This is a genomic window from Anaerotruncus colihominis, from assembly GCF_010206195.1.
Classification (GTDB): Bacteria; Bacillota; Clostridia; order Oscillospirales; family Ruminococcaceae; genus Anaerotruncus; species Anaerotruncus colihominis_A.
The window spans coordinates 56,679-113,343 of record NZ_VIQT01000008.1 but is presented as its reverse complement, the minus strand read 5'-3'; the positions used below and the strand labels follow the sequence as shown (position 1 = coordinate 113,343).

The window sequence follows — 56,665 nt, the reverse complement described above, 5'->3', positions numbered from 1 at the left end:
CCTCCTGGACATCCTGTATGGTCAACAAGATATGCGTCTGATCGCCTTCATAATATGTAAAACGGACGCGTTTCCAGCGGAAAGCGCCGTCATTGCTCAAAATGCGGCAGTAAAGGCGGCACTCTTCATCGGACTGCTCGAGATGAGAGATCAGTGTGGGCAGGTCGAGCTGACTTATGAATTCACCACGGTCGTCCGGATATACCGCAAGCTGCGCAATGCGTGCAACCTGTTCGGGATATGCGCCGGCATGCGGGATGTGATAGATGGGGCCAAGCGAACAAAAACGAATGGCATACGTTTCTGTTGGCACTTCGATGATAGCGACAAGATTGTAATCCTGATTGACTGTAAAATTACAGATACGTTCGAGCGATTCGCGCTCCAACTCCAGCTGTTTGATATGGGTTATATCTCGCAGCATCCCAATGACAAGCGCCGGCCGATTGTTTTCATAGACCATGTTCCCATGGACACGGAACCACCGGTATTCCTGCGTATGCGGCGTTTTCATTCTAATTTCAACGTCGTCAAGCGTGCGGCCGCTCAGCTTGCAACGCATCTGATCAAAATAATCCGGATGGACGATGCCCAGTGTCTCTATGCGTTCCAGGTATCCCCGCAGCACCATGCGCTGCGTCCTGCGCGCGCCATCCTGGACAATACCCTCAAACGCTGTAAAAAGATCCTCCGCCACATCGTATTCGAACATCACCTCGTCGGTGCTTTCGACAGCCGTCTGATAGCGAATGCGCTCGCGCTCCATCTCATGCTGAACCTTGAGCTTTTCCTCAAGCTGTTTTTCACGATCGATGTTGTGGGAGAGCGTAATCTCCAGAACGTCGTTGTTTATGGGGTTTTCCACCTGGACAACCCGCGTCATGGTCCAGTGGTATTCCCCATCGTCGCCAAGCTGACGGTGCTCCATATAAATATTGGTTTCGCCCTTTGCAAACTGTTCAAGCAGCCGCTTGCGGCTAAAGGTATTTTTAAACTGCTCGCGGAAATCGGGATGCATGGTTTGCGCGCCGATTTCAATCAGTTCGTCGAAGTTGCCTTCATCGGGCGCCTGCTTTGTATCAAACCGCTCGTATTCGACCATGAAAAAGCTGTTCCTGGTCAGATTGACATAGATGACCATTGAATAAACACACGAAAGCGCCTGAAGCATCCGCCGCCGGCCCCACTCCAATTCCTGCTCGCGCTTTGTGAGCGTATGCGGGCCGACCGTTATGATGTAAGCCGGTATTTCCTCGCCCCACATCATTTTTGTGGCCGTGATATCGACCATCTCGCCGAATGGATCATTATACGATACCGCAGTATGCGATTCCTGGTCTCCGATTGAAAGCAGCGGGCAGTTGGAACACGTGCCGGCCCATAGCTCGTGGCAGACAGACCCGATGCGGACATCAGGGGCGACCGCCCGGACGCGCTCGTTAAAATAAAGCATTTCATGCGTATCGCGCCGGACAACATAGATGCCGATGCTGGTGATGTGGTTAAGAATCTTTTCTAATTGTTCCAGATACAACATCTGCCCACTCCTATCTGTATATACGTATTTATTTTATCATGTTTTCAGGAAAAATCAATCGTTTATACACTTTTATACATTCTCATTATTTAGCGAAAGATTCGCTAAATAACGTTGGCCGGATGATCGGCGTGGTATGATGATATTGGAGTGATTTCGTGTATGATAGGCTTCAATATCTCCGAAAAAACACCATTGGTCACAGGAGCAGCTTTCCAAACGCCTGTATTGCAGCCAACGACAGGACCATGCTTATGAAGGCGGACATGCAAATATACCCATATAATACGATTGCGCTTGTCGCCTATTTATCGTACAAGCTGTGACTATCTGCCCGGTTTAACGAACGATCCCACACCAAAATAACCGAACGGGGGCGGCGCTTTGCGCCGCCCCCCATTTCCTATTTAAAACGCAATTTTCGCCTTGAGGTAATCGCAGAGCGAATCAATAGCAATCCGCTCCTGCGCCATGGTGTCGCGGTCGCGCACGGTTACACAGCCGTCGGTTTCGCTTTCAAAGTCATAGGTGATGCAGATAGGCGTTCCAATCTCATCCTGGCGGCGGTACCGCTTGCCGATGGAACCGGCGTCGTCATAATCAACCATATATTCCTTTGCGAGCGTCTCATAGATTTTCCCCGCGCCCTCGGCCAGCTTTTTCGAAAGCGGCAGCACGCAGGCTTTATACGGCGCGAGCGCCGGATGCAGGCGCATTACAACACGTACATCCTCCTTGCCCTTTGCGTCCGTACCGACAACTTCCTCATCATATGCGTCGCACAAAAATGCCAGCGCCACACGGTCTGCGCCAAGCGACGGCTCAACGACATACGGCACATACCGTTCGTTCGTCTCGGGATCAAAATAATCGAGCGTCTTGCCCGAGTGCTCGCCGTGCCGGCCCAAATCGTAATCCGTGCGGTCGGCGATCCCCCACAATTCACCCCATCCGAACGGGAACAGATATTCAATATCGGTCGTTGCTTTGGAATAGAAGGACAATTCCTCCTTGGCATGATCGCGCAGACGCATATTGTCCTTTGTCATGCCGAGCGACAGCAGCCAGTTTTCACAGAAGCTGCGCCAATACTGGAACCACTCCAAATCCGTGTCAGGCTTACAGAAAAACTCCAGCTCCATCTGCTCAAATTCACGGATACGGAAAATAAAATTACCGGGCGTGATTTCATTGCGGAAGCTTTTGCCCACCTGGCAGACTCCAAACGGCACCTTTTTGCGCGTGGTGCGCTGAACGTTCATAAAGTTGACAAAGATGCCCTGCGCGGTTTCCGGGCGCAGATAGAGTTCGCTCTTCGCGTCCTCAGTGACGCCCTGAAACGTTTTAAACATCAGGTTAAACTTGCGGATGTCTGTAAAATTTGTACCGCCGCACTCCGGGCATTTAATATTATGCTCTTTAATATACGCCAGCATCTGCTCGTTGCTCCAGCCATCCGCGACTTCGCCGGCCGCGTCCTCAATCAGCTTGTCGGCGCGGTGACGCGTTTTACAGTCCTTACAATCCATCAGCGGATCGGAAAAACCGCCCACATGGCCCGAAGCGACCCACACCTGCGGATTCATCAGGATCGCGGAATCAAGCCCCACATTATAAGGCGATTCCTGCACGAATTTTTTCCACCATGCGCGCTTGACGTTGTTTTTAAATTCAACGCCCAGCGGGCCGTAATCCCATGAATTGGAAAGCCCGCCGTAAATCTCCGAACCCGGATAAACAAATCCGCGGCTTTTACAAAGATTCACAATCTTTTCCATGGTTTTCTCATTGCTGTTCAAAATACGTTCATCCTCTCAAGGTTATGTTCTAAATAAAAACCGGCCCGGATTCCGACCGCGGCGCAGCCTGTATAAACGCAGCGCCAAACCCGCTGTTCGCGGCACAGCCGACTAAAGTTTTTTGGCATACCTTTTTTTCAAAAAAGGTATGAAGTTTTTCGCCGAGGCCTTTTTTCAAAAAGGCCGGAAAGTTTTTTGCCAGGCTTTTTTCAAAAAAGCGGGGATTGGTCGAGGCGGTCAAAGCCGTCGAGGAGGGTGCGGACGACGGCGCAGAGGCGGTCGCAGTCGCCGGGGCGGTTGCCCTCCGTGTTCAGCGGCATGAGCGGATCGTGCAGCGACAGGCGAAGGAGCACCCAGCCCTGAACCTGCTCGCTGTCAAACGTCAGGCGCACGCCTTCATAGGAGTTTGGGGCCACAGCATAGCCGGCGGCTCTGGCGCGTTGTTCAAACTGCTCAAGGACCTGCTGGCCATATGCTTTAAAGTCCTCGCCGCTGATATTCATGCGGTATTCGCGGCATTCAAACTGCCTGGGCATTTTTTCGATCAGCGCATCGATGCGCTTGCCTTCCCGGCGGGCCTTTGCGGCCGCGATCAACAGCTTGACGGCAAGATATGCGCCGTCGTCAAGGAAATAGTTTTCACTGAGCGCGCCGTGGCCAGAGGTTTCAATCGCCAGCGGCGACTGCACGCCCGCCGCGTTGAGGCGCTTGGATTCATTGATGACGTTCTTATAGCCGCGTTTAAAGCGGTGATGTTTGAGATGCAGCGTATTTTCCAGGAAATCGGTCAGCTTGTCCGAAGTCACGGAATCCGTAACGATCGTACCGCCCGGATAATCCGGCGCGATAATCGCGGAAATCATCGCGATGATCGCATCGCGGTTGACCTCGCTGCCGTCGTGCAGGACCGCGGACATGCGGTCGACATCCGTATCAAATATAATGCCCAGATCCGCGTGATGATCCACCGTTGCAGCACGCACAGAATCCATGGCCTGCTTGTTTTCAGGATTGGGAATGTGGTTGGGGAACATGCCGTCCGGCTCCAGAAACTGGCTGCCGGCGGTATCCGCGCCGAGCGGCTCAAGCACCTGCCGGACAAAAAAACCGCCCGCTCCGTTGCCCGCATCGACAACGATATGCAGCCCCGCCAGCGGATGGTCGTAATCGTCGGCCTTGACGCCGAGGCGGATTTTTTCACACAGGCTTTGCGCATACAGGCTGATCAGGTCGACCTTTGACACTTTGGAAAGGCCGGCCTGTCCCGCTGAAAGACCGGCCGCCGTTTCAAGCAGATCGGTGATATCGGCGTGCTCCAGACCGCCGTCCGCGTTGAAAAATTTAAGCCCGTTGCGGTTATAGGGCAGATGGCTGGCTGTAATCATAATGGAACCGTCAAAGCGGGTTTCAGGGAATACAACCGACATAAACATGGACGGCGTGGACGCAAGACCGCAGTCAAACGGCTGCGCGCCCTGTACGGTCAGCCCCTGGAGCACCTGCGACAAAAGCGCCGGGGCAGAAACGCGCGAATCATGTCCAACGCCGATTTTCAATTCCCCGGCCGGCTTGCCCGTGCGCTGCGCCAGCCACAGCGCGAACGCCTGCGCGATCAGATTGGCGGCTTCCCCGGTCAGATTGACATGCTGCCCCTCAACGCCTTCCACAGCGACGCCGCGCACATCGCTGCCATTTTGCAGCTTCAGCATCAGTTCCTTTGAAATAGACATCGTGATCCTCCTCACCTTCACCTTCGCCTCATCCCAGTCTGTAACCATATCCAGCCGGGCCGGCGCATATGCTTTTATGACAGCGGCCCGCCTGTGCGGGGCTGCCATTGGCCGCTGGGACAAAATCGGGGCGTGCCCGTCTGCCGCGGCCATGCGCTGTAATAATCGCTTACCGCTTATTATAGCAATGATTTTCCGATTTGTCATTGATTGTTTTCATAAAATCACGTAAAATAAACCTGTCTCTATTGACACCGGCCACAGCGCATGTTCTGCGGCGCAATTGCATTTGATAAAGGAGGATGTCATGGATCTGACCATTGTCAACTGGATCGCTACACATCTGCGCTGCCCGCCTCTCGATTTTCTGATGCCGGCCGTCACCATGCTTGGGGAATATGGGTTCATCTGGATCGCCGTCTGTATTGTCCTGCTCGCACGCAAACAGACGCGGCGTATGGGCTATGCCTGCGCGCTCTCGCTTCTGATTGCATTTCTATGCGGCGAGATTGTGCTCAAAAATATCGTCCAGCGCGCGCGGCCGTTCACCCATCTGCCAGATCTGACGCTGCTCATCCCTCCGCCTGGTTCGTTTTCTTTCCCGTCGGGGCATACAGGCTCGTCGTTCGCGGCCGCGTGCTCGCTGACCCTGTCCAACCGGCGAAACGGCTGGTGGGCCATTCCGCTGGCCATACTGATCGCCTTTTCACGGCTGTATCTCTGTGTACATTATCCAACCGATATCCTGGCGGGCGCACTGCTTGGACTGCTCAGCGCGCTGGCCGCCCGCCGGCTGCTGCGCGGCGGTGCGCAGACATAGCAGCCGAAAGGATGTTTATTATGGAAACCATCACAATTTATATCGGCGGCGCGGCCCACACGATGCCATATGAAGCACCGCGGGTCCTGGCCGCTTTTTTGGAGCCATATGGCTTTCCCATGCCGTGCGGCGGCGCGCACACCTGCGGCAAATGCAGGGTTACGGCATATGGCGCGTTGTCGCCGCTGTCTGAAACGGAAAAGCGCCTGCTGACTGTTGACGAACAGCTCTCAAACGTGCGCCTTGCCTGCTGCGCGCAGGCGCTCGGCGGCTGTACCATCCACGCGCGCGCACCGGAAAACGCCCGTGTTGAAACGGCCGGCCTGTCCGCACAGCGCAGCGACGCCTCGCCGTTCGGCACGCAGGGCTACGCCTTTGCCGTAGATATCGGCACAACGACGGCGGCCGTTTACCTCGTCGATCTGACGCGCGCCCGCCCCGCCGAGGCGGCCAGCGCGCTCAATGCGCAGGCCTCATACGGCGCGGACGTGATCGCGCGCATTGCGCGCTGCGCTGAAAGCGGTGTCCGCCCTCTTCAGGAGGCGATCCTCGGCCAGCTCGACGGCCTGTTCACCGTACTGCTGAAACGGAGCGGACTTGATGCGCGCGTTGTGCGCGGCGTTGTGCTCACAGGCAACACAACCATGCTGCATCTTGCGGCCGGGCTTGATCCTGCCGGCATCGCCGCCGCGCCCTATACGCCGCAGAGCCTGTTCGGCGTGATGGAAAGCGCACGCCGCTTGTTTGCTGCCCTGCCGCCGGACGTGCCTGTCTATTTTGCGCCGTGCGCCGGCGCGTACATCGGCGGCGACCTGATCTGCGCGCTGCTCGCAGCCGCGCCGCAGGAAAATGAACTCCTGATGGACATCGGTACAAACGGTGAGCTTGCGCTGATCACCGGGACGGGCATCCTCTGCTGTTCGACGGCGGCCGGTCCGGCTTTTGAGGGCGCCGGGCTTTCGCACGGCATGGTTGCGGCCGACGGCGCGATCACGGACGTTTCCATGACAGGGAAGGGCGCCGTCTGCACAGTCGCCGGCGGCGGCGCGGCGCGCGGCCTGTGCGGAACAGGCGCGATCAGCGCCCTTGCCGCGCTGCTTGGCTGCGGGGCGGTCGATGAAACCGGCCTGCTCGACGAACAATATCATGAAGCGTTTCCGCTTATGGACGGCGTGGCGCTGACACAGGCGGATATCCGACAGCTTCAGCTTGCGAAAGCCGCCGTCGCCGCCGGTGTCGACTCCATGCTCCAGGCCGCTGGTCTTGCGCCGCCCGATCTGCGCGCCCTGCTGCTTGCGGGCGGCTTCGGCAGCCGCATCGACGTGCGGTCTGCCGCCAGTATTGGCCTGATTCCCCCGGTCTGCGCGCCATGCGCGCGTGCCTGCGGCAACGCGGCCGGGGCCGGGGCCTGCCTGATTGCGTCGTCGCAGTCCGCGCTCGACGACGCCGAACGTCTCGCCAAGCGCGCGCAGGTGCTCGATCTCACCGAAAGCGCCTTCTTTTCCGACCGCTTCATCGAACAAATGCTGTTCCCGCTTTTTTGAAACTTGCCTTTTTTGAAAAAAAGGTAAGCCAAAAAACTTTAATCGGCTGCGCTCCAGCCTTTTTGAAAAAAGGCTTCGGCGAAAAACTTAGTTCGGCTGCGCCGCGAATAGTGGGGCAGGTTCTAGTATTTTTACAGGCTGCGCCCCAATCCCAGGGCGGGCGCAGTAAATCTGATTTACGCCGCGTCGATCAAAAGTTTTCGCCCGCCTTTTTCAAAAGGCGGCGGGTGAGACGGCGGCCAAGGCCCCTTGCGGGTTTTGGCCGCCGTCGAGGGCAGAGCCCTTATCCCCGGGCCGCAGCCCTCATAAAAAGCGCGGCCCGCAGGCCGCAAGACACCCGTTCAGACGCAGGGGCTTCCCCCAGCAGGAAGCGTGACAGACGCCGTGCGGCTGGCGCGCTTCTTGCAAGCACTCCAATCCCGGGCAGGCGCAGTGAAACGATCTTCCTTCGGACGTGTTGGCGTGCGCCCGATACGATCGCGCCAGGCAGAGGTGGGGATAACATAAGGGGAGGCGTCGCTCGACCCTCCCCTTGTGAGGCGCGCTGAGGGGCGCTGCCGCGGCTTGTCCGCGCCCGGCAGGGCGGCAATTGCCGCCCTGCTGGAGAGCCCCGAATAGCCGGCCGGGCAAGCGCAGCGCCCGGCGGTGAGTGACCCGCGCACGGGTCACGCGCGCCCCCCGGCGGTGAGCGACCCGCGCACGGATTGCGCGCGCGCCCCCCTGCCTTTTTAAAAGCAGTATAAACGCCCCGGCGCGCTGCCTTTGGGCAGCTTTGCCGGGGCGTTTTTTCAACGATTATTCCCATTCCTGAATCTCGGGCACGTCACAGCCATAGTCGTAATCGTCCCACTGGGCGCGATAGGCCCGTTCGATCGCGCGGCGATAGATGCAGTAGCCGGCGGTAACACAGATCACCAGAATTGACAGAACGATCGGCACCACCAGCCATAAAAGCGAAAGAAATGTCTTTTCCGTGCTGTGCTCATGCATAAACATGCCCCCTATATCCGCCGGATGCGGCGGCAGAATGCAGAATCTGGTTCTATGATATCGCAAAAATGCCCTGCCGTCAACCGGCTGAAAAACAAATAACACTGCCGCGAAAACGGCAGTGTCGATAAGAAACAGGTGTCACCCGGCCGACCCTTTTTATTTAGAGGCGGCGGCGAGCTTTTTCATAAGCGCGGACTTTTTATGCGCAGCCGCATTCTTATGCATCAGCTTTTTCGCAGCGGCCTGATCGACCTTCTTAATCGCAACGCGGATCGCCTCGGCCTGATCGGCGGCGCCTGCTGAAACGGCGGCGTCAGCCTTCTTCAGAACCGTCTTGAGGTTGGTCCTGGCAGCTTTGTTCGCACGGGCTTTTTTAGCGGCGACAAGCACCCTTTTCTTGGCGGATTTGATGTTCGGCATAGGTTTACACCTCCTTGCTTGGATTGCATAAAAGACAGTACAAGTTATAATAGCATTCTTTTTGCCAAAAAGCAATACCTATGCCGAAATTTTCCCACAAATTCTGTCACCGGAACATAATATATACGTAGGTTACACCCTTTGCATTGAGATTGGGCACGGATCTGTTTGTCGCCGCGACCAGCTGCATGACGGTAAATCCCGTCTCCTCAATATAAGCGCCCGCCGATCCTCCCTGGGCCGCAACACATGCCGAATAGTTAATCATATCGCCCGCCTGGCTCGCCATGCCAACCAAATTTTTATCCACGGCAAACACCATTCCAAAGCGCGGCTGAAACCCCAGGGTAATCAGACGTTCCTCCTGCCCGTCGCCCGTATAAGAGCCGATGACCGGCGCCGCTGCATTCCAGACGGCGCGTTCCTGTGCGCTCACATGGACTGTCTGATCGGCGCGATGTCCCGCTACAGCCGTATCAATCAAACGATTGTCGCTGTTGAAATCCTCCATCTTCGGTTTGTCCGACCCGATCCACTGGTTGAGCCCCAGCGTTTCTGTTTTATTTGTACTGGCCATATCAAATTGCCTCCTCCGGCGCGGGATGTCCCGCCGCGTCAAATTCACTCCAAGTCAGCCCGCGCGCGTCGATTGCCGCCGCGTCAAGCTCCATCGCGTCAAGCAGCGCCCAGGTCAATTCGCCGATATCAAGCGCGGCGGTCACACCCACGGGCAACAGCCGGCGCAGCGCGCGCATCAGCGCGTCGCTATCCTCAAACAGCCCGCCAAACGTTTCTCCGCCAACCAGCACCCGGCGCTGTGCGGTCTGCTCGGTCAGCCTGACCGCACAGCCAAGCGCACGAAAATACGCCTCGAGCGCGGCACGCGAACAGCCGGGCGGCCGCGTCAGCGCCGCGGCCGCGCGCCGCAGCGCCGTCCCGTCCAATCCGGACGGGACGGCGTACCCGTACAACGCGCACCAGGCTTTCAGCATTTCATACGGCGCGGACAGTGGGTACAGGGCTGCCGTCATCTCCGATAAAAGCGTCCGCGCCCAGGACAGCCCCGCGTCAAGCGCCGCCAGCTCGTTTGAAACAGCCGTACCAGGCCGCAGGTCATAAATTCCGGCGGCGGCCGTGCGTGCGTACAGATTATGCTCCATTTGCAGCCCCCATCTCCTCCACCGTTATAACGCCCGCGCGCAACGCCTGCACAGGTCCGGCTGTCTGATCGTTTAAAGGCGCGAGGACATTGCAGTTTTCCGCCTGTCCGCCGTCCATCACAAGCTGATAAAGGCGCGCGCGCGTCAGCCCTTCTCCAAGCAGTTTTTGGCCGAGCAGGGCGCGTACCCGCGCCTCAATGGATGCGCGCGCCGTTTCAAACGGGACATCCCGCGCAGGCCGCACGGTGATATGCACATCGACCGGTATTGTCTGCGCATCCCGCACCGCTACCGACGCGCAGAGCGCACGGCGTTCGTCGAGCGCCGCCTCCAAAGCCGTTTTAACATCCGGCGGAACCCGTTCCATATCCGGCGCCGTCACAAGCAGGTCTACGTCGCCCATCTGCGCGCCGGCCTGTACGGCCACGTCGGAAATCCCGGGGAAATTGCACGCAAAATCGCGGTAAAACGCCGCATTCACACCGTTTGACGGTTCCTTCACCGCCTCGATCAGCCGTCTGCGCAGCGATGCGTCGTCCTCAATATCGCGCCCGCCAGTAAACGCCTCCGGATTCTTCACGGAGATATTCGGCAGGGAAGGATCGATCTTTAAAATCCGCCCCGCCGCCGCGTTTCCCGCGCGTCCCGGCTCACATGCGCGCGCAGGCGCGGACGCTTCTTCCTGTCCGTCGCCGAACGCCGCATCCTTCAACGTTAAATAAGCGGTTTCATCTGCGGCAAGGCACAACGTCCCTGCGGGCACAATTTCCTCCCCGCCGGTTTTATACCGTTTAAATACAAGCGTACCGGACGCGTGCGCAGCTGCAATCCGCTCAAGCCCGCGCAGTCCCGCGTAAAGCTCCAGCCGTTCGCCGGTCGCCGTCTGGGGCGCCGCTTGCCGGCTCGCCTCGTCGAGCGCCGCACACACCTGCGCCAGCTCCCCGGCCAGGGCGTGAAAGCGCAGCGCGATGTCTGACGCCTCGTCTGGAAGAAATCCCGCAAGCTCCTGATAACGCGCCGTCATACGCGTATAAAGCGCCTGTTCGTCATATTGTTTCAAATCCGCACCTCCAATCCCGCCTGTGCGCCGCCCAGATCAAGCGTCACGCGCACCGCCAGGCGGCTGTTTTGCGCATCCCATTCACAACGCGCGGCGGTCACGCGCACCTGCGGCAGCGGCGCCAGTGCGCGCCGCGCATACGCAAGGGCGCGTTCGTCGCGCGCCGCCTGCCCGCCTGAGGCGGGCAGGCGGTACAGTTCGCTGCCGAACGACGGATCGTGCGGCAGGCTTGCGCGCCGTACCGCCAGCCGGATCGCGGCGCGCTGCGCCAGTTCACGCGCGCCGTCGATCATCACCGGCGTTCCATCGCGTCCGCACACAATGTCGCCGTTTTCCAATAAAACATCCATTCGGCGTTCGCCTCCCTTTCCATAAATTTACCGCCAGGGCGTGTGCGTTTCCCCGTTGGTACAGTTCCTTAGAGCCTATTCAAATTCTCGAAGTATATAGATTGGCGAGCGGTTTTTTCGTCCTGCAAGGCAAACATTCGCAGGCACACTGTATGTCTGGCAAGAATTTTTAACGCAGCCAGGGCGGAAAAGCGGCCGCCTGGACATATGCCGGGAGATTTTGAACAGGCTCTTATACATACCGTTCATCCAGCATGGTCAAAAAGGTCTGCGCCCCATCCTGCGATAACCTGTAGCGCACCTGATGGACAAACAGGCCCGTATAGATCTGCACGCCGGTGTCGAGCCTTGCCGAATCGCGTAGCGCCACATCCCAAAAGCCGGGACAGACCGCCTCGGCTACAAACTTGCCGAGCATGGAACGGTGCACGCGTAGAGACGCGTCAAGCCTGCCGCTTGTCCCCTGCATATATTCCACCGAAGGGATCAGATAGCGTGTGCGCGTCAGGCCGAGCGCATCCGTCTCTGGATTGTCGTAGGAATAGCTGTAAACGCCTTCCTCATCGCGGATTATAAAGCGTGTGATCGGCGAGTAACGGTTGTCCGTGACCTTGACGCTCGAAAAACGCAGCGCCCCCGCGGCGCTGTTCGAAACAACAAGGCTGCCCGCCGGCGGCCATTCGCTTGGACAAACGACGCGGCCTTCGCCGTCGATATACGCCGGCAGAGACGACGCGTTGCGTGCAAAATTGTAAAGGACCTCCCACTCGCTCATACCCTTTTGTACCTGATAATGGTTAAAAATCGCATTGTTGTCGTACACGAGCGTTTTAAAGCCGTAGGGCTTGATGTGCTCGTCAAAAATCCGCTGTAAGTCGACGTTTGTATAAATCCAGGGCAGCGCCTCATTGTCGAGCAGCACCGCGCCGGGTCCGCGCGCCAGCAGTTTGAGCCGCCGTCCCGACGCACCGGCCGTCACACTCGTCTCGTCGACGCCGCCGTGAAAGAGCCGCCGTCCGCCCATCGTGACCTCAACCGAATGAAAGCCCCCGCACGCCTGCTCATACGGGAATACGCCCGTAAAGGAGTCGGCCGGCGAATCAAACGAGCGCACAAGCTCCCATTCAACCGGCGGCGGCAGCGCCGCCGCCGCGCCGTCGCCGCCGCGCGCCGTCACAGTCAGCGCCCCGTCCAGCCGCGCCGTCATGGCGCGGCCTCCACGCCGTATTCAAGAAAGTCGATCACATATGCCAGCACCCGTCCGTCGCCCTGTGCAGTATATGCAAACCGGCTGACCGCCGCGGCGAATTGCTCGCCGGTCGGCAGGTACAGCGTCGCGCGCAGGCCGGGCGCGCAGGCCGCGGCCAGCGCCGCCAGCCTGCTCAGAGCCGCATCGGCCGTATCGCCAAAGACCTCCCCCTCGCACCGCGCCGTGCGGCAGCGCGGTCCGGTATCCTGCATGGCGACGCCCGTTCCCGGCAGCGTGTGCGCCGCCAGATTATGCGCCCGGGAAAGCTCGATCCGGCGCGGATTTTGATCAAACAGGTACGCCCCAAACTGCATCCGGTTCAATGAATCGCCTCCATTTCATTTGTAATCGGATGCGGATACCGGCGCGCCTGTGTGCGCAGGCGGTCGTTGACCAGGCCGAGCAGCTCCGTATCGCCGTCCGCCGCCTCGTAATAGCTGGCCGCCGCCGGCGCGGAGAGCGGCTCTGCCGGCGTGTAGGCGATCGGCTGCGGCGCGTAGGAGTCCGGCTGCAGCCTATAGACGGCCGGCTGCGGCGCGTAGGAGTCCGGCTGTAGCCTATAGGCGATCGGCTGCGGCGCGTAGTCCGCCTGACGAACTGCTTCCAGCGGCGCGGCGGGTGCGGATTGACCTCCGGACTCTGTAAGGGACGCCGTGTCCTGTGTCTGCCCCACAGGCCGGGCCGTATCCATATACAGATCCCATACAAGCGGTACATCCATCTTTGCCGGATAATTCACAGCCGCGCGTGTCTTTGCAAAATCGGAAAACACCCTCATGTTCGCCGCAAGCTCCGCTTCAAGATTCATGCCGTCCCCCCAGTCCGCGCAGCCCATGATTCGTTGACCGCGCACTCGTCGTACCATACCGCCTCCGCCGGCGGACACGCCCTGTCAAACGCCTGATCGCTGCGCTCCCAGTAAAGGCGGCACAAATCTGCGATCTGACAGAGCGTAAAGCGGTTGAGCACCCCCTCGGGCGACGAGACGGCGTCCTGTCCGCGCAATGTCTGGAACAGCAGGACGCAGTTATAGGCGAGCGCATACGCCTGCCTCTCGTCAAGCCCCAATCTGCACAGCCGCGGGACCATTTCCCGCGCCCGGTCCCGGTGCGCCAGCCGCTTTGCCGCGCTCTGCTTTTGAAAGACAAAGTCCCGGCCGAGATAGACGGCGGAGAATTTGTTTTCTGCAAGCGGCCCCGCTTTCATGTCTGCACCTCCATGCGCGTGCGCGCCACCAGCGTCAGCGTCTCATACACAAGATCGCCCAACGGCGTTGATTCATCGATTGCGGACCATCTGCAATCGGAATAAATAATTTTGCTGCCCGGACGCACGATCACGACGTTAAAGCCGTCAAGCGCATGAAAATCGATGGAATCGCTGCCCGTCTGCGGCGTCACAGCCACGCGCGTCAGCTCCAGGACATGGCGCACGCGCCCGCCGACCGTCCCCACCGGTTCGGCCGAACCAAACGCCTCCACATAGCGGCTTTCGCGCGTTGTCTTGGCTTTGTAGCTCTGCGCCGTGGCAAGGCGACGCCCATCAATTTCGATATAGATATCCTTGCTTGTTGGAAATGTGATAAATGCCATTGCCCGCCTCCTTTCGTTTTCAAACGACAATCTCCGCCGCGACGACAATCTGGCTGATTTCAGGCGCGACGCGCATGGACAGCGTCGCCACGCAAACGGACGCGTCGCACGGATGCGCCGTCACACGCGGCGGCTCATAACTATCAATCACGCCGAGCGCACGCTTAGCCTCAAGCTCCACAGTGATCTGTGACGCGATGCTCTCGCGTGTAACCGCATTGTTTTTCAGCCCGCGCAGGCGCGTTCCAACCGCGCCGCGCACGGCGCTGACAACGGCATCGACAGCCAGCGCCGTGGACAGCGCGGCGTGCGGCCCTTCTACCGCATCGCCGGTCCGCCCGGTTGTAACGGCGCGTACACATGCCGCGCCTTCGCCGCGCCGTTCAAACGGCGCTACCCCCGCGCGCAGAAGCGTTTCGATCTGAACAGCCGTCAGCGTCCCGTCAAACGGCTTCTCCAGGCGCAGCGGCAGACCGTTGAGGCTGTTTGTCCCAGCGGCGTTCGCGGCGGCCGCCGCGAACGCCGCCGCCACTTCGGCTGTACGCGTCCCCGCGTCGCACGCGACCATTACGCGCGTGTGGTTGATCGCCCCAGCAGCTTCGGCCGCGGCCTCTACCTCGGAGACGGCCACAATTCCAACGCGCTCGCGCCCCATTGCGCAGCATGCATTGATATGATGCGCCAGGGCCGCGCCCCCGCCGTCGCTTACAACAGCAAAGAGGCCGCTTTCCCCCTCCAGAGCGGCGAACGCCGTTTCATAATCCGTTCCGGCGGCCACAGCCAGCACCCGCGAAACGCCCCCGGCAAGCAGCGCCCGCGCCATCGCGCACAGCGCGCTTTCCTCGCCAAAGACAGCCGCGTCCGCATATGCATGTACTTCCACGATCGTACCAACCGGCTCATAGTCCGCTTTCGCCGGTCCCACCGCAGCGACAGCCGTACGTTTATCCACAGACGCCGCGCCGCTGCGCACATCTGTGCTCGTGTAAACGCCGGGCCGCATGGAATCCGGTAAGTTAATCATCGCGCTCCATCCTTTCCGTATGTACCAAAATTTCCTTAAACGGCAGACCGTCCGTATCCGGTTCCTCATTCAATATCCCATTGAGGACAGCGCGCGCTGTTAAAGACAGGCAATCAAGTTCCTGGTCATATGTCAGCTCGCCGCACTCGATCTGCGCCGCGCCAAAGGTATTTTCGCGGCAAAACAACAGACCGCACAATTCCTCATAGACCGCGTGGCAGCCTGGCAGTTCCCCAACTGGGCAGATGATGTCGAAACGCATGGTCAGCCGGACACGTCCCCCTGCGTCGCCCGGCCGGCTGGCCCCGTCCAGGCCGACAGCCACACGGCAGCCCCGCTGCGTCCGTTTTCTCAGTCCAGGCGGATATTCCCCAGCAACCTGTACATCGCCGGCGGTTGTCAGCCTGCCCTGCAGATAACGTGTCAGATCACTTTTAAACGCTGTCAGCGCATCCATCCTTCATCCCTCCTTCGATCAGGCGCATCGCCGCCCATCTGAACAGCCCTGCGCCTTCATATTCAAAATCGTGACAAATTAAAACTTCATAAAGCTTCTGCCCAGCATGGATGACAACACCTTCACACACATGTTGTCCGCCGCCCGTCAAAGGTCCGTAATAGACGAACCGGCGCGGATCTGTCCGTCCAAACCGCGTGCATGCGCTCTCGGTACGCATCCGCGTCTGCCAGCCGTCCGGCTGAATGCTCGCGTAAAACCGTGTCTGTTCATCGCCATGCACCCACACAAGCTGGCCGCAGGCCCGCAGCGCCTCATTGACCGCCGCTTGAAGATTCACGTTCCATCACCTGCCACAATCCCGCATGTCCGCGTGCGAAAAGCGGCGCGGCGTCCGCAAACAGCGCATCGCGCAGGGCGCGCGCCTCCAGCGCTGAACCGCCGCCCTCCGAGCGCGTCACTGAAATATCTCCAACCTTAAAGCTCTGCGCATTTCCGGTCGAACGCGCCAGCATATACCGGTAATTCGCTTCGCCCGCCGCCGCTAAAATCAACCGCAGCTTGTTTGGGTCCGCATCCTTTGGCAAAAGCTCCTCAATACGTTCAGCCGCCGCTTCACACAGGGAAATCCACTCGCGCGCAGCCTGCTCGTCAAGGCCGGACAGGCGTATAAATTGTTCCAGCACAGCTTCAATTTCCACTTATGACGCCCCCTTTCATATCCTTCCGAAGGGCGGGGGAACACATTTCCCCCGCTCCCCCATTGCATGGGCGGCGAAAGAAGCCGCTTTCCGCGGCTTTCGCGCGCGGCAGCCGCCGCACGCGTGCGCGGGCCTGTCCGGCCCGCGCCTTTCGCCGCCCCGGCTCCCAGGTCACTGTTTGAGCTTTAACACCTTGACAGCCTGCGGGAACAGCTTCGCAAACCCGCTGATGGACGTGACGGCCGCGCGTTCAAGCTGCGTGTTGATCAGCTTGTCATAATCAACCAGGATATCTCCGGCCGTCACCATTTCAAGCGCGAAATTCTTGTCAAGCGCGACAATTGTCCCGGCCGGCGCTGCGGCGCAGCGGATCACATTGGCGCCGAGCGGAGTGCCAATCACGCCGCTGCCAGAAAAATTCAGCCCGGCGACCGGGTCGCGCAGCTCCTCAATGGCCAACAGCTTCTGCATCATGTCAGGTGCAACAATCAGCGTGTTCATGTGGAAATCCTCAAACTGGGACCAGAGCGCCAACAGATCGTCATATGTAAGCGTGCCAGCCTGCGCTGTCTCGATGGCGTCAGCCGCGTTACCGTTGGCGTCACTGGCGGCGTCACCGTTGATGAGTGCGTTGACTGCGTCGGCGAGCTGCGCTTTGGTGATGTTCATACCGATCTGGCGCAGCACAACTGAAAACAGATCGATCCTCTGGAATTTGACCGCTTCATATGACGCCACCAGCATGCGGCCGCGCTTTGTCAGCTTGACAAGGTTGTCCTTGAGCTTTACGACCGTCTCCGGGATTTCAGCGCCCTCCTGTACGACGGACGCGGCCGTGTCATGTCCCTCGGCGGTGGTAATGGTGCGGTAATCGAGCGAATTGATCACAGTCTTTGACGCGATGATATTGGCAAGCACACCGCTTTCATCAACGCCCTGCATCACAGCACGCGACACATATTCGGGAAATAGAGCCGCTGAATCGCCTGTTGAAAAGAATTTGGAGATCGTGTCGCTGCCCGCACCGCTCACCTTGATGTCAAAGCGCTTGAGCTGCCGCTCAAACGCGTCCAGCCCGGCCAGTTCGCCGCCCGCATACTGCGCCGACGGATCGAGCTTTTCAAGCTGTGCGGTAAACGGAATCCCCGCACGGTACATGGATTTGTCAAGCTTGATTGTCTGATAATTCGCCATCTTTTTTCCTCCCTGTTTTGTTCATCATTCGTCGAATCTTTACTTCAAGGCTGCGCCGTTTGCCTGCCGCCTTAAATCCGGAACGCGCCGTTGTCCTCCGGCTTCGCATTTTCCCTGCGTCCAAGCTGTAGGAATGCGGGCGCTTTTTCTGAAAATCCCTTGCAGAACGCCTCCAGCTGCCGTGCGTCGAGCCGTTCAGCCGTCTCTGCGGCGGCAGCCGGGTCAAGCGCGGGCATGGCGAACGCGGCCATACGAACAAAGTCGCGGCGTAACTGCTCCAAACGCGCGCGGCCTTCCCGGGCAAGCGTCTCCAATTCACACAGGCGCAAATCGAGTGCGTCCGCCTGCGCCTTTGTCAGCATCAGCGAGCCGTTGGACGCGCGTTTTGGCTGCGTGCTATCCGTAAAATATCCCTTTGTGACGCCAGCCTGTTTCTGTGCAGGAATGGCCACGAACGACCACTCGTAAGCGTCGGTCGGTTCAACCAGCTCACGCCAACAAAGCGCGCTGTTATACTGCTGACCGGGTATGTGCGCGCACGGCTCGGTTCTGGCATCCGCCCCGCAGATGGAACAGACCGCCCCCTTGACTGCGCAGCCGACGCTGACCTCCTTTTTAATCCCTGCGTCAATCTCCAAAATGAGGTCGGCATTTTTTGCGCAGCGCACCATATAAGCCCACGCGCGCAGCGCGCAGTATGGCTCATTGTTTTGTGTGCGCCGGTGCGCGTCGTATTCCACAGCTGTTTTAAAAATACGCGCTGTCTGATTTTCCCCTTTTGGATTGTGGTCAAAAAGTCCGGTTTTTCCAACAAACAGATCGCCCAATACCTTTAGCGATGGCTGTGAAAACCGTTCATAATCGCGGTCAATCTCATTGTCGCAGAGGATCATGGAAAAAACATAAACCTCGTCCGCCGCAAGCGGACGCCGTGCAAACGCGCTGATCTGCTCAAGTTGTTCCTCTGTGACCTGCGTGGTATCAAGAGATTTTGTCACCATTGCGTGTTTCATATCAGCCCTCCTGTCTGTTTTCAAGCTGCGCCTGTAACTGATCCGCCTGCAGATTAGTCAGGCGCGCGTTTGCAAGCTCCAATTCATCCTGCAAATTGATGTTCTCCCATACAATGTCCACCCCACACGCATAGCCGCGCAAACGCAGGAATATTGTGCAGATTTTGACCAATACCGGCGTCAGCAGGCGCCTGTAACTCTCAAGCTCTGAGGTCAGGATATCCGCCTGTTGGGCGCTCATGCGCTCAGTGGTAGACCAGTTCAGCCCAAGCAAAAACGGCGGTACGCCAAGCTTGGCAATGATTTGCTCAAGCATCTGCCGTACCGGCACCTCGGTTGAAACCATCTGGCTGTCCGCGCCGATCACCTTGATATCAACGTCGCCCACGGCAACAAAATCCCGGATCACACCGTGTCTGGCCGCATCCATCGCATCCGCCCATTCGCGCGCAATGCTGTCCGCGATCTCCTTTGCCCCAGTCTGATCAGGCGCATCAGGACCGGGACGATATGTCACCGCGTAGCGCAGATTGCCCATGCGCTCAAAGTTCTGCCCGATCGAGGCGTATATTTTCATGAGTATATCGCTCACAAACGGCAATCCCCGCAACAGGGAACAGCCATAAACCTGCCCGGGCGGCGGTTCCAGCGCAGAAAACAGGAGCAGCTCCGGATACGGCGCGGGAGTCGGCGTGACCCCATCCCTATATACATAAATTTTTGCCTCCAACGGCGATGTTCCCTGCCGGATACATACATCTGAAAGCGGCGCATTGTAAAGCCCGGCAACGGACCGGCCGTCAGCCGCCGCCACAATCTCACCGACCGCATTCCCGTAGGTCAGCAGGCTATCCAGATAGCATCGGATAAACGCATCCATGCCGTGTGCGGCGGCCCCAACGCGCACATCTCTGAAAAAAGCCTCCAGCTCGGCCTGTACCTGCTGATCTGTACAGATCGGCGCACAGCCGCCGACAAGGCGCCCAATCTTGCCGATAGCCGCATCAATTACAGGGATCGACTGGCGAAGTCCGTCGTATACGGCCCATTCCCGCCAGTGCGGCGGCTGCATGACGTCCGCCATCGGGCGCCCGCGGGCTGTCTGTACGGCAGCCGCGGCTGTCTTTTTCATGCGTTTCCACAAGCGTATTTTCATCTTCCTCCTCCTGATGCGGGGGAACCCAATCGTTTCCCCCGCACCCCTTTTCGCGCCCGCGCCCTACGGCGCGGGCGTTCGCCGCCTGCCCGGCGGCTCACCCAATCCCCCCGGCGCTGCGCGCCGCCCCCCTTTCCCAAAGGGGGGCCGCCTCCCGCCCAACCCCGGCTACACAGAACCCTGTGCTGCGGCGCTCAAGCACGGTCGATACAAAATAACGCAGATCGTCCATGGCGTGATCATCGCGTTTGAGCGGTGCGTCGCGGCCGGCGCGCTCATCCCAGCGATACAGACCAAATTCCCGCAGCGTATCCGTACAGCACGCGCAAAACAACAGCCGCTTCTCCCGCAGGCGGCGGCTGACCGCCTGAATGCCCTGAGCCACTTCATTGCGGGCAGGCACGACGCGAAACCGGCCGTGACGGCGGATACAGGTGATAAAGCTGGCGGCCGATGGATCGACGATCACCGCCTCAATCCGTTTGTCGCCCGCAAGCGCGGCAAGCGCCTCGTAATACTGCTCATCAGTTTTCACTTCGCCTGTGCGGCGTGAATCGTGATAGTATTCCGAAATGCGGTACCATGCGCCGCCGCATTCACCCCACAGCCCAAACGACGCCGGGTTAACAGTCCCATAATCGCACGATATGTAGTAACGTCCGCATTGTGGCGCGTGCTCCACCACATGCACGGCCGGATCGAACATCGGATAGACAGCGCCCTGCGCGGCCGACCACTTTCCAAGGACAAAGCGGTCGTAAAACGCCCCGGTATAAAGACGCTCGTATCGCCGCAGCACGGCTTCGGAAAGCGATGGGTTGTCCCGCATGGTAAAATGCAGGTAAAGCGCGTTTTTTTCGCGGGCCTGCAAAATCCATTCCGTGTAAAACCAGTGCTGCGGATGCTCCGGGTTGCAGGAAAACCAGAAGCGTGCGCGTTCATCGGAGCAGCGCGCCAACGCCTGTTCGACAAAAGAACGCGGCATCAAAGCCGCTTCATCGAATAACACGCCGGAAAGCGTAGCGCCCTGAATCAGCGCAGCGCTGCCCTCATCCCGCCCGCCGAACAGATAGAACCGGTTTTTGCGCCGCTTGCCCGCCACATCGATGTATCCGCGCGCGCGGTTCTCCGCGACGGTGTAGCCAAGCCCGCGCAGCCGCGCGCAAAGCGGGTCTGTCACATTACGGCGCAAAGCGCCAGCGGTCTTTCCACAGAAGGCGAAATCGCATCCGTTAAAATCCGTCATGGCCCACAGCATAAACCCCAAAGAGAGACAATAGGTCTTTCCGCTGCGCACCGCCCCGTCACAGATCACAGCGCACTGGTTTTGATATGGACTGCCAGGACACCACCAGGTAAGCGCGGCCAGCTGTTTTTTGGAAAAGCAGCGCGCCTTATCCACTGCCCGTCGCCTCCTCATCCGTCCCAAGCGTGCGCGCTGAAAGCGACAGCGCCTCCAAAAGCGCGTCGCCGCCGCTTGCGCCGCCCATCTCCGCCAGCATGGAAAGCGCGCGCAGACGATCAAAAAATTTGATCTCAACGCCGCCCGCTTTCGCCAGCTTCACCTCGGCCGCATGGAACAGATCGCCTCCGGTCTGCTGTCCGTCCAAGACGCCGGAAGCGTCGCCAAGCGCAATGCGCGCCAATCCCGCGCGTGCCAGCGCCTGCGGTGGAAACATCTCGTCCAGCTGTGCACGCAGCCGCGCAATCTTGCGCCGCACACGCACAGAACCGAGCAGCAGATTTTCCATGTCCGCAAGATCTGCGCGCCGCGCAGCTTCCTCCGGTGAAAAGCCGCGCGCAGCCAGCACACAAAAGCAAGTTTCCTTTTGGGCATCCCATAAACGCCCCACTATATCACACCCCTTTCACCCATACCCGCGCACCAGCCAAAATTTGCGCGAAAACGCAACTTTTGCGCCTTTTTTCAAAAATTTTTTTCTGCCGGGGGGTATAGGGGGCTTGCGCTTGACTAAACCAGCGAAAGAATGGTACATTATAAAAGGAATTTCCTGCATTTTTGAAAAAAGGCCCGCGGCGCGCGCGGCCCTGCCCGGGCCGCACGCCGCCGGCCGCTTCGGCGGCCGGCGGCTCATCGCATGCGCGAGCGCGCCTCTTTATAGAAAGGAACGGCTATGGCGACACTCAACATCGTACTGATCGAGCCGCAGATCCCCCAAAATACCGGCAACATCGCGCGCACCTGCGCCGCTACGGGCGCACGCCTGCATCTGGTCGGACCGATGGGCTTTGAAATCACGGATGCCAAACTCAAGCGCGCGGGCCTGGATTACTGGCATCTGCTCGATATCACCACCTATCCCGACAGTGCATCGTTCTTTGCACAGAACAGGGGGCCGTTTTATTTTTTCACCACAAAGGCTCGGCGGACCTATACCGAGCCGCAATATCCGGACGGCGCGTACATTGTATTTGGCCGCGAGGACGCGGGGCTACCTGAGGAGCTTTTGTTCCAGAATCCCGATTGCTGTGTGCGCCTGCCAATGATTGCCGGGGCGCGCAGCTTAAACCTGTCGAATACCGTCGCCGTAGCGGTTTACGAGGTGTTGCGACAATGGGATTTTCCAAAGCTTTTAAACAGCGGCAGACTCACGCGCTTTGACTGGGAGGCAGCCGGGCCGTCCAAATAACAGGAGGATGCATATGGCAAAGAAAAAAAACGACCAGAACATATTGCTGATGACGGATTCGGCCAGCGATATCGCCGACAGCGACCTGCTTGACGGCGGCATTGTCATGTTGCCGATTCCAATTACCATCGACAGTACTGGCTATCTGGAACGCGTTGATTTTACAACAACGGAATTTTATGAGCGCATGGCAGGCGCCAAGGAGCTGCCTGTCACAAGCCACATTTCCTCGCTCACCTACGCGCGGGCCTATCTCGATGCGTTTGAATCGGGCTATACGGATATCATCAACACAACGATCACCTCGGTCGGCTCGCATATGTTCGAGGCGGCCGTGCTGGGCAAGCGCCAGTTTTTTGAGGAGCATCCGGAAGCGGCAGGCCGCATCAATATCACCATACTTGATTCAGGCACCTATACGGCCGGCTATGGCTATCCGATTGTTGAAGCGTCAAAGATGGTGAAAAACGGCGCGTCAGCTGACGAGGTCATCGCCTATCTTGACGACTTTTATGCGACGGCAGAAATTGTATTCGCCTCCTATTCGCTCGAATATGCAAAGCGGTCCGGGCGTATCCCGGTCGCCGCCGCGTTCATCGGCGACGTGCTTGGCCTGCGGCCGATCATCTCGATCATCGACGGCGTAACCAAGGTTGTGGAAAAGGTGCGCGGCGATAAAAATGTCGTGACGCACATCGTCGATTACGCTTATACGCGCGCGGCTGACAAAAAATCGCCGACCGTCGTGATCTGCGGATCAGTGGGGCAATATGGCGACGATCTGCATAAGGCGGCGGCCAAAAAATTCGGACATACGCCGCGCGCCCGGTATCAGGCCGGCGCATCGATCGCCATCAATTCCGGACCGAAGGTGGTCGCCATGCTGGTGCGGGGTGAAAAGCGCATCAATACCCGCGCGCGCGAGCAGGATTTTTAGCCTGTCTCCCTCCTGCCAAGGGGACCGAAACGCGGTACGGGAGCCGCCCACATGCAATAATCCCCAAAGAAAGGCCCGCGCTGTGCCAAAAGCCTGTCGAAACCGGGGAAAATTGCGCAAAACGCTTGCAAAAACAGTTCCCATGATTTAGAATGTTTCATGGTATAAATCCACAATCAAACTGGTACGGATTCATCTGATTTTCATAAAATGAAGGGTGGAAAAAACAATGAACTCTTACAACAAAAAATCAGTCGAAGATATCGATGTCTCCGGCAAAAAAGTGCTCGTCCGCTGCGATTTCAACGTCCCGCTCAAGGACGGCGCCATCACCTCCGACAAGCGCATTGTCGCGGCTCTGCCGACCATCAAATATCTTCTGGAGCACGGCGCGGCCGTGATCCTCTGTTCGCATTTGGGCCGCCCGAAGGGCGAATTCAAGCCTGAGTTTTCGCTTGCGCCGGTCGCAGTCCGTCTCGGCGAGCTGCTCGGCAAATCGGTTATCATGGCCAAGGATGTCGTCGGCGAGGACGCCAAGGCAAAGGCCGCCGCGCTCAAACCCGGCGAACTGCTGATGCTTGAAAATGTCCGCTTTGAAGCTGGCGAAACAAAGAACAACGCCGACCTGGCCAAGGCGTTCGCTTGTCTGGCTGAGGTCTACGTCAACGACGCGTTTGGTTCCGCCCACCGTGCGCACGCTTCGACAGCCGGCGTCGCCGATTACCTGCCGGCGGTCTGCGGCTTTTTGATCCAAAAGGAGATTACCGTCATGGGCAAGGCGCTATCGGACCCGAAGCGTCCGTTTGTAGCCATTCTGGGCGGCGCGAAGGTTTCCGACAAGATCGGCGTCATCAACAACCTGCTCGATAAGGTCGATACGCTGATTGTCGGCGGCGGTATGGCTTATACCTTTGCCAAGGCGCAGGGCCATTCGATCGGCGATTCGCTGTGCGAGGACGATAAGGTTGAACTGGCCGGTGAGATGCTTGAAAAAGCGAAAGCCAAGGGCGTCAAACTGCTTCTGCCTGTGGACAACCGTGTCGGTGACAGGTTCGACGCCAACTGTGATGTCAAGATTGTTGACAGCGACAGCATCCTTGATGGCTGGATGGGCATGGACATCGGTCCTGAGACAGAAAAGTTGTTCTGCGAGGCGATCAAGGGCGCCGGAACCGTCGTCTGGAATGGACCGATGGGCGTTTTTGAGTTTGATAAATTCGCCGGCGGTACGCTCGCAGTTGCCAAGGCGGTCGCGGATAGCGGCGCTGTTTCCATCATCGGCGGCGGCGATTCGGCCGCTGCTGTCGCCAAGCTCGGTTTCGGCGACAAGATGACCCACATCTCCACGGGCGGCGGCGCGTCGCTTGAATTCCTCGAGGGCCTTGAACTGCCTGGCATCGCCGCCCTCAACGATAAATAAAGCGCGCAAAGGGCGGGCCTCTGCCCGCCCTTGATCTTTTTTCAAGCTCTTAAAAGCAACGCTTTTTCATGTGCCAGAACAGAATATTTGGAGGTCAATAAAATGAATAAAGCCCTTCGTCAGGCGGTCATCGCCGGCAACTGGAAAATGAACAAAAACCGCAAAGAAACCCTGGAGCTGATCCGCGAGCTCGGCCCGATGGTCAAAGATGCGTCGTGCGGCGTAGTCGTCTGCGTGCCGTTCACCGATCTGGAGACGGCGCTCACCTATACGAGCCTGGAGGCAAAAAACATCAAGGTCGGCGCGCAGAACTGCCATTGGGAAAAATCAGGCGCCTATACCGGCGAGATCTCAGCTGATATGCTTGTTGAGATGGGTGTCGAATATGTTGTCATCGGCCACAGCGAACGCCGCCAGTATTTCGGCGAGACGAACGCTACGGTCAATAAGCGCGTGCGGGCCGCGCTCGACGCGGGCCTTCGCCCGATTTTGTGCGTCGGCGAGCTGCTCGCACAGCGTGAGCTTGGCGTCACTGACGAAATTGTCGGACTCCAGACAAAAGCGGCGCTGGCCGGCGTCACCAAGGAGGAGCTTGGCCGCATGATCATCGCCTATGAGCCTGTCTGGGCCATCGGTACCGGCAAGACGGCGACGGCTGAACAGGCAAACGAGGTCTGCCATTATATCCGCGAGGTAGTCGCCGGGCTTTATGACCGCGCGGCGGCCGACGGCCTGACCATCCAGTACGGCGGCTCCATGAATGCCAAAAATGCGGCGGAGCTGCTTAAGCAGCCGGATGTTGACGGCGGCCTGATCGGTGGCGCGTCCCTCAAGGCGGCCGACTTCACCGCGATTGTCAACGCCGCTTCCAACTGACGCCGGCGCGTTGAATGATTATAGGAGGTACCCGCATGAAAAAGCCCTTGGCGCTCATTATCCTTGACGGATTTGGACATAACCCGCTCGACTACGGCAACGCGATCGCTGCGGCGAAAAAGCCCACAATTGACAGTCTATATGCCAGCTGCCCGCACACCTTGATCGGCGCGTCCGGCATGGACGTCGGCCTCCCCGACGGCCAGATGGGCAACTCCGAGGTGGGTCACACGAATATCGGCGCGGGCCGAATCGTCTACCAGGAGCTGACGCGCATCTCAAAATCAATTGAGGACGGCGATTTCTTCAAAAATTCCGCCCTGACCGCAGCCATCGAGAACTGTAAAAAACACAACTCTGCGCTGCATTTGATGGGCCTTTGTTCCGACGGTGGCGTCCACAGCCACATCACGCATCTTTACGGGCTGCTGCGTCTGGCAAAGGATGCCGGCCTACACGACGTATGGGTACACTGCTTCATGGACGGGCGCGACGTGCCGCCGACCTCCGGCCGCGATTATCTCGAGGCGCTCGAAGCGGAGATGAACCATATCGGCGTCGGCCGTGTGGCCACCGTGATGGGCCGCTACTATGCAATGGACCGCGACAATCGCTGGACGCGTGTGGAACGCGCTTATAACGCGATTGTCAACGGCGAAGGTAATTTCAATCCCTCTGTCGTTGATACGGCGGAAAAATCGTATGGGGCGGAGGTCACAGACGAATTCATCGAGCCAACTGTCTGCCAAAAGGGCGCCGGCGTCAAGGATCATGATTCCATTATTTTTTATAATTTCCGTCCGGACCGTGCGCGCGAGCTGACACGCACCTTTGTCGATCCCAACTTTAACGGCTTTGAGCGCAAGGGCGGTCAGAAACATGTATTTTTCGTCTGCATGACGCAGTACGACGCGACAATGCCGAACGTTGAGGTGGCTTTCAAGCCTGAAAGCCTGGCGAATACCTTTGGCAAATATATCTCCGACAAGGGCATGACGCAGCTTCGCATCGCAGAGACGGAGAAATATGCGCACGTAACCTTCTTTTTCAACGGCGGCGTCGAGGAGCCTTATCCGGGTGAGGACCGTGCGCTGATCCCATCTCCGCAGGTTGCGACCTATGATATGCAGCCGGAAATGAGCGCTTTCAGCGTCACCGATGAGGTGGTCAGGCGTATTGAAAGCGGCAAATACGATGTGATCATCCTAAACTATGCCAACTGTGACATGGTCGGCCATACCGGCGTGTTTGAGGCGGCCCGCAAAGCGGTGGAAGCGGTCGATACCTGCCTGGGCCGTACATTGGCCGCTATTGAAAAGGCGGGCGGACAGGCGCTCATCACTGCGGATCACGGCAACGCCGACCAGATGTTTGAGGACGACGGTTCGCCGTTTACTGCGCATACCACCAACCCAGTCCCGTTGTTCTTCTTTGGCTGCGGCGGCATAAAGCTGCGTGAAGGCGGCCGCCTGGCCGATCTCGCACCCACCATGCTCAAGCTGCTCGGTCTGCCCCAGCCCGCCGAAATGACCGGCGAAAGCATTGTCCTCTGACAAACAACATTTTAAACCAATTTTTTACAATTTACGTGTCTGCCCGTTTTTGTGGGCAGACGCGTTTTTACCATCATGGATATAGGCAGTTTTGGTGCAGAACAATACAATTTGCGGGACGCGGTCATTTCAGGGACCTTCACTTCGACGTACCAGCTCCATCCATACGCCGCGCGCCTGGCTTTTTAAAAAAGACAAGTGCGTATTTTTTTAACCGCAACGGTACAAAATAAGGATAATGACTTGTCAACATCCCCAAAAAGGATTATAATAGGGACAACTAACCGCAGCCTCAAGAATTTGTTCAATAGAGGAGGACCCGCCATGAGAAAAGGTACATTTATTGCAACTGTTGCGCTTCTGATTGCGATCGCCGGAGCGATCGTTGCATTTGCCGCTTATTTCAAGCGCCGTAGCTGCGCGCTTTGTGATGATCTGGACGATGAATTTAGCGACAACGATCTGTATGATATGGATTATTATGCCACACAGGTCGACGACGAGCAGCCGCACAGCGGCGGCCACGCCGCTGCCGATACGGCGAACGTTTTGGCTGACGATGATATTCCCGATGAGGAATAATCTGCGTTCATGAAATGAATAAAAGCGGACCCGCGCTTTCGCGCGGGTTCGCTTTTATTCATTTTCTATTCCTCAAATAGCTCCCGAAACATCCTGTCCGGATTATTTAAAAACTGCCTGGTCAACACATAAGCGTCTGTTTCACGGTAAGAGACATGCTCCACGCCCGTCTGTGAAAACCGGTAAATCACCGCGCCCGGATAGGCCGTGAGAATCGGCGAATGCGATGCGATGATAAACTGCGAACCAGCGCGCACCAGCGCGCGTATCCGCGCAAGCAGGGCAAGCTGCCCTGTAACGGACAAAGCGGCCTCCGGCTCGTCAAGCAGATAAAGCCCCTGTCCGCCAAAACGATTTACAACGAGTGAAAGAAAGCTCTCGCCGTGCGACTGCGCATGCATGGAGCGTCCGCCGTAACTGTCAATCAGACGCGGGCCAAGCGGCGTTTCACGGTCAAGCGCATCGATATTTGTGGCGACATTGTAAAAGCTTTCCGCGCGCAGAAAAAAACCGTCTCGCGGGCGGCGCGCGCCTTTTACAACGTGCAGGGCGCGCCACAGCGGCGCATGGGAATCGTTTGTCTTAAAGCAGAAATTGCGCGTGCCGCCCTCCGGATTAAAGCCGCAGGAAATAGCGATCGCTTCCAGCAACGTCGATTTCCCCGAACCGTTTTCCCCGACAAAAAAAGTTACCGGCGCCGTCAATACCAGGTTCCCAAGCCGCCGAACCGCCGGCAGCTCCATCGCATAGCCGCCGTCCGCGCCGGGTTTGACCGAAACCGCCCGGATGAACAATTCCTGTGCCGGTGCAGTTGCGCCGGCAGCCCGCCCGCAGCCGGCCGTTTTAAATCCCGCCGGAACGCTGCGGTCATTCACAGCTCAAGCGTCTGGCCCCGGTGTGTGTATGGAACAATCCGATCACGATATGACGCAGCAGCCGGGTCGTTTACCAAATTCCGGCACAGCGCATAATCGTCCCACAGATGCATTGGTATCACATGGCGCGCACCCACCCGGCGCATAAAATAATCGATTCCAAGGATATATTTGTCCTCCAGGCGCGGATCGACCGGTATAAACGCCATGTCGATTTGTTCCCCCTGCAAAAGATCGATCTGTTCCCGATAGCGCCGGCCCATGTCGTCATTATACGCTTTGCCTTCGCCGTTCCAGTGCCACCAATTGAGATCGCCTGCATGAAACACACAGATGCCGCCGCATTTAACAAGAAACGCAACACCCTCATCGTTGGAGCAAAGCGCACGGATCTGCGCATCGCCAACCATCCTGGTTTCACCCGGCCGTATACGCAGCGCGCCCGCGCGCATCGGTACATCGTGCGATAAAATATAATGTATCCGGCCGGCCCATGTCTCCCACTGGAAAACAACCGGATTAAAGTGATCGTGATGGATATGCGAGACAAAGACATAGACGTCGCGTCCCTCAAGCGCGGACGCATTGACTACACCGTCCGCCAAAGCCCCGCCGCGCGGCGTATCTTTATAATAATCGAAGATGAGCACAGGTCCGCCTGTATCCACAAAAAAACCGCTGTGCGCCAGATAAACCGCTCTCACCGCATGTCCTCCTTTTGATCTGGTATGTCCTTCCAATTCCACCATTTACATTTTTCAGGCTCCGGCGCAGGCGTTTGAGCGAAGTAAACGGCACAACGGTAAACATACAGTACACACCTGTCCAGTACGCCGCAACAGCGGACGCAGTCGCGTTCATAAAGCGCCTGCGGATCCTGTCCTCGAAGCGACTTTACCGTATCAAAGCCGAGCGCGCGCAGATGCTCCGCCATATTCGGACCTACCCCCGGAATTTTCTCAAGCTCCGACTTCACAAACACACCCCTGTTCGTTCCGTATAAATCACACACATGCCGCAGCGATCAAAAGGCGGCGCCCTTATCCTGGAGCTAAGAACCTGTATTCACAGTCGCCAAGCGCTGTCCAGGCGGGCCTTTTGCCCACGCTCCATGTTAAATTTTCTTGCCGGGCGACAGCACGCCTGCAAAAATTCGCCTTGATCAGGTACAAAGCCCCTCGCTCGCCCAGCATCCTCCGGCTGTGAATACAGGTTCTTAGCGCTCACAGGAGCGCAGTCCGCCAGAAAAAATCAAAAACCGGGGATGCGCCCTTTGAAATATATGTTAACCAGGCGTCTGCCCACAAATCTTTTGCGCCGCATGACATGCAGCCACCGCATCGGCGTGTGTACCGGCCGCAATCAAAAAACGGTTGTTGTGGCAAAAACGCAACGTCGCAATACCGGACAGCCCTGGCAGTTCCTCCTCGCCGCGGCCAGCCCACTCAGCAGGAAACGGAACCTTGAGCGCATGCGTCTCATCGTCAGCTGGTACGCCTTGTGCGCTGTATCCGCCGCGCTGTGAGGGATATACGACAAACTGTGCGTCAGAGGCGGGCAGTACCGCTTTCCATGGCGCGAACTGCTCCAACGTGACAACCCCATGCTCCATACTGCGCAAGGCTTCCTCCACATAGCCGCGCGCACGGCACATGCTCCGCACGCTTTCCAAACGTTTTTCCAAAATCACCTGTGCGAACGAAACAGCGTCCCAAAAGCATTTGTCAGCCGGCTCCCTGCTGTCCCATCCCGGATTAAACAGCGCGATCAAAGCGGCTGTCTCACTCCCGCAGCCGGTATTGTCGTCGAGATCGAGCGGCTGGATAAAATGCTGATCAAAACGCGCGCACTCCTCGGAATCTGTAATAAGCCAGCCGCCGAACGCACGCCATAAAAGCCCAAAGGCGGCATACGGCACACCATTTTCACGTACAGGCGCGCCCTTTTGGTGGTGGTCGAAATCGCCGCCGCCGATATCAAAAGCAAAGCCGTGAAACTTCTCCGGCAAGCGCATAACACGCCGGATCTCGATTTTAGGGTTAAGCAATCTGAGCAGCGCCGAAGAAAATACATCGTCAGCATGAAAACGCCCGCCGTGCGTCACGGCGGAATCGGGAACCATCATCATGTTCTGTTACCTTCCTGTCCTTCATTCCCACATGCGATGAGCGCGCATTTTTGCGCGCGTGTCATCCGCTTAATTGCACATTCGCGCCGCATGGCCGCGCTTTTTCCATCAAACGCCTCGCAGTAAACAAGTACGACCGGCAGACGCGCACGGGTATATTTAGCGCCGCGCCCTGCATTATGTGCCGCGAGGCGATGTTCAAGATCCGTGGTCCAGCCAGTATAAAACGTTCCATCCACACAGCGCAGAATATATACATAGCAACTATACGCCATATTCATTTCACCGGCCCTGACGGCAACATAATCCGCGAAGCGGCATGGTATAATCGGCCATCGGGGCGGCAGCGGGCTGCGCCCGCGTATCGCCCTGGCCTTAATCTGGTATAATAACCGCTCCGCGGTTATTATACCATGTGCAGCGCACCGCCGCAAGCGGGAAACCTTACCCATACCATTACCTTCACGCGGCTTCAAGCTCACGCAGATCAGCCAGGGCCTCCTGTTCGGTGTCGGCCGAGAACAGAAATGCTCCTGTCCGGTCGAACACTTCCACATGCCCGCGCACCCATTCAATCGTATATTCCATCATGACCGGCACTCCTTTCAAACAGTCAAACCTTTCCGGCATCCATCAGCGGCGGACGCCTGTATCGCAGTGGCGCTGTGCGCGATAACCCGCACGCGCTGCCTTTTCACATTGCCCCATCATAAAGCGATAAAATCCGAATGACGCCGCGAACCACAGTGCAGCTCCAAGCATTGCGACCACTCCTTTCGCTTCCTATTTTACAGAGTCTCATGTCCTATAATCCGTACAGTTTAATCATAATCACTAAAAAAACGTGCGGGGACCTGAACAGGTCCCCGCACGTTTTCTACCAATCCGATGGCGAGACATATTCTCACCCGCCGGCTTTTGAAAAGGCGGGCAGTTTTTTACCAGGGCTTTTTTTTAAATTGGGAAGGCCGCGTCAAAACCGGTATGTATCGAGAACAGTGCGGGCAAGGTCGCAAAGCTGGCGTGCGACATGCGGCGGAGAAACGATTTTGGCCTCGCCGCCAAAGCCAAACACCCAGGAGAGAAACTGCGGGCTGACCGCCACGGACACAGTCGCATAAAACGCTTCGCTATCCGCACGGGAAATAAAAGCGTCGCGGCCGAACCGGTCGGCGACAACACCGGCCAGCCGGTTAGCGAACCGGATTTTAACCGTCTCCTCCTCGCCGCCGAACATACCGAACATTTTTCGCGCGTATACGGCCATGTCAAACCGCTCAAACTGCGCCTGTCCGTCGCGCGACAGATCGGTCAGCGCAATGCCGTCCATCTTGTCGACCCGGTAATGTTTGATCATGCCCGCTTGAGAATCATACGCGACGAGGTAATAGTTTTCATCGTCCCAGGTCAGCGCCCAGGGGCTGGCGAGATATTGCGCGCCATCATGGCGGTACCGCTTCTGAAACGGCGCGCCGGCGCTGAAATCGACCGTCCATTCAAAGTACCGGAATGTGATGCGCACAGCCTGCGAGATCGCGGTATGCAGCTTGTCGATGTTGTAATAAATGCTCTCGTTCATCGCCTTGACACGGTTGGAAACATAGACCTGACGCTGTAGAAGCCGCGCCTGGCGCTGGCTTGCAAGGCTTTCCACCTTTTTGATCAGCTCGGCTGATTTTTTGTGTGTGATAAAGCGCGACGACTGCACGGCGTCGACAAGCAGCTTCAGTTCCGGCAGTTCAAAGGTCCTGTCGGCGACAAAATAACGCCGGCCCATGCGCTCGACATCCAGTCCATAGAGCCGCAGCGCCTCGATATCGTCATACAGGCTTTTTCGCTCCGCGGATATGCCATATCCTGCAAGCGAAGCAATCAGCTCCGGCATGGTCATGCCGTGGTCCTCATCGGTGTGCTCCAGCAAAATTTTCATCAGGTACAAAAGTTTGAGCTTTTGATTCGGATTCTTAGCCACGCGTTTTCCCTCCCAGTCAGTGAAACAGGGCTGCAATGTCCTTCTGTACGCTCTGTTCAAACGGCGTCAGCGGATGGTCAGCCGCAGAAATCAGCGTGATATTCCAGGCAAATTCCGCTGTGTCAAACGGTACGAACACAACCCCCGGACAATCGTTCATCACACGCGGCAGATCGGCACTGACACCGATCCATCCGTTTTCCAGGCAGCGCCGGTAGATCACAAGCGTTTCCATCGTCGTTTCCGCAACATCAGGCGTAAAACCATAGCGCCAGCACAATTCATGAAACTGGCCATAGCATTTAAACTGCCGGTCCGCCAGAACAAACCGCCGGCCGCGCAGCAGCGCCACATCGACGCGCTGTTGCTCCGCGAGCGGGTCGCCCTGCGGCGCCACGGCATACATCGGACGGGACAATAAGGGTACGCAGGCAAACCGCTTTTGATCGACAGGTTCGAGCGTGACGCCAAAATCGATCGCGCCGGAGGCGACCTGCTCCTCACAGGAAAAATCGGTCGTCTCGGTCAGCTCCAGCTCGCACGGGCGTAAAGCGCGCCGGAGCTGTTCAAGCTCAGCCGCCTGAACCGCGAGCGGTACGCCCATCGTCATACCAAGCCGAATGCTGCGCCGTTCATCGCGCAGACGCTCCATATGTTCCCGCATACGGCCGTAAATGCCCTGCATCTCCTGCGCATAGCGTACAAACGCCTCTCCGCTGGGTGTAAGGGCCAGCGTTTTGCGGCCGCGTTCAAACAGCGGCGCGCCGATTTCATTTTCCATACGGCGGATGGCCTTGCTCAGCCCCTGCTGTGTGATGAACAGCTTGTCTGCGGCGGCGGAAAAAGTCCGTTCCCCACACAGTGTCAAAAAATATGCGATATCCTGAAAATTCATCTGGTTCGACTCCCGGGTTTTTTCACATGCATTTATAATAGTATAACAGACCACGCCTTCTTTCACAACTTAAAGTTTCAATATTGGAATAAAAGTTTCTTTTCACCGGCGCTTTTTCATGCTATAGTAATAAAGAGTCTTACACGCGCGCACAGATGCCCGCGGCCGCTTTACGCATTTAAATTCCGTATATGTGGGCGAAGGGCCTCTTACGTTTATAGAAAGGATTTTGCACCATGAGGAAATTGATTGCATTCATGACAGCCGCCGTGATGGCCTTGTCCCTGGCGGCCTGCGGCGGTTCAGGCGGAGCCGGGGACACGGCGTCCGGAGCAGGTGGCGGCGCTTCGTCCGGCGGATCCGGCGAAATTTTATTTGGCGTTCCCGCCGACGTCTCCTCCCTTGACCCGCACACACAAAACGACAGCTACAGCGAGGAAGTCGTCAAAATGGTATACAACACGCTGTATGCCTTTGATGAAAGCAACACCCCCGCCCCAAGCCTGGCCGAAAGCTATGAGGTCAGCGAGGACAACCTGAGCTGGACATTCCATCTGCGCACAGATGTCAAGTTCCACAATGGCAAGGCGCTCACCGCCAAGGATGTCGAGGCCTCCTTCAACCGCGCGCTGCCGGCGGATTCCGGTTACATCACGACCTCGATGATCTCGCCGATCGAGAGCGTCGCCGCCACTGACGACGCCACCGTCGTCATCAAGACCAAGGAGCCTTACGGTCCGATGCTCAGTCTGCTGTGCAACTATAACACAGCGATTATGGATTCCGATTTCATTGAGCAGTACGGCCGTGACCTTGGAACAACGGCCGAAACGGTCAACGGCACAGGCCCCTACAAGGTGACAAGCTGGGCCAAGGACGAGGAGGTTGTCATCGAGGCCAACCCCGATTATTTCGGCAATAAGGCCCAGGTCGGCGCCATCCGTTATCTGGTCATCCCGGAATCGTCCTCGCGTATTATCGCGCTTGAAAACGGCGAGGTCGATCTGATCCACAAGGTCCCGTCCGAGGAGGTCGCGCGCCTTGAAACGCTCGAGGGCGTTTCCGTGCTCAAAGTAGGCGGCGTGGGACAGCGCCTGTTCCGCTTCGGCTGCAACGACGAGATCATGTCCAACACCAAGGTCCGTCAGGCTTTAACCTATGCGGTTGACCGCGACGCCATCCGCAAGGCGCTCTTTGCCGACGTCTCCGAGGAGGCGACCGGCCCGCTGGCGCCCGCCGTGTTCGGCAGCCACGATTACGGCCCGATCAAGCAGGATCTGGAAAAGGCGAAAGCTCTGCTGGCCGAAGCTGGTTATCCAAACGGCTTTGAAACGAAGATCGTTACCACCACACAGTACGACAAAGGCTCCGAACTTGCGGAGATGATCGCCGCGCAGCTTGGGGAAATCGGCGTCAACGCGACGATCGAAGTGCTCGAATGGAGCGTATTCCTCCCGATGATCAGCGGTATGACGGCCGACGAATTTGACGCGCCGCTCTTTATTATGGGCGCCGGTACGTCGATGGCGGATGCCGACGGCGGCTACCGCGGTCTGTACACAACCACGCCTGACGGCAAAAACGACCGCAACTACGGCTTCTACTCCAACGCCGAGGTTGATGAGTACATCGCGCAGGGTATGACGGAAACCGATCCTGAAAAGCGCAAGGAGATTTACGCCAAAGCCGGCCAGATTCTTTACCTCGACGACCCCACCGGCATCTGGCTTTACGATCAGCTCAATGTGTTCGCTTACAACAGCGACAAGATTGACGGCCTGCGCATCGACGCGCTCGGCTGCGTTCTGTTTGACAACGCGACTGTCAAATAACCGGAGGCGAATGTTTTTCGTATGGGCAGGGGCTGGTTCCTCTGCCCATACTTTATTATTTGCTTTCCAAAAAATGAAAGGGCCTCACGCGGGCTTCCCACACGTTTCAATATCAGAGAAGGAGTCAAAGCCATGTCTACATATATGCATATCGATGTCACCGATACAACCGCAACCAAAGAAACGGAGATCCAGTTCAATCGCTCCAAGCTGCCCGTTTCCGACGAGGTGCGCGCAATCGACCGCGAGCTGGAAGCCGACCCCTCCAACTGCGAATTATGGATGCGCCGCGGCATTGCGCTTTCCAAGCAGATGCTTTTTAAGGAAGCCGTAGAATCGTACTCCATGGGGCTTAGCTACAACCCGTTCCATGCGCTTACCTACCGCCACCGCGGCCACCGCTACCTGTCCATCCGCTGCTTTGCGGAGGCGGCCGCGGACTTTGCGCTGTCAGCCCGGCTGGACGACACCAACTGGGATACCTGGTATCACCTGGGACTTTCCTACTATCTGCTCGGCGACTACAAGCGCGCGGCCGGGGCGTACCGCACCTGTTTGGAACAGAGCGACACCTCCGACAAAGTCGTCGCAGTCACCGACTGGTATTGGATGACAGCCAAACGCCTGGGAGACGAACAGCTTGCCGAAGCCCTGCTCAAACGCGTCGATGAAAACACCGATCCCGGCGAAAACCTTTCGTACAAACGCCGCATCCTGATGTACAAGGGGCTGATCAAGCCGGAGGAGCTGATGCAGTTCGAGGGCGCCGAGTTCCCGGATCTGGAGATCGCCACACAGGGTTACGGCCTGTCGAACTACTACTATGTCAACGGCGAAACGGACAAGAGCAACGCCGTGCTCAAGCAAGTCCTGACCATCAAGAGCTTCTGGAGCGCGTTTGGCTTTTTGGCCGCGCTCGTCGACGCGAAAACGCGCGGACTCGATTACGAGATCGTCGGGTCACTTTAACCGGAAAAGAGGGAGCGCCCCGTGCTTGGTTACACCGTCAAACGAATTTTGCAGGTCATCCCGGTCCTGCTGATCATTTCCTTTATCTGCTTTATGATGATTCGCCTCGTGCCCGGCGATCCGGTGGCGAACATGCTCGGCATCAACGCCTCCAAGGAGGCGATCGCGGCGCAGCGCGCGGAGCTTGGGCTTGATAAGCCGCTTCTGACGCAGTACGGCGATTTTCTCGTCAAGGCGCTGCATGGCGACCTTGGCAAATCGATCACCACACGCCGTCCCGTCATCGATGAGATTGCGCAGCGTTATCCGGCCACGCTGAAGCTGGCGCTCGGCGCGACCGTCTTTGCCGCCGTGGTCGGCATTACATTCGGCGTTCTGTCGGCCGTCAAGCAGAACAAGCTGACTGACAACGTCATCATGGTATTCTCCCTGCTGTCCGTGTCGACGCCGTCGTTTTTCCTCGCGCTTGTCATGCTGCTGCTGTTCTCCATACATTTGGGCTGGCTGCCCAGCATGGGGCTGCGTACGCCGCTTCATTACGTGCTGCCGATCATCACGCTTGGGATGCAGTCGGTCGGCCTGATCGCGCGTACAACGCGCTCGTCGATGCTGGAGGTGCTGCGACAGGATTATATCCGCACCTCGCGTTCACGCGGTATTTCGCAGGCTGTCATCGTCATGCGCCACGCCTTTAAAAACGCCCTGATCCCGGTCGTCACAGTGGTGGGCCTGCGCTTCGGCGGCCTGCTGGCAGGCTCCATGCTTGTCGAAGCCGTGTTCTCCGTGCCGGGCATTGGACGTTTCATGGTTGACGGCGTGCTCAAGCGCGACTATCCCGTCGTACAGGGCACGGTGCTTGTATTGGCCACCACATTCGTCCTTGTAAACCTGGCGGTCGATCTGATCTATGCCTTGATCGATCCGCGCATCAAATACGATTAGGGGGGAAGGCGCGTGTTTAAAAACCCGGTATTCCGGCGCTTTATCAAACGGCCCGCCTCCGTTATCGGCGGTATTGTTCTGATCCTGTTTTTCCTGACGGCCCTGTTCGGGCCGCTGCTGTGCCAAACCGATCCCAACGCCATCAACCCGGACATCTGTTACCAGGCGCCGAGCGCCGCGCACATCTTCGGCACCGACAACCTCGGCCGCGATGTGTTTGCGCGCATTGTCTACGGTGCGCGCGTGTCGCTGGGCGTGTCGCTTTGCGGCGTGCTCATCGGCGCGTTCTTCGGCATCCTTCTCGGCGCGATGGCCGGTTACTTCGGCAAATGGGTCGACACGGTCATCTCGCGCGCCATCGACATCCTGCTCGCTTTTCCAGGGCTGCTGCTGGCCATTGTGGTCGTGGCGGTGCTCGGCAGCGGTATGCAGAACGTCATCATTGCCATCGCGTTTTATTCCGTACCGATCAGCGCGCGTCTTGTACGCGGCGTCGTCATGACAATCCGCAACAGCGAATACTGTCAGGCCTGCCGTGTGTTCGGCGCGTCGCACGCGCGCATCATCGCCACGCATATCATCCCGAACGCGATGTCGCAGATCATCGTCAACACTACGATGGACCTGGGCACGGCGATCCTGACCGCTTCGTCGCTGTCGTTTCTGGGGCTCGGCGTCCAGCCGCCCAATCCCGAGTGGGGCGCCATGCTCTCCACAGCCCGCGACGTCATCCGCAGCGCGCCGTTTGCCGCGCTGATTCCCGGCGTCATGATCACCCTTGTGGTTTTGAGCTTTAGCCTCGTGGGCGACGGCCTGCGCGACGCGCTCGACCCGAAATTGAAGAACAGTTGAGGAGGGTCCGGCCATGGCAGAACCTATCTTAGAGGTCAAGGGCCTGAAAACGTATTTTTATACCGAGGAGGGCGTGCTGCCCGGCGTCGACGGGCTTGACTTTACGCTCGAGCAAGGCAAGGTGCTCGCAATTGTCGGCGAATCCGGCTGTGGAAAAAGCGTCACGTCACTGTCGATCCTGCGCATTGTCCAGTCGCCGCCCGGGCGCATCATCGCCGGGGAGATCCTTTATAACGGCGTGGACCTGTTAAAGCTTAACGAGCGCGACATGCGCAAAATCCGCGGCAATGATATCTCGATGATCTTCCAGGAGCCGATGACCTCCTTAAACCCGGTGTTTACCGTCGGCCGGCAGATCATGGAGAGCCTGATGCTGCACCAGGGCATGACGAAAAAGCAGGCGCGTGCACGCGCCGTCGAGATGCTCACGCTCGTGGGCATTCCGACGCCGGAGCGCATCGTCGACGAATATCCGCACCAGCTCTCCGGCGGTATGCGCCAGCGCGTCATGATCGCGATGGCGCTTGCCTGCAACCCGAAAATCCTGATCGCCGACGAGCCGACCACCGCGCTCGATGTGACTATTCAGGCGCAGATTCTGCGTCTGATCGCCCAGCTCAAGGACCGTATGGGCGCGTCGGTCATCCTGATCACGCACGACCTTGGCGTTGTGGCGGAGATCGCCAACGACGTTATGGTCATGTACGCCGGCGAGGCCGTCGAATACGGCGGCGTGCACGAGCTGTTTAAAAATCCCCTGCACCCGTATACAGAGGGGCTTTTGCGCAGCGTGCCCGTCATGGGGCGGCGCGTCGACGCGCTTTACAACATCCCCGGCACGGTCCCAAGCCCCAAGGATTATCCGGCGGGCTGCCGCTTCTCGCCGCGCTGCGCCCACTGCGCCGATCGCTGCCGCACAGAACACCCGCCGCTGTATGAAATGCCGGACGGCCGCCGGGCGCGGTGCTTTTTGTGTGAGGAAGGAGGCAAACGCCTTGACTGACGAGAAAAAACCGTTGCTTGCAGTGCGGGATCTGAAGGTGTATTATCCCATCAAGGTCCGTTCACGCGGGATATTTTCCCAGAAAAAGCTTGTGCGCGCGGTCGACGGCATCTCCTTCGACGTATACGAGGGGGAGACGCTCGGCATTGTGGGCGAATCGGGCTGTGGAAAATCGACGACCGGCAAGACGATCGTCCGGCTCAACCGCCCGACCGCCGGCGGCGTGACGTACGACGGGATGGACCTCTTTTCCTGTCCGCCCCAGGCGCAGGCGCGCATCAGCCGGGAAATACAGATTGTGTTCCAGGACCCGTATTCCAGCCTTGACCCGCGCTTCACGGTCGGGCGCTCCATCGCCGAACCGCTCGTCGTTCACAAGGCGGGCGCGCCGGCCGAGCGCCGCGCCCGCGTCGTTGAGCTGATGCGCGCCGTCGGCCTGCGCGAGGATGTTTACGACCGTTATCCGCATGAATTTTCGGGCGGCCAGCGCCAGCGCGTCGGCGTTGCGCGCGCGCTCGCGCTCAACCCGAAGCTGCTCGTCTGCGACGAGCCTGTTTCCGCGCTCGACGTGTCCATTCAGGCGCAGATTCTCAACCTGATGCAGCAGCTTCAAGCGCAGTTCGGCCTGACCTATATCTTTATTTCCCACAACCTGAGCGTTGTCGAGCATGTGTGTAACCGCATCCTTGTGATGTACCTCGGGCATATCGTGGAGACAGCCGGCACGGAGGAGCTGTTTAAAAATCCGCTGCATCCGTACACGCGTGCGCTCATGGACGCCGTCCCTATCCCCGACCCGGAGCTTCACAAGGATCGCGAGCCGCTCGGCGGCGACGTTCCCAGCCCGGTGAACCCGCCGCCCGGCTGCCCCTTCTGCACGCGCTGTCCAAAGGTGATGGACGTCTGCCGCCAGCAGCGTCCGCAGCCAGCCGATCTCGGCGGCCATATTGTAAGCTGCCACCTCTATCAGAGCCAAGCGCCCTATCAAAAATAATCCTGACCGCCATCCGGTCTGAGAAAGGAAGCCATCTATGCAAACATCCATGATGCTGGAATTCCCTGTCAATGAATATGAAGCCAGAATCGCCAAGCTGGTCGCCGGTATGCAGAAATACGGGTTTGACGCCGTGCTGCTCTCCTCCAAGGAGAATACCCGTTATTTTTCGGGCTTGCAGTCGATCGTCTGGGACAGCAAGATCGCGGTACCAGGCCTGTTGATTGTGACGGCCAACGGTGATATGACGATTGTCAGCTCCACGAGCAATCAGCCGACCGTCAAGGTAACGTCGTGCCTCGAGCCGGACCGCCTGCTCGCCTATACGCGCACAAAGGAGCCCGGTTTCCCGGACACGTTCCCCAAAGCGATCGCCTACGCGCTTGAAAAATTCAAAGTCAAGGGCGGGCGCATTGGCATGGAGATCGGCACGGGTTTCCGCGTCAGCATGTCGTATGCCGACCAGAAGGCCCTCTTTGCGCTGATTTCGGACGCCGAAATCGCCGACGCCGCGCAGCTTCTGTGGGAGATCCGCCGCGTCAAATCGCCGCGCGAGATCGAGGTTATGCGCGAGGTCTGCCGGATCAACGTGGCCTCCTATAAGAAAGGCTTTGAAAGCATTGTTTGCGGCAAAACGACTGAGGAGGAGCTTTACCGCATCATGTGCGCCGAAAGCTTTATGCAGGGCGCGGAAAATATCCTGCCGCTTGGAATCCGCTGCGGGCGCGAGCGGTATCCCCAGGGCAACTGCCCGCCTTCGAACCGCGTGATCGGCAAAGAACCCGGAGAAATGATGCTTGTAGACGGCGGCCCATGCTACAAGGGCTATTACTCCGACATCATCCGCCAGGCAGTCTCAGGCAAACCGACCGACCGCCAGCAGATGATGTATGATATCGCCGTCGAGGGAAACAATCTTGGCCTTTCCGTTATCAAGGCCGGGATTCCTGCCAGAGAGGTCTGCCGCATTGTCGACGGCTTTTTCTCATCAAAGGGTATGGATTCCTACAACCGCTGCAAGGGCTGGATGGGCCACGGCGTGGGCCTTGACGTGCATGAGCTGCCCACGCTGTCGATGGACTGCGACATTATCCTGGAGCCGGGCATGGTCATGGCGCTCGAGCCCGAGCTTTTTGACGCTGAAATCGGCGTGTTCGGCATCGAACAGAACTTTGTCGTCACCGAAACGGGCTGCGAGCTTCTCACGCCCGCGCCGCAGGAGTTAATGCGCCTGCCGATGTAAGAACCTGTATTCACACTGAAAAGCGGCGACCTGACGGCGGTTTTTTCCGTCATAGCGTGCGGACCCTCCAGTAAAAAAGCCCCCGCCAAGCCGCTTTCTCCCGATATAAATGCAAGTTCTGAGAAAACGGAATGAATCAACGGCCGCTGCAATCCGGCGGCATGGGAGGAACGTCAAATGATTGAACAAAAGAAAATCGGATTTATCGGCGGCGGCCAAATGGGCGAGGCGATCTTCAGTGGCGTCCTGGCGAGCGGCCTTGTCAAGCCTGATCAGGTCGCCGTCACCGATGTCAGCGCCGCCCGGCTCGACGCGCTGAGGGAAAAATACGGCGTGTTCACCGCCGTCAACGACGATGCGAACAGCGGCGCGCGCGCCGTAATCGAGCGCAGCGACATCGTCGTGTTTGCAATCAAACCCCAGTACGCCCGCCCGATGCTCACGGCGGTCAGCGGCGCGTTTTCGCCCGGGCAGCTCGTCATCTCCATCATGGGCGGCATCACGCTCGGCTTTCTGGAGGAATTTTTCCCGAAAAACCCGGTCCTGCGCGTCATGCCGAATACGCCGATGCTTGTGCGGCGCGGCATCGCGGGCATCGCCGCCGGCGCGCACGCCTCAGAAGCAGACAGCGCGCTTGGCGTCGAGCTGTTTAATCTGGTGGGCATGTCGTATCTGCTTCCGGAAAACCTGATCGACCCATTGACGAGCGTAAGCGGATGCAGCCCCGCGTTCGCGTATCTGTTTATCGAGGCGATGGCGGACGGCGGCGTTGAAAAGGGCCTGCCGCGCGACATGGCCATCCGCCTTGCCGCGCAGGCGCTGGCCGGTTCGGCCGAGATGGTGCTCCAGACGGGCAAGCACCCGGCCGAATTAAAGGATAGCGTCTGCTCGCCGGCAGGCAGTACGATTGTCGGTGTGCACGCGCTCGAGCGCGGAGCGTTCCGCAATACGGTCATGAACGCCGTCACTGAAAGCTGCGACAAGATGATCGAGGTCGGCAAAAAGGCTTAAAACAGCGGCCTGTCCGACGCCCAGTCCCCGGGACCCCTCCGGGTCCCGGGGATTTCTGCGCGGCGGCGCATGGCCGCCGCGCCATCCTTCGTCTGGGAGGAACCGTTTTGAAACAGAAAATGTTTTTTCAGGCTGTCCTGCCATGGATTGCTTATTTTAATATCTGTTTTTTCTGGGGGACTTCAACCGTGGCGAATAAGCTCGGGTCCACCTCTATGCATCCGCTGATGGTGGGCGCCGTCCGCTTCACCGTCACAACGCTTCTGATCGCTTTGGCGGCCGCCGCGCGCGGCGTCCCGCTGCGCGTCACCCGCCGCGACTGGAAAACGCTTGGCACCGGCAGTTTTTTGATGTACTTTCTCAACACGCTGCTGCTTCTGTTCGCCGCCGTGCGCGTCGATGCGAGCATCTCGACCATTGTGCTCTGTCTGATCCCGGTGGGGCTTGTCCTTGTCGATTCGCTCGCCCAGCGTCATTTTGATGTTGGAGCGCCCGGCGTCATCGGTATGGCGGGCGGCTTTCTTGGCGTCATGATCGCGTCGGCCAGCGGATTGCTCGGCGGCGGCGCGGATATCGGCGGCATCGCGCTGCTGCTTGCTTCGGTCTGTGTGTGGAGCGTAGGCACTATTTATCTGAAAAACCGCACGGTAGAAGCGACTTTCGTCCTCCAGATCTTTGTCCAGTCGGCCGTACCAGCCGCGGCTTTCCTGCTGGCCGCCCTGTTCACTGGGAACCTGCGCCCCTCCACGCTGAATCCTGGCGGCGTGCTGCCGGCTGTTTACATGGGCGTAGCCGATTCCATCATCGGGCTTGGCTCCTATATGTATCTGCTCAAGCGGTGGCCTACGTCGGTCGTCTCCACATACGCGTATATCAATCCGATCGTCGGGCTGATATTGAGCCATCTTGTGCTGCACGAATTAATGAACACACAGAAAATGGCCGGCGCGGTCGTGATTCTGTTTTCTGTGCTTCTCATCCGGGAGGATAGGCGTCTGACGGCCTGGCTGCGGGCGCGCTGCAGCAGAAAAAACGGCTGACCGGGTCCTGTGTCTGGCAGCATTATTGGAAATTTCCTTCACAAGTTTCTCACCAAACGCTTTGTGAATTGGCGCAGCTGACGAATATATATAACAGAGGAAGTTGTCAGACAGCATTGAAGGAGGTTTTTTCAATGGCGTTGCCGGTGATCGGATCGGTGTTCCAATCCATTCGGATGATGGGGCTTAGCATGAAGTGGCAGCAGCGCAAGGCCGACCCTACCATGCCCAAGGAGGGCGAGGACCCGGAGATTGCCAGGCTGCGCAAGCAGGCGAGCGACGTACGCAAAAGCAACGCCATCTCCTCGATCAAAAGCAAGCTCGATTCCGGCGGTGAATTGACGCCCGAGGAGCTGGAATATCTGCGCATCAACGCCCCCACGCTCTATGAGGAGGCCATACAGGTCAAGCGTGAACGCGCGCAGTATAAGCAGCAGCTCGCCAAATGCAAGACAAAAGAAGAGGCCGATCAGCTCTATATCAACAAAATGCAGGGTTATCTGAGCGCGGCGCGCACAATCTCCAGCAATCCCAACCTGTCGGTAGCTCAAAAAAAGGGCCAGCTCGAACGGATCGCCCGGCGCATGATCGGTATTCAGACCGAACAGAAGATCTTTATCAAAAACGGCGATTATGAACGTCTGCCGAGTGAACAGGAAATCATAGACGAAAAGCGCGCCGACGCGGCCGAAAAAAGCGAGGAGCTTTCCGGCGCGGAGGAATCGGGCGAGGACAGCGAACACCCCCAGACGCCGGACGCCGGCGACGCGTCCCAGGGTACAGACGCGCCGGGGGACGCGGACGCCAGCAAAAAGCCGGATACGGTCTCCAGCCCAAAACCGAAAGCGCATGAGGTGGAGCGGGCGCTCTATAAGGAGCTTGGCATCAGCCGGCCGGGCGAGGGAGCGCGTGTCTATGATGCAAAAGGCGTCGTGCGTGAATTGGACTTTACATTCAAACGGTCGTCTCGGAAGCGTCCCTGAATATGAAATATGAAAAAGGAGGCTGGCACATCTGTGCCCAGCCTCCTTTTTGTGTTCCAGAAAGCGCCGCCGCGGCCCGGGAACCATCTAAAACGCAATGATCACGCCGCCGCTGTTGACATACATGGAGCTGAGTCCCCCCGTGGGCACAACCACCACGTCCTCAAACGGGTAACGCCGCTTTGCCTCGGCGGCGACAAAGGCAGCCTGGCGCTCGTTATGGCAGTGGGAAACGACCAGCGTGCGTTTTGACAGGTCGGCGCCGCACTCCCCAATGATATCGACCAGGCGCGTAAAAGCGCGTACAGAGCCGCGCGCCTTTTCATACAGCTTGATTTCGCCATGGTCGGCTGTCATAATCGGCCGCAGCGACATTGCCGAGGCCACGTAACCGGTTATACGCCCCATCCGCCCCGATTTGATCAGCGTATCAAGGCTTTCCGCAATGAAAAAGGTGCGCATTTTGCGGATGAATGCTTCTGTTTTTGAAACGATCTCGTCAAAGCCAAGCCCCGCCTGCACATACTCCGCAATGCGCAGGGAAACCGCCAGCTCGCCGGCCGACGCCGAACAGGAATCAAATACATGGATTTTCTGATTGGGGCGCGCGGCAAGCGCGAGTGTGCGGCCGATTTGGGCGCTGTTATAAGAACCGCTGAGTTTTGAGGAGATGGTGACGGCAAACACATCGCCCTCACCGGAAAACAGCCGCGCATAGCAGTCCGGCGATGGGCAGGCCGATTTCGGCGCGCTGCGGCTCGCCTTCATCGCAGCAAGAAAGCGGTCGCGGTCAAGGGTCTCATCGTCCGTGTAGCTGACGCCGTCAAGCAGCATGGTCAGCGGCGCCTGTTCGGCATGCAGACGCGTTTTCAGTGCGGGAACCAGCTCGCAGCAGCTATCAGTTACCAATCTGTAAAATGCCATAGTTACTTCCTTTCCCGGGCGGACCGGCCGCACCGTTTGGCTTTCTCCATCATACTTTATTTTGTCCGTGAAATCAACGTTCATTTCATTTCCGGCGTGCCGCCGCGTTTTCTTGACAAATTACGCGTGCAAGGGTATCATTGAAATCGCAAGTCATATTTGAAAATCGATTGATTGAAACAGGATCTGAATATAGATGGGAGCGATTCCTTTGACGCTTGACAAACTGCCCATTGGGCACAGCGGCACCATCCTGACGGTGGGCGGGGCCGGCGCGCTGCGCCGGCGGCTGCTCGATATGGGTCTGACGCCGAAAACGCGCGTTATGGTGCGCAAGGTCGCGCCGATGGGCGATCCGATTGAGCTGCATCTGCGCGGCTATGAATTGACGTTGCGCCTGGAGGATGCGCGCGAAATCGAAATCGAGGAGGACACCTCCAAATGATATTCGCATTGGCGGGCAACCAGAACTGCGGCAAGACGACGCTCTTTAACCAGTTGACCGGCTCCAACCAGCATGTCGGCAACTTCCCGGGCGTGACGGTGGAGCGCAAGGACGGCGAGATCCGCGGGCGGCGCGGCGTAACGGTCGTCGACCTGCCGGGCATCTATTCGCTCTCCCCCTATACGAGCGAAGAAATCGTCACGCGGGATTTTCTGCTCAACCAGCACCCGGACGGCATCATCAATATCGTGGACGCTACAAATATCGAGCGCAATTTCTATCTGAGTATGCAGCTTATCGAGCTGAATATTCCCATGGTCGTGGCGCTTAATATGATGGATGAGTTCCGCGCCAACGGCGGCACCATCAAGCTCAGACGCCTGTCGGAGGAGCTGGGCGTGCCGGTCGTGCCGATCTCCGCCGTCAAAAACGAAGGGATCGACGAGCTGATCGAAACGGCCATCGCCACGGCGCGCGACCGCCGCCGCCCGGCACGGCTCGATTTTTGTTCCGGCGCGGTACACCGCGCCATCCATGCGATCGCGCATCTGGTCGAGGATCATGCGGAGCATACCGGCGTTCCGCCGCGTTTCGCCGCGACAAAGCTTGTTGAAGGCGACCTGCCGATGCTCGAGCGGTTAAAGCTTTCACAGAATGAACAGGATATGGTCGAGCACAGCGTCACGGAGATGGAAACAGAGCTTGGAACCGACCGCGAAGCGGCGCTTGCGGATATGCGTTACAGCTTCATCGACAGCCTGTGCGCTCAAACGGTGGTCAAGCCCACAGAAAGCCGCGAGCATCTGCGCAGCCTGCGCATGGATAATGTCCTGACGCACAAATATTTTGCCATCCCGATTTTTCTCACGATCATGCTTGTCATCTTCTGGCTGACGTTCGGCGTGATCGGTACGGCCCTCTCCGACCTGTTGTCGATGGGAATTGACGCGCTCACGGCCGCAGCATCGGACGCGCTGACGCGCTATGGCCTTAACCCGGTTATTCATTCGCTTGTGATCGACGGCATATTCGCGGGCGTAGGCAGCGTGCTTTCTTTTCTGCCAATCATTGTTGTGCTGTTTTTCTTCCTTTCAATCCTTGAGGACAGCGGCTACATGGCGCGTGTCGCCTTTGTTATGGACAAGCTGCTACGCAAAATTGGCCTGTCGGGCCGTTCATTCGTGCCGATGCTGATCGGGTTTGGCTGTTCGGTGCCGGCGATCATGGCGACGCGCACGCTTTCCTCTGAACGCGACCACAAGATGACCGTTTTGCTTACGCCCTTTATGTCGTGCAGCGCCAAGCTTCCAATCTATGCGATGTTCACCGCTGCATTCTTTCCAAAGCATCCGGCGCTTGTGATGATCTGCCTGTACACGGGCGGCATGGCCGTGGGCGTCCTGTGCGGACTTGTGCTGAAAAATACGGCCTTTCACGGCAAGCCCGTGCCATTTGTCATGGAGCTGCCGAACTATCGCCTGCCCGGGCCAAAGAACGTCGCGCTGCTCTTGTGGGACAAGGCAAAGGATTTTCTCACGCGTGCGTTCACGGTCATTTTTCTGGCGACAATCGTCATCTGGTTTTTGCAGACGTTTGACACGCGTCTGAACGTTGTCGCCGCGGGCGGCGAGGCGAGTATGCTCGCCGGAATCGGCCGGCTGATCTCGCCGGTGTTCACGCCGCTCGGTTTTTCCGACTGGCGCGCGGCGACCGCCCTGATCACCGGCTTTTCCGCCAAGGAGGCCGTCGTAAGCACCCTGGCTGTGCTCACTGGCACAAATACCGCGACGCTGCCGGCGGCGCTCGCGCAGATTTTTACGCCCGCCGCTGCGGTCGCATTTTTAACGTTCACGCTTCTTTATACGCCGTGTGTCGCCGCCATCGCGGCTGTGCGCCGCGAGCTTGGCGGCCGCTATGCAGCCGTCATGGCCATGGGCCAATGCCTGATCGCCTGGGCGGCCGCGTTCCTTATCTATCACGCGGCACGTTTCATTTTTTAATTGCGCGCGTCTGTCAAAAGGCGCCCCTGGAACGAAAGTTCCAGGGGCGCCTTTTTAGCTCTCCCTCCAATATTTCAAAAATCAAAAGTCTCGGGGTCAAAGCTTGTTCGGCCGTTCGCATCCATTGCGTCGATCGCGCGCATATCCGTTTCGTCGAGCGCAAAATCGAACAGATCGATGTTTTCAAAGATACGGTCCCGGTGTATCGATTTTGGAATCACCGCGTAGCCGCTCTGCACATTCCACCGCAGAATGATCTGCGCAGGTGTTTTGCCATAACGCGCGGCCATCTCACGAATCAACGGAAAATCAAAACTGCCGCGCACAAGCGGTGCCCATGCCTCAACCTGGATTCCACGCTGTGTACACCACTGCGCCAGCTCGTTTTGATTGAGCAGCGGATGGCGTTCAATCTGGTTGACAGCGGGCATAACGTCACAGTCCTCAGCCATCCATTGCAGATGCCGTTTCATGCAATTAGAAACACCGATCGCGCGGATGCGTCCCTCCTTATGCAACCGCTCGAGTGCGCGCCAGGAATCAATCAGGCGCGCGCGTTTCTGCCCTGGCCAATGAATCAGGAAAAGATCGAGATGATCTGTCTTTAATTTTCTCAAACTTTCCTCAAAGGACAGCAGGGCCTTGTCGTACCCCTGGTTTGGGTTGTCCAACTTGCTTGTCAGAAAGATGTCGCTTCGCGCGATACCTGAACGGCGCAGCGACTCGCCCAGAATATGCTCATTCTGATACATCTGTGCTGTATCAAAACTTCGATAACCGGCTTCGAGCGCGTACTGGACTGCATGGTCCATCTCTTTCTGGCCGTTGGTCTTGAAGACACCGAGTCCCACCAATGGCATTTCTATGCCATTGTAAAGCGAAACCACATGTCTCATCTAAAACCACTCCTCTCGCAATGCGCCTATGGCGCTTGGTACCATTATAAAGCAAACAGGATGCATTTGTACAGATGTGCCGAAGATCGTATAAAGGAATTTTTCAAATATTTTGCTGAATTCCATCGAAAAAGCAAAACCCCATGACCTGTCTCACAGATACCTGACCGCCTCTTGCAACTAAAGGCGCCGGCTCATCCCTGTATGGCCAAATAACAGCCATACATTATGGCCATTATAACAGCCATAATGAAGGATGTAAAGGGGTTGGGCGGCGTGATTTCATATGGACCGTTATGGAAAACGATGGCAGAAAAAAAAGCGACAACTTACACATTAAGGGAAATTCACAGCATCAGCCATTCAACGGTTCAAAGACTGCAAAAAAACTTGCCTGTTTCCACTTACACGCTCGACCGCCTGTGCAAAATTCTTGATTGCCGGCTGGATGAAGTGGCGGAATATATGCCGGATGAAGCCTTGTGAGCCACACATGGCATGGTCAGACGGCAGCCCTGTGCCGGCCGTGCTTCTTACCCGCACAATTTAAAGCACAGGAGGCAGAACCGTGATTCGATATCGACCTCTGTGGGAAACCATGGCCAGAAAAAAAGCGACCACCTACACCCTGCGGGTGATATATGGCATGAGTCATGCAACGGTTCAGCGTCTACAGGCAAACCTGCCTGTATCAACGCATACGCTTGATAAGCTGTGCAAAATTTTCAATTGTCAGATTGGGGAAATCGTCGAGTACGTCCCCGACGGCGAGCTGTAGTCTCTCCTCCCTATTTTCCCCGGATAAACAAGAAAGGAACCATGCCGAAAGGCATGGTTCCTTTCTTGTTTATCCCATATTGTGCAAAAAAGCGGAATTGTTCATTACGATTCTTTCTCCATTTGATTTTTGTAGTTATATAGTTCAGTATATCAAGCTGCGGAAATTTTTCAACATATTATAGATATATTTTTCAGTATTTTCAAAGCTTCTTCTTTCCACAATACTAAGAGAAAAAGGTGTGGAGGGGGTAAGGCGTGGTAAGCTATGAACCATTGTGGCGTACAATGCAATCGCGGGGACTGACGACCTACACCCTCATTCACAAGTACAGGATCAACCCACGAACAATTTATAGCCTTAAACACAACATGGGCGTTACCGTTTATACGTTAGAGCGGCTATGCAACATTTTAGAATGTACGCCAAACGATATTTTGAAATTTGAATAAAGATCTTTTCCTGCGCCGCCTCTGGAAATGGCGTTCTGACCGCCGCCGGGCCTGCATATACTGCCATAGACAGTAATTGCAGGGGAGGTTTCGTCTTGAAAGGTCTGCCGGAGGAGCGCGCCATCACGTTCGCGCACTACATCATTGAACATAATACAACCGTCCGTGCTACCGCGAAGGAATTTCATATATCAAAGTCAACCGTACATAAAGATGTTACAGATCGTTTAAAGCGCATCAATCCGCTCATCTACGCACAGGTAAAGGAAGTGCTTGACCACAATAAATCCGAACGTCACATTCGTGGCGGAATTGCGACCAGGGAAAAATATGCGCGCATGAAAGCGCATGGATAAATTCAAGACGAAAAAGGGGCATAGCGTGCGCTATGCCCCTTTTGGACGCTTAAAAACGCTTGTTTCAGCAAGACGCACAAGAAATCGCTGATAAAATTGTACAGAAATCAATCAAATTCCTTTGGCTTTCTAGTTGACATTATTTGTCTGTTCGCTTATAATAGTTAACAGAAAGTTCATAAATCATTTGGGTTGTTACTGGTAACGCAGGCAAAACCAAATTTTGCATGGCTGATACAGCCTGTGCGAAATTTGGTTTTTTTGCATTTTACGGGGTATTTGTGGATGAGAATTTTAAAGGCCATCAACAATAATATTGTCAGCGCGCGCGATGAAAACGGCAAGGAGATTGTTGTTATGGGGCGCGGCATCGGTTTTAAATGCCGTGAGGGCGACAGCATCCCGCCGGAAGCGATTGAGAAAATCTTTCACATGGACACGCAAAACGAAACCGACCGTCTCAAACAGCTTTTTTCCTCCATGCCGCTTGAACATATCGAGGTCACAAACCGCATCATCGCCTATGCCCGCAAAATTTTAGGCAAGCGGCTCAATCACAGCATCTACATCACGCTGACCGACCACATCAGTTTTTCGGTCCTGCGGCTCAGGCAGAACATGATGTTTCACAACGCCCTGCTGGCTGAAATGAGGCGGTTTTATCCACAGGAATACTCCATCGGCCAATATGCGCTCGATCTGATTGCCAAAGAACTAGGCGCGCGTTTCCCGGACGACGAGGCCGCGTCGATCGCCATGCACATTGTCCATGCGGAATACGACATATCGCTCGGCGAGGCTGTTGATATCACACATCTGATCGATCGGATGCTCCAGATTGTGCGCGATTGGAACAGACGCCCGCTGGATGAGGCTTCCGTTGATTTTGACCGGTTTGTCACACATCTGAAATTCCTGGCGCAGCGCACGCTGCGCCAGGATCGCCCGCCGGCGGGCGATCGGGCGTTTTATGACGCCATCGCTGCGCTTTATCCTGACGAAACCGTCTGTGCCCACTGTGTTGGCGCTTATCTGAACGACGCGCATTCATTTTTAATCGGAGAGCAGGAGACAGCCTGTCTGGCGATTCATATCCGGCGTGTGACAGCTCCAGACGCGTAACGCGCTTTTTCAGCCTTCGGAATCTTTTTTCGAAAACAGCACAGACTATACTGCGCTGTGCCGCTAATACAATCCATAAAGACGCGCGGCATCCGCCGTGCATACAAGAAGGTAGTGACGATATGTTTGGAAAGCTCAAAAATATGTTTGGCGCAAAGGATGATTCCATTGTGATCCTCGCGCCCGTTGAAGGCGAGGTCGTGCCGGTCGCGCAGGTCAGCGACCCCACCTTCGGCGAGGAGATCCTCGGCAAAGGCGTGGCGATCAAGCCGGCTCGCGGCCGTGTTGTTGCGCCGGTGAGCGGCGAGGTTTCCCTGATGTTTGACACCGGCCATGCCGTCAGCATCGTTTCGGACGATGGCGCCGAGGTGCTTGTACATGTCGGACTTGATACTGTGAGCCTCAAGGGTCGGTTTTACACGGCGCATGTCAAGACCGGCGACCGCATCAAGGCGGGCGATCTGTTGATTGAATTCGATATGGAGGGAATCAGCGGAGCGGGCTATCAGGTCATCACGCCCGTCGTTGTCTGTAATTCCGGCGACTTTTCTCAAATTGAAACCTTTACGGGCAAACATGCCGGCGAATTAGAGGAGCTGATCCGCCTGCGCAAATAATAAACGGCAACCCATCTGCGGATGGAAGGAGGGATTTTTCTTGTTCAAAGGCCATGGAAGAAGCGTCTTTTCCGGCGTCGCGATCGGATCTGTCTACGCGTTTGAGCGCGTGAGCGCCCCCGCACGCCATGTCCCGGTTCTCGACGAGGCGACGGAGCTTTCACGCTTTCACACCGCCAAGGAAACGGCCGCGGAGCAGCTTCGCGCGCTGTATGAAAAAACGCGGCGCGAAATCGGCGAGGACGAGGCAATGATCATCGATGTGCAGATGATGATGCTCGACGACGGCGACTATAACGACGCCATTGAGGAAAGCATCCGCGGCGGAAAAGGCGCCGACGCGGCCGTCGCGGCCGCCGGACGGCAGTTTTCAGAATTTTTCGCTTCGCTCGACGACCCGTACATGAAGGCACGCGCGGCCGACGTGCGCGATGTGTCGCAGCGCCTGTCCGACATCCTGTGCGGCCGCGAGGGCGTGCCGGCGCTCACCGAACCGATGGTGCTTGTGGCGGATGATTTGACGCCGAGCGAAACGGTCGCGCTCGACAAAAACAACATCCTCGCGTTTGTCACGCGGCAGGGTTCGGCCAACTCGCACACGGCGATTCTCGCGCGTATTATGAACATCCCTTCGCTTGTGCAGGCCGACGTACCGGACGGGGAAAAGCTGCATGGGCGTATGATTGCGGTCGACGGCTTCACAGGGGAGTATTTTCTCGATCCGGACGAGGCGACCGTGGCGCGCCTGCGTGAAAAACGGCGCGCGGACACCGAGCAGCGGCGCGCGCTCGACGCGGTGCGCGGACTGCCCTCTGTAACAAAGTCTGGCAGACAGGTGCGCCTTTACGCGAACATCGGCGGACCGGAGGATGTCCCCGCCGTGCTCTTTAACGACGCCGAGGGCGTCGGGCTGTTCCGCAGCGAGTTTCTTTATCTGGGCCGCGACGATTATCCGAGCGAGGACGAACAGTTCGAAGCGTACCGCAAGGTCGCCGAGCAGATGGGCGGCAAGCCTGTTATCATCCGCACGCTCGACATCGGCGCGGATAAGAAGGCCGACTACTTCGGCCTGGCGCGCGAGGAAAACCCCGCGCTCGGCTTTCGGGCGATCCGTATCTGCCTGGAGCGGCCGGAGCTGTTCAAGACACAGCTTCGCGCGATCTACCGCGCGTCCGCTTACGGCAAGGTAGCAGTCATGTTCCCGATGATCATCTCGCCCGACGAGACGAAACGCGCTCTGGCGCTGGCCGCCGAAGCGCGCGCCGAGCTGGCCGCGCGGGGAATCGTGGTCGACGAGATTGAACGCGGCGTCATGATCGAAACGCCTGCCGCCGTCATGGTCAGCGCCGAGCTTGCAAAGCTTGTCGATTTTTTCAGCGTCGGCACCAACGACCTGACGCAGTATACGCTTGCAATCGACCGTCAGAACGAGCAGCTTGACAAATTTTATGATCCGCATCATCCGGCTGTGCTGGAAATGCTGCGCGTCATCGCGCAAAACGCCCATGCAGCCGGTATCTGGGCGGGCATCTGCGGCGAACTGGCCGCGGACGCCGAATTGACGGACACGTTTTTGAAAATGGGCTACGACGAGCTTTCCGTATCGCCGCCGTTCATTTTGGAGCTGCGCAAACGCATCCGCGACAGCGCGGTATAAAAACTTCGGACGTTTTAAAAGGAGGGATTTCCCATGCGTGAAATCAAGTATACGATTACAGACGAACTGGGCATCCACGCCCGGCCGGCAGGACAGCTTGTCAAGCAGGCGTCCGCCTTCAAATGCGACATCAAAGCCGCTTCGCCCGCAAAATCGGTCGACGCCAAGCGCATCATGGGCGTGATGGGGCTTGCGATTAAAAAGGGCGATGTGCTGACCATGACCTTCGACGGCCCGGACGAGGACGCGGCCGCCGCCGCGCTCGAGGCGTTTTTGAAGGAAAATCTCTGATCCCATCAAGGGCTGTTTGAAGCCTATAACAGATTGTCAAACGGATTTAAGGTGCGATGAATCCCATGGCTAAAATCAGTTTTCCTGATCAAGGATATTCAAAAAAGCGCAGAGCACGATTTTTTCTTTTATTGTTCTCCGGCCTGTTCATGCTTCTGGCGGCCTGCCATGCGCAGCAGGACGGCGCCCCTTCATCGGGGCCGCCATCCTCGCAGGATGCAGTCCCGCCGGCTGTACAGGCCGGGGAGGATGTCGCCGGCACAGCATCAAGCGGGCCTATGCCGCAAACGCCTTTAAGCCGCGAGGAATATTTTGCAGTCCAGCGCCCGTTTGTTCAAAACGAGACGGCTGCCTCTGACGCTGCCTTTATATGCAGCCTGGAGGACGATTTGCTCCTAGTTACAGATCAGATATCGGGCGATTGTTTTTCCCCAGTGCATGAACGCGTGCGCACATTTTGGCGGTTCGGGAATTTGCTTTATATCAATGGGTTTGATACCGGTCTGATCGAGTACGACCTGTCCGCGCGCGCTTCAAAGGTTCTGTATGCCGACAGTAAAATCGCATCGATCAGCCTGAATTCAGAGGTTGCTTTCTTCGTGGAAAACTGCACGGCCAACCGGTTTTATTCCGGGTTGGAGCTTGATACAGTGTTGTCCGCCGGAGAATCCGCGATTCACCGCCTGTATCTGCCGTCCGGCCAGGATGAAATCATTTATAAGGCCGACGGAATTGCAGTATGCCGTCCGGTGTCAAATCAGGTTATCCAAATTGCGGTTGACAACCCGGAGTTTATAGAATATCTGCTGGAAACCGGCGATCTTAACAACGGGGCGAATATCCCTGAGTATCAGTGGTATCTGTACAACATTGCGGATCAAACAGAGCAGCCGTATGACCCCCGGCTGGAGGATCCGAACTTTTGGGGGAGCAAAAAATAATTTATAAAACTACAACAGTGAATGACAACCGGGGAACGCCGGCCCTGTGGGGCCGGTTCTCATAGACAACAGTCATAAAAGGAGGGTATCTGTTATGATGAAGTATTTACAGAAGCTCGGCAAATCCCTGATGCTGCCGGTCGCCTGTCTGCCGGCCGCCGGTATTCTGATGGGTATCGGCTACTGGATCAGCCCGTCGGTCATGTCGGGCGTCGGCGACCCGAACGTGTTCGCGTTCTTCCTGGTTAAGGCAGGCGGCGCGATCATCGACAATATGGCGATCCTGTTCGCCATCGGCGTCGCGCTCGGCATGGCCGACGACCGCGACGGTACATCGGCGCTCGCTGGTATCGTTTCCTGGCTGATGACGCAGCTTTTGCTGTCGCCCGCCGTTGTGTCGGTCCTGACCGGCGCGGAGGCGAACATGGCTTTCGGCAAGATCAACAACCAGTTTATCGGTATCATCAGCGGTTTGATCGGCGCCACCTGCTACAACAGGTTTAAGAATACCAAGCTGCCCGACGCGTTCGGCTTCTTCAGCGGCAAGCGCAGCGTCGCCATTGTGGCAGCGCTTGTCACAATTGTCGTGGATCTGATCCTGTTCTTTGTCTGGCCGATCGTCTACATGGGTCTCGTCGCGTTTGGCGGATGGATTCTCAGCACCGGCCCGATCGGCGTGGGTATTTACGCGTTCTTCAACCGTCTGCTGATCCCCGTGGGTCTGCATCACGCGCTCAACTCCGTGTTCTGGTTCGACGTGGCCAATATCGCCGATATCGCGCGTTTCTGGGGCACCAACCCCGACCTGCCGGGCACACTCGGCGTCACGGGCCAGTATATGGTCGGCTTCTTCCCGGTCATGATGTTCGGCCTGCCCGCCGCCGCGCTTGCTATGTACCACACATCCAAGCCGCAGAAGAAAAAGCTCGCCTACGGTCTTTTGGTCTCCGCAGCGTTCTGCGCGTTCTTCACAGGCGTTACCGAACCGCTTGAGTTCTCCTTTATGTTCCTGGCTCCGGGACTCTATATCGTACACGCGCTGCTGACCGGCGTCTCCGCCGCTGTCTGCGCCGTGCTGCCGGTGCGCGCGGGCTTTAACTTCAGCGCCGGTTTCGTCGACTGGTTCCTCAGCTTCAAGGCCCCGATGGCGCTCAATCCGTGGCTCATCATCCCGATCGGCCTTGCGTTCGCCGTCCTCTATTACCTGCTGTTCCGGGTCATCATCGTCAAATTCAACCTCAAAACGCCCGGCCGTGAGGATGACGACGATATCGAAGCGGAACAGAAGATCACCATTTCCAACGCCAATTTTGCCGCCGTTGCGGCAGGCATTCTTGAGGGCCTTGGCGGCAAGGACAACATCACCTCCGTCGACAACTGCATCACCCGCCTGCGCCTTGAGATCAAAAATTATGAGCTTGTCAGCGATAAGAAGATCAAGGCGGCCGGGGCCGCGGGCGTTATTCGTCCGAGCAAAACAAGCGTTCAGGTCATTATTGGCACACAGGTCCAGTTCGTGGCCGATGAATTTAAAAAGCTGCTTTAAGCCGTTCTGAAAAGAAGCGGCCAAACCGGCGGGGACGGGCGGGGATCCGCCCGTCCCCGCCGTGTATCAGCGAATACAAAGGA

Annotated in this window: 64 protein-coding genes (1 of these 64 running past the window's edge); 30 read left to right on the top strand and 34 right to left on the bottom strand. The window is 57.5% G+C overall.

The window, feature by feature from the left end:
* From FMM72_RS04070 to FMM72_RS04060, 3 genes are all read right to left on the bottom strand, one after another.
* Nucleotides 1-1,537: the start of a response regulator gene (locus tag FMM72_RS04070; RefSeq protein WP_162220671.1), read on the bottom strand. It extends 2,036 nt beyond the left edge of the window; only the first 1,537 of its 3,573 coding nucleotides appear in the window; its start codon is at nt 1,535-1,537; the stop codon falls past the left edge of the window.
* 407 nt (nt 1,538-1,944) lie between these two features.
* Nucleotides 1,945-3,339 (bottom strand): glycine--tRNA ligase, encoded by a 1,395-nt coding sequence (locus tag FMM72_RS04065; protein ID WP_162220690.1) that lies wholly within the window; start codon nt 3,337-3,339, stop codon nt 1,945-1,947.
* A gap of 206 nt (nt 3,340-3,545) precedes the next feature.
* On the bottom strand, nt 3,546-5,066 hold the full coding sequence (locus tag FMM72_RS04060; protein WP_160210879.1) for a phosphomannomutase/phosphoglucomutase: 1,521 nt from the start codon (nt 5,064-5,066) through the stop codon (nt 3,546-3,548).
* 307 nt (nt 5,067-5,373) lie between these two features.
* Here FMM72_RS04060 and FMM72_RS04055 point away from each other — a divergent pair, with 307 nt between their 5' ends.
* On the top strand, nt 5,374-5,886 hold the full coding sequence (locus FMM72_RS04055; protein WP_160210878.1) for a phosphatase PAP2 family protein: 513 nt from the start codon (nt 5,374-5,376) through the stop codon (nt 5,884-5,886).
* Between the two features lie 20 nt (nt 5,887-5,906).
* On the top strand, nt 5,907-7,430 hold the full coding sequence (locus FMM72_RS04050) for an ASKHA domain-containing protein (protein ID WP_162220670.1): 1,524 nt from the start codon (nt 5,907-5,909) through the stop codon (nt 7,428-7,430).
* Nucleotides 7,431-8,225: 795 nt separating this feature from the next.
* Here the strand turns inward: FMM72_RS04050 and FMM72_RS04045 are convergent.
* The 20 genes from FMM72_RS04045 to FMM72_RS03950 form a co-directional block, all read right to left on the bottom strand.
* Nucleotides 8,226-8,420, bottom strand: coding sequence for a hypothetical protein (locus FMM72_RS04045; protein ID WP_055246141.1), 195 nt, complete (start codon nt 8,418-8,420; stop codon nt 8,226-8,228).
* 159 nt (nt 8,421-8,579) lie between these two features.
* On the bottom strand, nt 8,580-8,843 hold the full coding sequence (rpsT, locus tag FMM72_RS04040; RefSeq protein ID WP_006875569.1) for a 30S ribosomal protein S20: 264 nt from the start codon (nt 8,841-8,843) through the stop codon (nt 8,580-8,582).
* 106 nt (nt 8,844-8,949) lie between these two features.
* Nucleotides 8,950-9,420 carry a hypothetical protein gene (locus tag FMM72_RS04035; RefSeq protein WP_162220669.1) on the bottom strand — a complete coding sequence of 157 codons (471 nt, stop codon included), beginning with the start codon at nt 9,418-9,420 and terminating at the stop codon, nt 8,950-8,952.
* A gap of 1 nt (nt 9,421) precedes the next feature.
* On the bottom strand, nt 9,422-10,003 hold the full coding sequence (locus tag FMM72_RS04030) for a hypothetical protein (protein ID WP_162220668.1): 582 nt from the start codon (nt 10,001-10,003) through the stop codon (nt 9,422-9,424).
* Complete coding sequence (locus FMM72_RS04025; RefSeq protein ID WP_162220667.1) at nt 9,993-11,063, bottom strand: baseplate J/gp47 family protein; 1,071 nt, start codon at nt 11,061-11,063, stop codon at nt 9,993-9,995. The genes FMM72_RS04030 and FMM72_RS04025 overlap by 11 nt, the downstream gene beginning before the upstream one ends.
* Entirely contained in the window at nt 11,060-11,413 is a 354-nt protein-coding gene (locus FMM72_RS04020) for a hypothetical protein (RefSeq protein WP_160209430.1), read from the bottom strand. Before FMM72_RS04020 ends, FMM72_RS04025 begins: the two co-directional genes overlap by 4 nt.
* Nucleotides 11,414-11,645: 232 nt before the next feature.
* On the bottom strand, nt 11,646-12,620 hold the full coding sequence (locus FMM72_RS04015; protein ID WP_162220666.1) for a hypothetical protein: 975 nt from the start codon (nt 12,618-12,620) through the stop codon (nt 11,646-11,648).
* Nucleotides 12,617-12,985: a hypothetical protein gene (locus tag FMM72_RS04010; protein WP_160209432.1), complete on the bottom strand. Its 369-nt coding sequence runs from the start codon at nt 12,983-12,985 to the stop codon at nt 12,617-12,619. The genes FMM72_RS04015 and FMM72_RS04010 overlap by 4 nt, the downstream gene beginning before the upstream one ends.
* Nucleotides 12,982-13,527, bottom strand: a complete 546-nt coding sequence (locus FMM72_RS04005) for a hypothetical protein (RefSeq protein WP_160209433.1) — start codon at nt 13,525-13,527, stop codon at nt 12,982-12,984. Before FMM72_RS04005 ends, FMM72_RS04010 begins: the two co-directional genes overlap by 4 nt.
* On the bottom strand, nt 13,467-13,868 hold the full coding sequence (locus FMM72_RS04000; RefSeq protein WP_160209434.1) for a hypothetical protein: 402 nt from the start codon (nt 13,866-13,868) through the stop codon (nt 13,467-13,469). The genes FMM72_RS04005 and FMM72_RS04000 overlap by 61 nt, the downstream gene beginning before the upstream one ends.
* Nucleotides 13,865-14,254, bottom strand: coding sequence for a hypothetical protein (locus FMM72_RS03995; protein ID WP_160209435.1), 390 nt, complete (start codon nt 14,252-14,254; stop codon nt 13,865-13,867). Before FMM72_RS03995 ends, FMM72_RS04000 begins: the two co-directional genes overlap by 4 nt.
* 19 nt (nt 14,255-14,273) lie before the next feature.
* Nucleotides 14,274-15,278: a hypothetical protein gene (locus tag FMM72_RS03990; RefSeq protein WP_162220665.1), complete on the bottom strand. Its 1,005-nt coding sequence runs from the start codon at nt 15,276-15,278 to the stop codon at nt 14,274-14,276.
* Entirely contained in the window at nt 15,271-15,735 is a 465-nt protein-coding gene (locus FMM72_RS03985; protein ID WP_162220664.1) for a hypothetical protein, read from the bottom strand. Before FMM72_RS03985 ends, FMM72_RS03990 begins: the two co-directional genes overlap by 8 nt.
* On the bottom strand, nt 15,713-16,075 hold the full coding sequence (locus tag FMM72_RS03980) for a hypothetical protein (protein ID WP_160209438.1): 363 nt from the start codon (nt 16,073-16,075) through the stop codon (nt 15,713-15,715). Before FMM72_RS03980 ends, FMM72_RS03985 begins: the two co-directional genes overlap by 23 nt.
* Complete coding sequence (locus FMM72_RS03975; RefSeq protein WP_162220663.1) at nt 16,050-16,436, bottom strand: hypothetical protein; 387 nt, start codon at nt 16,434-16,436, stop codon at nt 16,050-16,052. Before FMM72_RS03975 ends, FMM72_RS03980 begins: the two co-directional genes overlap by 26 nt.
* A gap of 171 nt (nt 16,437-16,607) precedes the next feature.
* On the bottom strand, nt 16,608-17,630 hold the full coding sequence (locus FMM72_RS03970; protein ID WP_162220662.1) for a phage major capsid protein: 1,023 nt from the start codon (nt 17,628-17,630) through the stop codon (nt 16,608-16,610).
* A gap of 71 nt (nt 17,631-17,701) precedes the next feature.
* Nucleotides 17,702-18,643: a hypothetical protein gene (locus FMM72_RS03965; RefSeq protein ID WP_162220661.1), complete on the bottom strand. Its 942-nt coding sequence runs from the start codon at nt 18,641-18,643 to the stop codon at nt 17,702-17,704.
* A gap of 1 nt (nt 18,644) precedes the next feature.
* Entirely contained in the window at nt 18,645-19,799 is a 1,155-nt protein-coding gene (locus tag FMM72_RS03960; protein ID WP_160209442.1) for a phage portal protein, read from the bottom strand.
* Between the two features lie 97 nt (nt 19,800-19,896).
* Nucleotides 19,897-21,201, bottom strand: a complete 1,305-nt coding sequence (locus FMM72_RS03955; RefSeq protein WP_180322875.1) for a PBSX family phage terminase large subunit — start codon at nt 21,199-21,201, stop codon at nt 19,897-19,899.
* Nucleotides 21,194-21,652, bottom strand: a complete 459-nt coding sequence (locus tag FMM72_RS03950; RefSeq protein ID WP_162220659.1) for a hypothetical protein — start codon at nt 21,650-21,652, stop codon at nt 21,194-21,196. Before FMM72_RS03950 ends, FMM72_RS03955 begins: the two co-directional genes overlap by 8 nt.
* Nucleotides 21,653-21,934: 282 nt before the next feature.
* Here FMM72_RS03950 and FMM72_RS03945 point away from each other — a divergent pair, with 282 nt between their 5' ends.
* The 6 genes from FMM72_RS03945 to FMM72_RS03920 all read left to right on the top strand — a co-directional run bounded on the left by FMM72_RS03945 (nt 21,935) and on the right by FMM72_RS03920 (nt 27,818).
* On the top strand, nt 21,935-22,450 hold the full coding sequence (locus FMM72_RS03945) for a tRNA (cytidine(34)-2'-O)-methyltransferase (RefSeq protein ID WP_162220658.1): 516 nt from the start codon (nt 21,935-21,937) through the stop codon (nt 22,448-22,450).
* 13 nt (nt 22,451-22,463) lie between these two features.
* Nucleotides 22,464-23,387, top strand: coding sequence for a DegV family protein (locus FMM72_RS03940; RefSeq protein ID WP_162220657.1), 924 nt, complete (start codon nt 22,464-22,466; stop codon nt 23,385-23,387).
* 229 nt (nt 23,388-23,616) lie between these two features.
* Entirely contained in the window at nt 23,617-24,807 is a 1,191-nt protein-coding gene (locus tag FMM72_RS03935; RefSeq protein ID WP_160209446.1) for a phosphoglycerate kinase, read from the top strand.
* 102 nt (nt 24,808-24,909) lie between these two features.
* Entirely contained in the window at nt 24,910-25,683 is a 774-nt protein-coding gene (tpiA, locus tag FMM72_RS03930; protein ID WP_160209447.1) for a triose-phosphate isomerase, read from the top strand.
* A gap of 35 nt (nt 25,684-25,718) precedes the next feature.
* Nucleotides 25,719-27,236, top strand: a complete 1,518-nt coding sequence (gene gpmI / locus FMM72_RS03925) for a 2,3-bisphosphoglycerate-independent phosphoglycerate mutase (protein WP_162220656.1) — start codon at nt 25,719-25,721, stop codon at nt 27,234-27,236.
* Nucleotides 27,237-27,560: 324 nt separating this feature from the next.
* Complete coding sequence (locus FMM72_RS03920) at nt 27,561-27,818, top strand: hypothetical protein (protein WP_160209449.1); 258 nt, start codon at nt 27,561-27,563, stop codon at nt 27,816-27,818.
* A 65-nt stretch (nt 27,819-27,883) separates the two neighbouring features.
* Here FMM72_RS03920 and FMM72_RS03915 read toward each other — a convergent pair whose 3' ends face one another.
* The 9 genes from FMM72_RS03915 to FMM72_RS03885 form a co-directional block, all read right to left on the bottom strand.
* On the bottom strand, nt 27,884-28,612 hold the full coding sequence (locus tag FMM72_RS03915; protein WP_243157724.1) for an AAA family ATPase: 729 nt from the start codon (nt 28,610-28,612) through the stop codon (nt 27,884-27,886).
* A 77-nt stretch (nt 28,613-28,689) separates the two neighbouring features.
* Nucleotides 28,690-29,397 (bottom strand): MBL fold metallo-hydrolase, encoded by a 708-nt coding sequence (locus tag FMM72_RS03910; protein ID WP_162220655.1) that lies wholly within the window; start codon nt 29,395-29,397, stop codon nt 28,690-28,692.
* The gene (locus FMM72_RS03905; RefSeq protein WP_162220654.1) at nt 29,394-29,669 is read right to left on the bottom strand and encodes a helix-hairpin-helix domain-containing protein; all 276 of its coding nucleotides are present in this window, start codon (nt 29,667-29,669) and stop codon (nt 29,394-29,396) included. The genes FMM72_RS03910 and FMM72_RS03905 overlap by 4 nt, the downstream gene beginning before the upstream one ends.
* A gap of 309 nt (nt 29,670-29,978) precedes the next feature.
* Nucleotides 29,979-30,821 carry an MYG1 family protein gene (locus tag FMM72_RS03900; RefSeq protein ID WP_160209452.1) on the bottom strand — a complete coding sequence of 281 codons (843 nt, stop codon included), beginning with the start codon at nt 30,819-30,821 and terminating at the stop codon, nt 29,979-29,981.
* Nucleotides 30,818-31,096: a GIY-YIG nuclease family protein gene (locus FMM72_RS03895; protein ID WP_180322874.1), complete on the bottom strand. Its 279-nt coding sequence runs from the start codon at nt 31,094-31,096 to the stop codon at nt 30,818-30,820. Before FMM72_RS03895 ends, FMM72_RS03900 begins: the two co-directional genes overlap by 4 nt.
* Nucleotides 31,097-31,283: 187 nt before the next feature.
* Nucleotides 31,284-31,412, bottom strand: coding sequence for a hypothetical protein (locus FMM72_RS17360; protein ID WP_006875534.1), 129 nt, complete (start codon nt 31,410-31,412; stop codon nt 31,284-31,286).
* A 42-nt stretch (nt 31,413-31,454) separates the two neighbouring features.
* Nucleotides 31,455-31,583 carry a hypothetical protein gene (locus tag FMM72_RS17355; RefSeq protein WP_257431998.1) on the bottom strand — a complete coding sequence of 43 codons (129 nt, stop codon included), beginning with the start codon at nt 31,581-31,583 and terminating at the stop codon, nt 31,455-31,457.
* A gap of 211 nt (nt 31,584-31,794) precedes the next feature.
* A complete protein-coding gene (locus FMM72_RS03890) occupies nt 31,795-32,793 on the bottom strand; it encodes a helix-turn-helix transcriptional regulator (RefSeq protein WP_180322873.1) in 999 nt (332 codons plus the stop codon).
* Nucleotides 32,794-32,809: 16 nt separating this feature from the next.
* Nucleotides 32,810-33,688 (bottom strand): LysR family transcriptional regulator, encoded by an 879-nt coding sequence (locus FMM72_RS03885; RefSeq protein WP_162220652.1) that lies wholly within the window; start codon nt 33,686-33,688, stop codon nt 32,810-32,812.
* Between the two features lie 236 nt (nt 33,689-33,924).
* Here FMM72_RS03885 and FMM72_RS03880 point away from each other — a divergent pair, with 236 nt between their 5' ends.
* The 10 genes from FMM72_RS03880 to FMM72_RS03835 all read left to right on the top strand — a co-directional run bounded on the left by FMM72_RS03880 (nt 33,925) and on the right by FMM72_RS03835 (nt 44,557).
* Nucleotides 33,925-35,520 carry an ABC transporter substrate-binding protein gene (locus FMM72_RS03880; protein ID WP_160209457.1) on the top strand — a complete coding sequence of 532 codons (1,596 nt, stop codon included), beginning with the start codon at nt 33,925-33,927 and terminating at the stop codon, nt 35,518-35,520.
* Between the two features lie 132 nt (nt 35,521-35,652).
* Nucleotides 35,653-36,489 carry a tetratricopeptide repeat protein gene (locus FMM72_RS03875; protein WP_160209458.1) on the top strand — a complete coding sequence of 279 codons (837 nt, stop codon included), beginning with the start codon at nt 35,653-35,655 and terminating at the stop codon, nt 36,487-36,489.
* A 21-nt stretch (nt 36,490-36,510) separates the two neighbouring features.
* Nucleotides 36,511-37,431, top strand: a complete 921-nt coding sequence (gene nikB, locus FMM72_RS03870; protein WP_160209459.1) for a nickel ABC transporter permease — start codon at nt 36,511-36,513, stop codon at nt 37,429-37,431.
* 12 nt (nt 37,432-37,443) lie between these two features.
* The gene (locus FMM72_RS03865) at nt 37,444-38,283 is read left to right on the top strand and encodes an ABC transporter permease subunit (RefSeq protein ID WP_162220651.1); all 840 of its coding nucleotides are present in this window, start codon (nt 37,444-37,446) and stop codon (nt 38,281-38,283) included.
* A gap of 13 nt (nt 38,284-38,296) precedes the next feature.
* On the top strand, nt 38,297-39,286 hold the full coding sequence (locus FMM72_RS03860; protein WP_162220650.1) for an ABC transporter ATP-binding protein: 990 nt from the start codon (nt 38,297-38,299) through the stop codon (nt 39,284-39,286).
* A complete protein-coding gene (locus FMM72_RS03855; protein ID WP_162220649.1) occupies nt 39,279-40,280 on the top strand; it encodes an ABC transporter ATP-binding protein in 1,002 nt (333 codons plus the stop codon). The genes FMM72_RS03860 and FMM72_RS03855 overlap by 8 nt, the downstream gene beginning before the upstream one ends.
* A gap of 37 nt (nt 40,281-40,317) precedes the next feature.
* The gene (locus FMM72_RS03850) at nt 40,318-41,523 is read left to right on the top strand and encodes a M24 family metallopeptidase (RefSeq protein WP_162220648.1); all 1,206 of its coding nucleotides are present in this window, start codon (nt 40,318-40,320) and stop codon (nt 41,521-41,523) included.
* A gap of 177 nt (nt 41,524-41,700) precedes the next feature.
* Entirely contained in the window at nt 41,701-42,534 is an 834-nt protein-coding gene (gene proC / locus FMM72_RS03845; protein WP_160209464.1) for a pyrroline-5-carboxylate reductase, read from the top strand.
* Nucleotides 42,535-42,641: 107 nt separating this feature from the next.
* Nucleotides 42,642-43,574 carry a DMT family transporter gene (locus FMM72_RS03840; protein WP_243157718.1) on the top strand — a complete coding sequence of 311 codons (933 nt, stop codon included), beginning with the start codon at nt 42,642-42,644 and terminating at the stop codon, nt 43,572-43,574.
* Between the two features lie 134 nt (nt 43,575-43,708).
* Entirely contained in the window at nt 43,709-44,557 is an 849-nt protein-coding gene (locus FMM72_RS03835) for a hypothetical protein (RefSeq protein ID WP_162220647.1), read from the top strand.
* Between the two features lie 87 nt (nt 44,558-44,644).
* On the opposite strand, the gene FMM72_RS03830 is transcribed toward FMM72_RS03835, so the two are convergent.
* On the bottom strand, nt 44,645-45,481 hold the full coding sequence (locus FMM72_RS03830; protein WP_162220646.1) for a DegV family protein: 837 nt from the start codon (nt 45,479-45,481) through the stop codon (nt 44,645-44,647).
* A 196-nt stretch (nt 45,482-45,677) separates the two neighbouring features.
* Between FMM72_RS03830 and FMM72_RS03825 the strand changes: the two genes are divergently transcribed.
* On the top strand, nt 45,678-45,926 hold the full coding sequence (locus FMM72_RS03825) for a FeoA family protein (protein WP_006875516.1): 249 nt from the start codon (nt 45,678-45,680) through the stop codon (nt 45,924-45,926).
* A complete protein-coding gene (feoB, locus tag FMM72_RS03820; RefSeq protein ID WP_162220645.1) occupies nt 45,923-47,926 on the top strand; it encodes a ferrous iron transport protein B in 2,004 nt (667 codons plus the stop codon). Before FMM72_RS03825 ends, feoB begins: the two co-directional genes overlap by 4 nt.
* Before the next feature lie 74 nt (nt 47,927-48,000).
* Here the strand turns inward: feoB and FMM72_RS03815 are convergent, their stop codons facing one another.
* Complete coding sequence (locus FMM72_RS03815; protein WP_160209468.1) at nt 48,001-48,822, bottom strand: aldo/keto reductase; 822 nt, start codon at nt 48,820-48,822, stop codon at nt 48,001-48,003.
* Between the two features lie 276 nt (nt 48,823-49,098).
* Between FMM72_RS03815 and FMM72_RS03810 the strand changes: the two genes are divergently transcribed.
* The 10 genes from FMM72_RS03810 to nagE all read left to right on the top strand — a co-directional run bounded on the left by FMM72_RS03810 (nt 49,099) and on the right by nagE (nt 56,582).
* A complete protein-coding gene (locus tag FMM72_RS03810; RefSeq protein ID WP_160209526.1) occupies nt 49,099-49,308 on the top strand; it encodes a helix-turn-helix domain-containing protein in 210 nt (69 codons plus the stop codon).
* 82 nt (nt 49,309-49,390) lie between these two features.
* Complete coding sequence (locus FMM72_RS03805; protein ID WP_160209469.1) at nt 49,391-49,600, top strand: helix-turn-helix domain-containing protein; 210 nt, start codon at nt 49,391-49,393, stop codon at nt 49,598-49,600.
* A 287-nt stretch (nt 49,601-49,887) separates the two neighbouring features.
* Nucleotides 49,888-50,052: a helix-turn-helix domain-containing protein gene (locus FMM72_RS03800; RefSeq protein ID WP_201758523.1), complete on the top strand. Its 165-nt coding sequence runs from the start codon at nt 49,888-49,890 to the stop codon at nt 50,050-50,052.
* Between the two features lie 95 nt (nt 50,053-50,147).
* A complete protein-coding gene (gene spoIIID / locus FMM72_RS03795; RefSeq protein ID WP_160209471.1) occupies nt 50,148-50,408 on the top strand; it encodes a sporulation transcriptional regulator SpoIIID in 261 nt (86 codons plus the stop codon).
* A gap of 285 nt (nt 50,409-50,693) precedes the next feature.
* Nucleotides 50,694-51,530: a BglG family transcription antiterminator LicT gene (gene licT / locus FMM72_RS03790; RefSeq protein WP_243157717.1), complete on the top strand. Its 837-nt coding sequence runs from the start codon at nt 50,694-50,696 to the stop codon at nt 51,528-51,530.
* Between the two features lie 122 nt (nt 51,531-51,652).
* Nucleotides 51,653-52,147: a PTS sugar transporter subunit IIA gene (locus FMM72_RS03785; protein WP_160209472.1), complete on the top strand. Its 495-nt coding sequence runs from the start codon at nt 51,653-51,655 to the stop codon at nt 52,145-52,147.
* A 40-nt stretch (nt 52,148-52,187) separates the two neighbouring features.
* Nucleotides 52,188-53,804 (top strand): phosphoenolpyruvate--protein phosphotransferase, encoded by a 1,617-nt coding sequence (gene ptsP, locus FMM72_RS03780; RefSeq protein WP_162220644.1) that lies wholly within the window; start codon nt 52,188-52,190, stop codon nt 53,802-53,804.
* 33 nt (nt 53,805-53,837) lie between these two features.
* Nucleotides 53,838-54,095, top strand: a complete 258-nt coding sequence (locus FMM72_RS03775) for an HPr family phosphocarrier protein (RefSeq protein WP_006875503.1) — start codon at nt 53,838-53,840, stop codon at nt 54,093-54,095.
* A 65-nt stretch (nt 54,096-54,160) separates the two neighbouring features.
* Complete coding sequence (locus FMM72_RS03770) at nt 54,161-55,036, top strand: hypothetical protein (RefSeq protein WP_162220643.1); 876 nt, start codon at nt 54,161-54,163, stop codon at nt 55,034-55,036.
* A gap of 94 nt (nt 55,037-55,130) precedes the next feature.
* A complete protein-coding gene (gene nagE, locus FMM72_RS03765; RefSeq protein WP_180322871.1) occupies nt 55,131-56,582 on the top strand; it encodes an N-acetylglucosamine-specific PTS transporter subunit IIBC in 1,452 nt (483 codons plus the stop codon).
* The last annotated feature ends 83 nt before the right edge of the window (nt 56,583-56,665 follow it).

Bases quoted from the DNA above. Each gene is read 5' to 3' on its own strand.
- FMM72_RS04060 (WP_160210879.1), bottom strand. From the start codon at position 5,066: ATGTCTATTTCAAAGGAACTGATGCTGAAGCTGCAAAATGGCAGCGAT.
- FMM72_RS04055 (WP_160210878.1), top strand. From the start codon at position 5,374: ATGGATCTGACCATTGTCAACTGGATCGCTACACATCTGCGCTGCCCG.
- FMM72_RS04050 (WP_162220670.1), top strand. From the start codon at position 5,907: ATGGAAACCATCACAATTTATATCGGCGGCGCGGCCCACACGATGCCA.
- FMM72_RS04045 (WP_055246141.1), bottom strand. From the start codon at position 8,420: ATGCATGAGCACAGCACGGAAAAGACATTTCTTTCGCTTTTATGGCTG.
- rpsT (WP_006875569.1), bottom strand. From the start codon at position 8,843: ATGCCGAACATCAAATCCGCCAAGAAAAGGGTGCTTGTCGCCGCTAAA.
- FMM72_RS04035 (WP_162220669.1), bottom strand. From the start codon at position 9,420: ATGGCCAGTACAAATAAAACAGAAACGCTGGGGCTCAACCAGTGGATC.
- FMM72_RS04030 (WP_162220668.1), bottom strand. From the start codon at position 10,003: ATGGAGCATAATCTGTACGCACGCACGGCCGCCGCCGGAATTTATGAC.
- FMM72_RS04020 (WP_160209430.1), bottom strand. From the start codon at position 11,413: ATGGATGTTTTATTGGAAAACGGCGACATTGTGTGCGGACGCGATGGA.
- FMM72_RS04015 (WP_162220666.1), bottom strand. From the start codon at position 12,620: ATGACGGCGCGGCTGGACGGGGCGCTGACTGTGACGGCGCGCGGCGGC.
- FMM72_RS04005 (WP_160209433.1), bottom strand. From the start codon at position 13,527: ATGGTACGACGAGTGCGCGGTCAACGAATCATGGGCTGCGCGGACTGG.
- FMM72_RS04000 (WP_160209434.1), bottom strand. From the start codon at position 13,868: ATGAAAGCGGGGCCGCTTGCAGAAAACAAATTCTCCGCCGTCTATCTC.
- FMM72_RS03995 (WP_160209435.1), bottom strand. From the start codon at position 14,254: ATGGCATTTATCACATTTCCAACAAGCAAGGATATCTATATCGAAATT.
- FMM72_RS03990 (WP_162220665.1), bottom strand. From the start codon at position 15,278: ATGATTAACTTACCGGATTCCATGCGGCCCGGCGTTTACACGAGCACA.
- FMM72_RS03985 (WP_162220664.1), bottom strand. From the start codon at position 15,735: ATGGATGCGCTGACAGCGTTTAAAAGTGATCTGACACGTTATCTGCAG.
- FMM72_RS03970 (WP_162220662.1), bottom strand. From the start codon at position 17,630: ATGGCGAATTATCAGACAATCAAGCTTGACAAATCCATGTACCGTGCG.
- FMM72_RS03965 (WP_162220661.1), bottom strand. From the start codon at position 18,643: ATGAAACACGCAATGGTGACAAAATCTCTTGATACCACGCAGGTCACA.
- FMM72_RS03960 (WP_160209442.1), bottom strand. From the start codon at position 19,799: ATGAAAATACGCTTGTGGAAACGCATGAAAAAGACAGCCGCGGCTGCC.
- FMM72_RS03945 (WP_162220658.1), top strand. From the start codon at position 21,935: ATGGCGACACTCAACATCGTACTGATCGAGCCGCAGATCCCCCAAAAT.
- FMM72_RS03940 (WP_162220657.1), top strand. From the start codon at position 22,464: ATGGCAAAGAAAAAAAACGACCAGAACATATTGCTGATGACGGATTCG.
- FMM72_RS03935 (WP_160209446.1), top strand. From the start codon at position 23,617: ATGAACTCTTACAACAAAAAATCAGTCGAAGATATCGATGTCTCCGGC.
- tpiA (WP_160209447.1), top strand. From the start codon at position 24,910: ATGAATAAAGCCCTTCGTCAGGCGGTCATCGCCGGCAACTGGAAAATG.
- gpmI (WP_162220656.1), top strand. From the start codon at position 25,719: ATGAAAAAGCCCTTGGCGCTCATTATCCTTGACGGATTTGGACATAAC.
- FMM72_RS03920 (WP_160209449.1), top strand. From the start codon at position 27,561: ATGAGAAAAGGTACATTTATTGCAACTGTTGCGCTTCTGATTGCGATC.
- FMM72_RS03900 (WP_160209452.1), bottom strand. From the start codon at position 30,821: ATGATGATGGTTCCCGATTCCGCCGTGACGCACGGCGGGCGTTTTCAT.
- FMM72_RS03895 (WP_180322874.1), bottom strand. From the start codon at position 31,096: ATGGCGTATAGTTGCTATGTATATATTCTGCGCTGTGTGGATGGAACG.
- FMM72_RS17360 (WP_006875534.1), bottom strand. From the start codon at position 31,412: ATGATGGAATATACGATTGAATGGGTGCGCGGGCATGTGGAAGTGTTC.
- FMM72_RS17355 (WP_257431998.1), bottom strand. From the start codon at position 31,583: ATGCTTGGAGCTGCACTGTGGTTCGCGGCGTCATTCGGATTTTATCGC.
- FMM72_RS03885 (WP_162220652.1), bottom strand. From the start codon at position 33,688: ATGAATTTTCAGGATATCGCATATTTTTTGACACTGTGTGGGGAACGG.
- FMM72_RS03880 (WP_160209457.1), top strand. From the start codon at position 33,925: ATGAGGAAATTGATTGCATTCATGACAGCCGCCGTGATGGCCTTGTCC.
- FMM72_RS03875 (WP_160209458.1), top strand. From the start codon at position 35,653: ATGTCTACATATATGCATATCGATGTCACCGATACAACCGCAACCAAA.
- FMM72_RS03860 (WP_162220650.1), top strand. From the start codon at position 38,297: ATGGCAGAACCTATCTTAGAGGTCAAGGGCCTGAAAACGTATTTTTAT.
- FMM72_RS03850 (WP_162220648.1), top strand. From the start codon at position 40,318: ATGCAAACATCCATGATGCTGGAATTCCCTGTCAATGAATATGAAGCC.
- proC (WP_160209464.1), top strand. From the start codon at position 41,701: ATGATTGAACAAAAGAAAATCGGATTTATCGGCGGCGGCCAAATGGGC.
- FMM72_RS03835 (WP_162220647.1), top strand. From the start codon at position 43,709: ATGGCGTTGCCGGTGATCGGATCGGTGTTCCAATCCATTCGGATGATG.
- FMM72_RS03830 (WP_162220646.1), bottom strand. From the start codon at position 45,481: ATGGCATTTTACAGATTGGTAACTGATAGCTGCTGCGAGCTGGTTCCC.
- FMM72_RS03825 (WP_006875516.1), top strand. From the start codon at position 45,678: ATGGGAGCGATTCCTTTGACGCTTGACAAACTGCCCATTGGGCACAGC.
- feoB (WP_162220645.1), top strand. From the start codon at position 45,923: ATGATATTCGCATTGGCGGGCAACCAGAACTGCGGCAAGACGACGCTC.
- FMM72_RS03815 (WP_160209468.1), bottom strand. From the start codon at position 48,822: ATGAGACATGTGGTTTCGCTTTACAATGGCATAGAAATGCCATTGGTG.
- FMM72_RS03800 (WP_201758523.1), top strand. From the start codon at position 49,888: ATGCAATCGCGGGGACTGACGACCTACACCCTCATTCACAAGTACAGG.
- licT (WP_243157717.1), top strand. From the start codon at position 50,694: ATGAGAATTTTAAAGGCCATCAACAATAATATTGTCAGCGCGCGCGAT.
- FMM72_RS03785 (WP_160209472.1), top strand. From the start codon at position 51,653: ATGTTTGGAAAGCTCAAAAATATGTTTGGCGCAAAGGATGATTCCATT.
- FMM72_RS03775 (WP_006875503.1), top strand. From the start codon at position 53,838: ATGCGTGAAATCAAGTATACGATTACAGACGAACTGGGCATCCACGCC.
- FMM72_RS03770 (WP_162220643.1), top strand. From the start codon at position 54,161: ATGGCTAAAATCAGTTTTCCTGATCAAGGATATTCAAAAAAGCGCAGA.
- nagE (WP_180322871.1), top strand. From the start codon at position 55,131: ATGATGAAGTATTTACAGAAGCTCGGCAAATCCCTGATGCTGCCGGTC.